The following is a 57,671-nucleotide window of genomic DNA, read 5'->3' as shown; positions in this document are numbered from 1 at the left end:
TGGGGCCCTGGCCGCAGATGCCGATGTACTTGCCCTGTGCCAGGCAGGCCTTGATGGCCTGGTGGATCAGCTGCTGCACAGCGGGGTCGCGCTCGTCGAAGTCGTGCGCCAGCAGTTCCAGCCCCGAGTCGCGGTCCAGGCCCAGGGTGAGCTGGGTCAGGTCGTTGGAGCCGATGGAGAAGCCGTCGAAGAACTCCAGGAAACGCTCGGCCAGGATGGCGTTGCTCGGCACCTCGCACATCATGATGACCTTGAGGTCGTCCTTGCCGCGCTGCAGGCCGTGCTGGGCCAGCAGCTGCGTCACGCGCTCGGCCTGGCCCAGCGTGCGCACGAAGGGCACCATCACCTGCACGTTGGTCAGGCCCATGTCGTTGCGCACGCGCTTCAGGGCCTCGCACTCCATCGCGAAGGCTTCGCCGAAATCAGCGCTCAGGTAGCGCGCCGCACCGCGGAAGCCCAGCATCGGGTTTTCTTCCTCGGGCTCGTAGCGGCTGCCGCCGATGAGCTTCCTGTACTCGTTGGACTTGAAGTCCGACAGGCGCACGATCACCGGCTTGGGATAGAAGGCGGCGGCGATGGTGGCCACGCCTTCGGCCACCTTGTCCACGTAGAAGGCGCGCGGGCTGGCATGGCCCCGGGCCACGGACTCCACGGCCTTCTTCAGGTCGGCATCGATCTGCGGGTAGTCCAGGATGGCCTTGGGGTGCACGCCGATGTTGTTGTTGATGATGAACTCGAGGCGCGCCAGGCCCACGCCCTCGTTGGGCAGCTGGCAGAAATCGAAGGCCAGCTGGGGGTTGCCCACGTTCATCATGATCTTGGTCTTGATGCTGGGCATCTCGCCGCGCTGCACCTCGGTGACCTCGGTCTCGAGCAGGCCGTCGTAGATGCGGCCGGTGTCGCCCTCGGAGCAGCTCACGGTGACCAGCGTGCCATCTTTCAGCAGTTCGGTCGCGTCACCGCAGCCCACCACGGCCGGAATGCCCAGCTCGCGCGCGATGATGGCGGCGTGGCAGGTGCGGCCGCCCCGGTTGGTGACGATGGCGCTGGCGCGCTTCATCACGGGTTCCCAGTTGGGGTCGGTCATGTCGGTCACGAGCACGTCGCCGGGCTGCACCTTGTCCATCTCGGCAATGTTGTGCACCAGGCGCACGGGGCCGGTGCCGATCTTCTGGCCAATGGCGCGGCCCTCGGCCAGCACGGTGCCCTGGCCCTTGAGCTTGTAGCGCATCTCGGCCTGGCCCTTGGACTGGCTCTTCACGGTTTCGGGCCGTGCCTGCAGGATGTAGAGCTGGCCATCGGTACCGTCCTTGCCCCATTCGATGTCCATCGGGCGGCCGTAGTGCTGCTCGATGACCAGCGCATACTGGGCGAGCTGCTGCACGTCGGCATCGGTCAGGGAATAGCGGTTGCGCTGCTCGGTGGGCACGTCGGTGGTCTTCACCAGCTTGCCCGAGGCGGCCTTCTCCTGGGGCGTGGAAAACACCATCTGGATGAGCTTGCTGCCCAGGTTGCGGCGGATCACGGCCTTCTTGCCGGCACGAAGCATGGGCTTGTGCACGTAGAACTCGTCGGGGTTCACGGCGCCTTGCACCACGGTCTCGCCCAGGCCGTAGCTGCTGGTGATGAACACCACGTCTTCAAAACCGGACTCGGTGTCGATGGTGAACATCACGCCGGCCGCGCCCAGGTCGGAGCGCACCATGCGCTGCACCCCGGCCGACAGGGCCACGACGTCGTGCTCGAAGCCCTTGTGCACGCGGTAGGAGATGGCGCGGTCGTTGTACAGGGAGGCGAACACCTCCTTCATCTTGTGCAGCACGTCGTCGATGCCCACCACGTTCAGGAAGGTCTCCTGCTGGCCCGCAAACGATGCGTCCGGCAGGTCTTCGGCCGTGGCGGACGAGCGCACCGCGAACGAGGCGGCGGGGTTGCCGGCGCTCAGCGTGGCGAATGCTTCGGCAATGGCTTGTTGCAGGTCGGCCGGGAAGGGCTGGGCCTCGACCATGGCACGGATCTCGGCACCGACGGCGGCCAGGGCGCGCACATCTTCGGTGTCCAGGCTCTTGAGCTTGGCGCTGATCTTGTCGGCCAGGCCGTCGTGGGCCAGGAACTGGCGAAACGCGTGCGCCGTGGTGGCAAAGCCCGTGGGCACCCGCACGCCCTGGGGCAGCTGGGAGATCATCTCGCCGAGGGAGGCGTTTTTACCGCCTACGGCCTCGACATCGGTCATTCTCAGGTTTTCAAACGGTACGACCAGGGCGGTCGGGCTGAAAAGTGCAGACATGGGAAAGCTCCAGAAGTTGAAACCGGGTCTGCGCGCCCGCCCCCTTGGAGCGATGGGCGAGCGGCCATGCACGGGCAGCGGCTTTGTCGTTGTGGTTGTGGGCCGACGAAGTGCATGGTGAGAATTTGGATAATTGTCACAATTGTAGGCCTGCGGCACTGGCGGCAGGCTGACGTACTGAAAGGCACCCTGCTCCATGCACACGCGCACCGTTTTTTTCGTCTCGGACGGCACCGGCATCACCGCCGAAACCTTCGGCAATGCCATTTTGGCGCAGTTCGAGATGAAGCCGCGCCATGTGCGCCTGCCCTTCATCGACACCGTGGACAAGGCCCACCAGGCGGTGCGGCAGATCAACCACACGGGCGAGGTCGAGGGAAAGAAGCCTGTGGTCTTCACCACCCTTGTCAACATGGAAGTGCTCAAGGTCATCCAGGAAGGCTGCAAGGGCATGCTGCTGGACATGTTCGGCACCTTCGTGCACCCGCTGGAAGAAGAACTGGGCATCAAGTCGCACCACCGTGTCGGCCGCTTCAGCGACGTGAGCCGCAGCAAGGAATACACCGACCGCATCGAGGCCATCAACTTCAGCCTGGCGCACGACGACGGCCAGAGCAACCGCGACCTGGCGGGTGCCGACGTGATCCTGGTGGGCGTGAGCCGCAGCGGCAAGACACCGACCAGCCTGTACCTGGCCATGCAGTGCGGACTCAAGGCGGCCAACTACCCGCTGATCCCCGAGGACTTCGAGCGCCGCCAGTTGCCACCCGCGCTGGTGCCGTTTCGCAGCAAGATCTTCGGCCTGACCATCAGCCCCGACCGCCTGGCCGAAATCCGCGCGGAGCGCCGTCCCAACTCCCGCTACGCCAGCCTGGAGAACTGCCGCATGGAAGTCTCCGAAGCCGAGGCCATGATGCGCCGCGCGGGCATCCGGTGGTTGTCCACCACCACCAAGTCCATTGAAGAGATCGCCACGACCATCCTGCAGGAGATCCGGCCGGAGCGGCTGGTGTACTGAGGGGCGAACCGCCGAGCGTGTGCACCGAACGCGCGCACCCCGTCGCTTGATTAAAAAAGGCTCTAGCGCTTGATCAGCAATATCTGATAGCTATTAATATGTGAGCGATTGGGAGCACTAACCTCGACCGCTCCCCTGCGCGTGGATCGCTTTGTGCGGCATCGCGCCCCCGGAGCCTCGTTAAAAAAACCCGCATCCTTCACGTTGCCCCGGTGCCCTGGTGTCTTTTGCAGCCGCCGCAATGGTGGTGCTGTTCGTCGGCAAACGTTGGTACGACTACGTGCACAAGGCCACTTCGCCCTACGACGAAGTGGGCTCGAACTGAACTCCAGGGCGCCAGCGCCCCTGAACCGCCAGGGCTGCGCGCAACTGCAGGAACGCTTTGCCCGGGTCGTGCCACCCTACGGGTGCGCTACCGGCGATGGACGTCAGTGGAAATAGGCCGGCCCTGAGGGCGAATCCACGCGCAGCAGCTGGCGGGGTCATGCCGCCGGCCTGCAGCACGCTGAATGAGCGCGCGCCTACTTCACCGCGAACCGCACATTCGCCGGCTTCTTGCCCGGCAGCGCCACCAGCGCCACCACCTTGGTGCCCGCGGCCACCTTGAACGTGCCCTTGGCTTCCAGCCGGCCTTCTCCCGCCGGCACCAGCATCGCCTCGGATTTTTCCGTACCGTTCAGCAGCGTGAGCTTGGCGTTCACTCCTTCGGTCCTGGCGGGCTTGCCGTGGTCGCGCAGGTGCAGCGTGAGGAGGTCGGGCTTGGCCACGAGTTCGTAGTCCATGTCATTGGCTTCCACGACGATGCCGCCATGCAGCGGCTTGTGTTCGTGCCCGTGGGCGTGGTCGCCTGCCGCAAAGGCAGTGCCACAGAATGCGAGGGCCAGGGTGGCGAGAAGATGTTTCGTTGTCATGGTGATCCTTTCAAAGGGAGGATGGGAACAGGGAACAGGGTCAGAACGCCTCGGCGTTCTTGTCGTCCAGCAGACGCTCGGCATCGCGGCGGCCGAACAGCCAGAACAGGGCCGGGGTGAGGAAGGTGTCGAGCAGGGTCGAGCTGATCAGGCCCGAGAAGATCACCACCGCCACCGGGTGCAGGATCTCGGTGCCGGGGCGCTCGGCCTCCAGCAGCAGCGGCGCCAGCGCAAAGGCCGTGACCAGGGCCGTCATGAGCACAGGGGACAGGCGCTCCAGCGAGCCGCGCACGATCATCGCGGTGTCGAAGTTCTCGCCTTCCACGCGCATCAGGTTCAGGTAGTGGCTCACCTTCAGGATGCCGTTGCGCACCGAGATACCCGCCAGCGTGATGAAGCCGATCAGTGCCGCCACTGACAGCGGCTGGCCCGAGATCCACAGCCCCAGCACGGCCCCCACCAGCGCCAGCGGGATGTTGGCCATGATCAGCGCCGACAGCGTGGCCGAGCGGTAGCGTGTGTACAGCACCACGAACATCAGCACCAGCGAGACGATGGCGAGCATGCCCACCAGGCGGCTGGCCTCTTCCTGCGCCTGGAACTGGCCGCCCAGGGTGATGAAGTAGCCATCCGGCAGGCGCGTTTCGCCCACCACCTTGCGGATGTCGGCCACCACATCGGACAGTGCCCTGCCCTGCGCATTGGCCGAGAGCACGATGCGCCGCTTGCCATCGTCGCGGCTGATCTGGTTGGGGCCGTCGCCGTCCTCGATGCTGGCCAGGCGCGACAGCGGCACGCGCCCGCGCGGTGTCTCGATCATGATCTGCGCCAGGCCATCGAGCGAGCGCGCGCTCTCGGGCAGGCGCACCACCAGGGCAAAGCGCCGGCTGCCTTCCACGATCTGCGTGACCTTTTCGCCTTCCACCAGGCCCTGCAGCGTGGCCAGCACCTGCGCGGCCGGCACGCCGTACTGCGCGGCGGCGGCGTGGTCCACGCGCACGGTGATCTGCGGCGCCAGCACCTGCTTTTCCACCTCCAGGTCGGCCAGGCCGTCGATGCTGGCCAGGCGCCCGCGCAGCGCATCGGCCTGGCCGCGCAGGGTATCCAGGTCCTCGCCGAAGAGCTTGATCGCGATCTGCGAGCGCACGCCCGAGAGCATGTGGTCGATGCGGTGCGAGATCGGCTGGCCGATGGCGATCGCCGCCGGCATCTGCGCCAGCCGGCTGCGGATGTCGGCCTGCACCTCGGCCATGCTGCGTGTGAGCTCGGACGCTGGCAGCAGACCCACATCGAGCTCGCTCACGTGCACGCCCTCGGCATGCTCGTCCAGCTCGGCCCGGCCACTGCGCCGACCCACGTGCGTGACCTCGGGCACCTGGCGCACCAGCACCTCGGCCTGGCTGGCCAGGGCGGTGGACTCGGCCAGCGTCACGCCCGGGTTCAGGCGCATGCCGATGAGCAGCGTGCCCTCGTTGAAGGGCGGCAAAAAGGTGGTGGGGAAGAACGGCACCGCCGCCACCGAGAGCACCACCGCCACGGCGCTCACGGCCATGGCGACGCGCGGGTGCGCCAGCACCCGGGTGAGCCCGCCGCGGTAGCGCGCCTTGAGCCAGGCCACCACGCGGGTATCGCCATGGTCGAGGTTCTTCATGCGCGGCAGCAGGTAGAAGGCCAGCACCGGCGTGACGGTGACCGACACCAGCAGCGAAGCCACGGTGGAGACGATGAAGGCGATGCCCAGCGGCACGAACAACCGCCCCTCGATGCCCGGCAGCGCGAACAGCGGCAGGAACACCAGCACGATGATGGCCGTGGCGTAGAGGATGCCCGAGCGCACCTCCATCGATGCGAGCTTGACCACCTCCAGCGGGTGCAGCCGGTGGTGGGGGTGTTTGCTGCGGTCCATCTTCAGGCGTCTCAGCACGTTCTCCACGTCCACCACCGCATCGTCCACCAGGCCACCGATGGCAATGGCCAGGCCGCCCAGCGTCATGGTATTGATGGACAGGCCGAAGTACTTGAAGACCAGGGCCGTGATGAAGATCGACACCGGGATGGCCGTGAGCGCGATCACCGTGGGCCGCAGCGTGCCGAGGAACACGAAGAGGATCACCGCCACGAACACCGAGGCGCCCATGAGCTTGCCCTGCAGGGTGGTGACCGAGGCCTCGATGAAGCTCGCCTGGCGGAAGGTGACGCGCGGCGCCTCCATGCCTGCGGGCAACGACTTCTTCAAATCACCCAGCGCCGACTCGATGCTGCGCGTGAGCGCGATGGTGTCGGCCGTGGGCTGCTTCTGGATGCCGAGGATCACGGCCGGCTTGCCCTCGAAGCCCGCATCGCCGCGCTTGAGGGCCGCAGCAAACGTGACCTCGGCCACCTGGCGCAGCAGCACGGGCTGGCCGTTCTTTGCGGTGAGCGCTAGGTTCTGCAGATCCTCCAGGCGCGAGGTGCGGCCCAGGTGGCGGATCAAGTACTCGCGCCCGTTGAGCTCCAGGAAGCCCCCCGAGGTGTTGGCCGAGAAGCCCTTGAGCGCCCCCGTGAGCTGATCGTGCGTGATGCCCAGCTCGGCCATGCGCGCCGTGTTGGGCTGCACCTGGAACTGGCGCACCTCGCCGCCGATGGGGATCACCTGCGCCACGCCGGCAATCGCCAGCAGGCGCGGACGCAGCACCCAGTCGGCGTACTCGCGCACGGCCATGGGCGTGGTGCGCTGCACGTCGATGGGGATCGCCACCTGCATGATCTCGCCCATGATGGAGCTGATGGGCCCCATGCGCGGCGTCACGCCCGCGGGCAACCCCTCCTCCATGGACGACAGGCGCTCGGACACCATCTGCCGCGCGCGGAAGATGTCCGTGCTCCAGTCGAAGGTGACGTAGATGAAGGACAGGCCCGCGCTGGAGGTGGAGCGCACGCTCTCCACGCCGGGCAGGCCGTTCATGGTCGTCTCCAGCGGGAAGGTGATGAGCTGCTCCACCTCCTCGGCGGCCATGCCGCCGGCCTCGGTCATCAGCGTGACGGTGGGCTTGTTGAGATCGGGGAACACGTCCACCGGCGTGCGCGACAGCGTGAAGGCGCCATAGGCCATCAGCACGCCCGCCGCGATGAGCACCAGCAGCCGGTTGGCCAGGCTGCTTTCGAGTAGCCACTTGAACATTGCGTGGTTTCCTTCAACGGACCTGGTTGATCAGCGTGGCGCCCTGCGTGGCCACGCGGTCACCGGCCTTGAGGCCCGAGGTCACGGCCACCGAGGTGCCGTCGAGGGGCACGTAGGTGACGACGCGCGGCACGAAACGCTCGGGCGACTCCTTGACCCAGACGATGGTCTGGTTCGCGGGATTGCGCAGCAGCGAAGCCACGGGCACCTGCACGCCAACGGCCTGCTGGGTGGATTGCACGAATACGCGCACGGGCTGGCCCAGGGCCAAGGTACCGAGCACGGCCGAGTCGCCGGCAAACTGCAGCGGCAGCGCCTGGTCGCGCAGGCTGCGCGCCGCGCCCAGAAAACGCAGCGGCACGCGCTGCCCGCCCACGGCCAGCGCGGCGCCGGCCACGCTGTGGGCCTGCGCCGTGTCGTAAGCCAGGGCTTCGACGCGCAGGCGCGTGGGGTCCACCACCTCGAACACCAGCTCGCGCGCATCCACCACCTGCCCTGCCACGGCATTGGCCGAGGCGATGACACCCGAGACGGGCGCCACCAGCGCATCGCGGGTCGAAAGGCCCGCCCCCACCGCGCCCAGGCGCTGGGTGACGCTTTGCAGCTCGCTCTCGGCCGCCTCGATGTCCTTGCGGGGCACGGTGTCCGACAGGTCCTTCAAACGCGCCACGCGGCGTGCCGCCAGGTCGCGTGCAGCACGCAGCTCGGCCTGCTGGGCCAGTTGGTTGGATCGCTCGATGGCGCCCGCCGTGGGCACCACATAGGCCAGCACCTCGCCCTTGCGCACCGCCTGGCCCACACCGGGCAGGCCCTTGGGGCCTGCCTCCAGCCGGCCGGCCAGCGCGGCCTGCACCTTGCCGCCAGCGTTGGGGTCCATGACCACCGTGCCGGCCAGCTCGAAGGCCTTGGGGTGCTGGCCCTCGGCGGCCACCAGGGTGCGCACGCCGAGTTGGCGCTGCGCAGGCTTGGGCAGGAAGACGCTGCCATCGGGCTGGCGCTTGGGGCCGTTGCCGTCGGCCGCTGCGGGCGCGTCGCCATGGTCATGGCCTTCACCGGCACGCGCCACCAGCGGGGCGCACAGCGCAGCGGCCATCGCCAGGGCCACGACGGAATGGAGAGAGGTCAGGCGCTTCATGCTGCACCTCCCAGGCGCTGGGCGCGCGCGGCGCGGCCACGCCGCAGGCCCCACGCCAGGGCCAGGGCTGCCAGCACGGCGGCCAGGGCACCGGCGACCAGCGCGTTGCGCCGGCCCGTGGGCTCGGCGTGGGCCTGGGCCGCGGCGTGCACGTCGATCTCGCCGGCCAGCAGGTCGGTGTCGTTGCCGGCCACCACGGTGGCGGTGACGGGGCTCACGCCCTCGGCCAGCGGCGCGGCCAGCGCGGCCTGGAACTCGCCGTCGGCCACGCGGGTCACGGGCACGCGCGTGCCGGCGATGTCGATCTCCAGCTGGGCCTCCCTGACCGGGCTGTTGTCGCCCGCATGGTCCAGGTAGAGCGCCAGTTTTTGCCCGTCGAGCACGCCCACCAGCTCGAACAGGTCGGAGGTGGCGGCAAAGCGCGGTATCGCAGGGCCGGCTGCGGCGGCGGGGGCTTCGCCATGGTCATGGCCATCGCCAGCCAGTGCCCACGAAGGCGCCAGGCCCAGCACCAAGGCCAGGGCCAGCGCGGAAGGAAGAGAAAGGAGTTGCATGGTGATCACAAACAGGGTGTCGGGATGGATAGGGCGCTCACTGCGGCAACAGGCCCAGGGCCTGGCGCAAGGTGGAAACGGCGGCCGCCGCATCGATGCGGGCACGCGCCAGCTGGCGCTCGGCCTGCACGGCTTCCAGCTCCACGCGCAGGCGCGTGGGCCAGTCGGCTTCGCCCAGGCGGAAGGCCTTGTCGACGAAACCGCGCGTGTCGCGGGCCAGTGCCGCATGGCGGGCCATGGCGTCGCGCTGGGCTTGCGTGGCTTTCACGCGGGCCGTGGCCGCGGCCAGGTCGGCGGCCAGGCGGTCCTGCTCGGCGCGGGCGCGCACCTCGGCGTCCAGCGCGTCGGCACGGGCCGCTGTCTCCTTGGCGCGCGCCCGGTCCCCACCGCCCAGGGGCACGCGCACGCCGACCGTGAAGCTTTGCAGATAGCGCTCGCCGGCCTGCTCGCGCCCGCGCGTGGCGGCCACGGTCAGCTCGGGGTTGGCACGGGTCTGCACGGCGGCCAGGTCGGCGGCGCGGCGCGCCACCGCGGCCTGGTCGTTCCAGTCCGCCACCGCCGGGTGGTCGGTGGGCAGGCCGGCTGCTGGCAGCGCTTCGGCCTCGGGCTCGGCACCGTCGGCCAGCACCCCGTTGCCGCCCCATGCCGCCAGGGCTGCCTGGGCCACATCGCGTGCGCCCGTGGCCTCGGCCACCGCGGCTTCGGCCTGGGCCACGGCACCATCGGCCTGGGCCTGGTCGGCACGCGACATGTCTCCGGCCTGGAAGCGCCGCGCCACGTCGGCCGCCAGGCGCTGCGCGTTGTGCAGCCGGTCCTGCGCCAGGCCCAGTTCTGCCTGCGCGCGCTGCAGGGTCCACCAGGCCTCGCGCACGGTGGCGGCCAATTGCAGCTGCGCGGCCAGGCGGCGGCTTTCCACGGCCTTGATCTCGGCATCGCCCAGCGCGGCCTTGCGGGCGCGCTCGCCGGGCAGCCACAGCGGCAGGGCCACCCCCATCTCCACTTCGCGGTTGCCCTGGTTGCTGCCGGGGCGGTCGGTCTTGGCCTGCAGCTCCAGCGCGGCGGGCTCGGCCGTCCAGGACGATGCACCGCTGCGCGCGGCCTGTGCCGATTCGCGCCGCAGCGCGGCCGACTGCGCCTCGGGCTGGCGCTCCCAGGCCCTGTCGAACAAGGCCTTGAGCGTGAGCGGTGGCGCCGGCGGCTGGGCCAGCGCAGCACTGCCGGCCAGCGCCCACCCCAGGGCCACGGCCGCCATGCACAGCCGTGGTGTGTGGTTCGTTCTTCTCGTTCGTTGCATCCGATTCCTCTGCAATGGCCGGGGGCCACGGGGTTGAAATCGGCAAGGCACGACGATGTCCGGCGCACAAGCACGCGCCGCCGCCGCCCGCGAGAGCTGCGTGGAATCGTCAGGAAGGGGCTACCCGGTGCCCCGCCTCGCCGCTCAGGCGAGGACGGACCAGTTGGGACGTTCGGGGCGCGAGAGGGGTGGATGCACCCAGGCAGGTGCCACCTGGGAAACAGGGCGGGCGACCGAGACCACGATGGCCTGGGCACCCGCGCTCAGCGCCATGCCGCTGCCCACGCCGTGGCAGGCATGGCAGTCCATGTCGGCCGTGCCGGTGGTGGCCAGGGCCTTGTGGTCCTGAGTTTCGCTGGCATGGGATGGCTCGGCCGGCACATCGGCCCGGTGCTCGTGCACATGGTGGCCAAAGTGCGATGCCTGCGGCGCTGCCTCGTGCCCGCAATACGGCGATGCAGCCGCCCAGATGGACTGAAGCGGCATGAACAGCAGCAAAAAGACGAGGAGCAGGCGGCGCATGGTGTGCGCGCATTCTAGTGACAAGATGGCGCGGTGCAGCATGCGCAACCGTGCATATCCCCATGCGACCAAGGGCAAGACGGGAGCAGATGACCAAATCGTCATGTCGGCTTCATCCGGCCGCCACGAGAAACTGCGGCGTGCCGTCGCTGGCGCGCACTTCGGAACACTCCACACCCCACACGCGCGCGATCGCCGCCGCGTCCAGCGTTTGCCCCACGGACCCCACGTCGCAGCGCCCGGCCCCCATCAGCACCACGTCGTGCGCATAGCGCAGCGCCAGGTTCAGGTCGTGCAGCACCGCCACCACGCCGATGCCCTGCTCCACCGCCCAGCGGCGCACCAGGGCCATGGCCTGGTGCTGGTGCGCCAGGTCGAGCGCGGCGGTGGGCTCGTCGAGCAGCAGCCAGCGCGTGGCGCCATCGGGCCGGGGCTCCCAGATCTGCGCCAGCGCCCGGGCCAGGTGGGCGCGGGCCCGCTCGCCGCCCGACAAGGTGTTCACGCCGCGCGCCGCCAGGTGGACCACGCCGGTGGCCTCCATGGCATCGCGGGCGATGCACGCCTCGTTCCGGCTGGGCGACTGGCGGTGCGGAAAGCGGCCCATCTCCACCACCTCCTGCACCGTGAAGTCGAAGGCCACCGCCGTCTCTTGCGGCAGCACGGCGCGCAGGCGCGCCAGCTCCAAGGCACCAACCGCAGTGAGCGCCCGGCCCCTCAGGCTGACCGAGCCCGAGCGCGGCGCGCGCTGGCCCGACAGCATGGACAGCAGCGTGGATTTGCCCGCGCCATTCGGCCCCAGGATGGCGGTGAAGCGGCCAGGCGCCAGGCGCGCATGCACGGTCGCCAGCAGCGGCAGGCCGGGCAGGCCCACCGCCAATCGATCGCACACCAGCGGATCGCCGGGATGGAGCGGGCCTGCTCTCATACCTTGCTCCTGAATTGGCGCAGCATGGCCAGGAACAAGGGCACACCGATGAAGGCGGTGAGCACGCCCAGCGGCAACTCGGCCGGCTTGACGATGGTTCGCGCCACCACGTCGGCCGCCAGCACCAGCGCGGCGCCCAGCAGGGCCGATCCCGGCAGCACCACGCGGTGATCCGGCCCGGCCACCAGGCGCACCCAGTGCGGCGCCACCAGGCCGATGAAGCCGATGATGCCGGTGGCCGCCGTGACGGCCCCCACGGCGAGCGCCGTCACCAGCACCGCCAGGCGCTTGGTGCGCTCCACCGGCACGCCCAGCAGCGCGGCCTGCGCCTCTCCCAGGGCAATCGCATTGAGCGGGCGCGCCAGCGCCAGGCCCAGGCCGCAGGCCACCGCCACGACGGTGCCCACGAGCGCCACGGCGCTCCAGCGCGCGCCGCCCAGGCTGCCCAGCAGCCACATCTGGATGTTGCGCAGTTGCTCGTCGGTGGAGATGAAGTTGAGGTAGCCCAGCCCCGCCAGCGCCAGCGCATTGACCGCCACGCCCGCCAGCAGCATCAGCCCCATGCGCGTGGCGCCATCGGCTTGCGCCAGCCCATAGATCAGCGCCGTGACCACCAGGCCACCGCCAAAGGCCATGGTCACCAGCGACCAACTGCCCAGCGTGCGCGGCATGTCGGGCAGCCAGTGCATGCCGAGCACGATGGTGAGCGCAGCAGCCAGCGCGGCGCCGCTGCTCACGCCGATCAGGCCGGGGTCGGCCAGCGGGTTGCGAAACAGCCCCTGCATCAGCGCACCCGCCAGCCCCAGGCCCGCCCCGGCCGCCACGCCCATCAACAGGCGTGGCAGCCGGATGTTGATGAACACCAGGTATTCCGGTGCCTGTTCGGCAGAAGGCGCCAGCCCCACGGCCTGCAGCAGCACCTGCCACAGCTGGGCGGGCGCGATGGCGTACGCGCCCTGGGTGCTGGCCCAGGCCAAGGCCAGCACCACCAGTGCCGAGCCCACGGTCAGCGCGGTGCGGGGCGACAGGCGCCCCGCGGTCCAGCGCGCACCCGGCTGCGCCACGGCCAGGCCGCTCACGCCGTGATCGCCTGCATGCGGGTGTGCACCTCGCGCACGGCCCCGGGCAGGCGCGGACCAAAGCCCAGCAGCTGGCTGGCCTCCATCGTCACCAGGGCCTTGTGGCGGAAAGCGGGCGTGAGCGCCAGTTCCGGCCGCTGCCAGAACGCGGCCTCGCCGCCCAGCGCCTCGATGCCCTGCGTGCTGTTGAGCAGCACCTCGGGCGCGGCGCTGGCCATGGCCTCGGCCGTGAGCGGCCGGTAGCCCGCGAACTGCGTGATGGCGTTGGTGCCGCCCGCAAAACGGATCAGCGCATCGGCCGCCGTGCCGGTGCCCGCCACCATGGGGCTGCCGCCGTGCGACAGGATGAAGATCGCGCGCGGGCGGCGCGCGGACGCGGCCACCAGCTTGTGCACCGCCGCCCACTGCGCATCCAGGTCCGCCTGCAGGGCCGTGGCCTCGCGCTCGCGGCCGGCCACGCGGCCCACGGTGGCCACCTTGCGCTGCACCTCGTCCCAGGTGTGGTCGGCCTTGACCAGCTCCACCCGCACCCCGGCGCTGCGCACCTGGTCCAGCACCACGGGCGGGCCGGCCTCGGTGGTGCCCACCACGGCGTCGGGCTTGAGGGACAGCAGCCCCTCGGCCGAGAGCTGGCGCATGTAGCCGACCTTGGCGGTCTTGAGCGCGGCCTCGGGGAACAGGCTGGTGGTGTCGGTGCCCACCAGCTGGCCTTGCGCGCCCAGCAGGTAGACCACCTCGGTCAACGCACCGCCCAGCGAGACGATGCGCGCCGGGCTGGCCGCGACTGCGCGCTCCGCGCCCACCACAGACAGCAGCGGCAGCGCTGCCATGCCGCGCAGCAGCTGCCTGCGCGCCGTGTCGGTCAGGCCATCACGCAGCATGGACCACCTCATCTTGCTGCGCCTGCGGCAGCCGCGCCACCAGATCGCGCCAGCCCTGCAGCTCGGGCTTGCCGGGCTTGCGCGCACCGAAGAACATGGCCATCAGCTCGCCCGCATGGTCGAACGCCTCGACGGAGGTGACGACGCCATCGGCCGTCGGCTTTTCCACCACCCACACGCTGGCCACCATGTCGGTGCGCAGGTGCAGGTTGAAGCCTGCGTCCAGCACGTTGATCCACTGGGCGTGCGGTGTGTCGAGCGGCTTTATGTTGCGCACCGGCCCGGTGTGGATCTGGATGCAGCCGCCGCTGCCCACGAACACCATGATGGGCAGGCCGTCCACCGCGGCCTCGTCCAGCAGGCGCGATACCGCTTGCGGTTCGGCGCGCCACGCGAACTGGCCTTCGACCAGGCGAAAGCTCTGCTGACGCTCCACGCCGAATTTCCTGGTCAGGCCGAAGAACTCGTGTGTGTCCTGCATGGCACCCCAGGCCTCGCGCAGGCCGTCGGCGTCGATGTCGGCATCGGGCCGCACCGCTTCCGGCGCGGACGCCTTGCCGAACACATAGCCCGCGCTGGGCTGCGCGAAGCGGCTCACCACCGCATCGAACGCCGCCAGGTCGGTCGCTTCGCGGGTAAAGATCTTGTGCACGGCGCGGCCGCTGGCGTTGTAGAACTGCAGGCTGCGCGACGGCGGCCTGGCGGGGTCGTTGGCCAGCTCGGTCACGGCAAAGCCAGCATGCCACTGCGCGAAGAACAGGCGCAGATCGATGTCTTCGCCCAGCGCGATGCCCACCGGGCCTGTGGCCGACACGTTGGTGTAAATGCCGGTCTTCTCATGCACCACGCCTTCATTGCGCGTGAGGGCCATCAAGGGGCCGCAGGCCTCGAGCGCCTGCAGCATCTCCAGCCACGAACCCTGCAGCGGCACGGCCTTGAGCGGGTGGCCGTGCTCGCCCGCGTGGGCCGCCACCGCAGCGCCTTCCGAGAGCCCCAGGCTCTCGGCCGCCTCCTTGGCGCGCTTGCCGGCAGCACGTGCGGTGGCGAACTGCGCGCGAATGTCGGGTGCGGCCAGGGGCGCGGAGGCTGGAGTGCCCGGGGTGTTCGTCACCGCGCGGCTCATTGCACGGCCTCCGGCGCGGTGTGCCACAGCACGCGGCGCTGCTCTGCGGCCACCAGTGCGGCGCTGGCGGCGGTGTCCTGGCGCGCCTTGCACTGCTGTTCCCAACGGCCTTGCAGGCTCCAGACCACCGTGCGGAAGTGAGCGGTGAAGCCGTCGGCGTCGGCCAGCATCTGCAGGTTGGCCGATATCTTGCGGCCCATGGCGTCGCGGTGGGTGTCGCAGCAGGCCTGCACGTAGCCCGTCATCAGGGCGAGCGTGCCGGCCAGCAGCGCCTCGGCGCACGGCAGGCTGTACTCCTCGTCGCAGTGGGCGCTGGCATCGGAGGCATTGGAAGGGTCGGGAACGTGGCTCATGGGTGTTCTCCTTGATGGGTGGCCTTGGAACGTGTTCACGTGGGTGCTCAGAAGTCCGCCACCAGCGACACCCGCACGGAGCGGCCGGGCTGGCTGTAGGCGTCGATGAAGTTGGCGTTGGCTGCCAGGCCGCGCACGTCGGCCCAGCGCCAGTGCTTCCTGTCGGTCAGGTTGTAGATGCCGAGGTTCAGGCGCAGGTCCTTGCGGATGCGCCATTGGCCCGACAGGTCGAGCACCGTGTACGACGGTGTGAGGTACTGCGTGCTGCCCGTCGCCACGGTCACGTCGCTGGCCTTCTTGGCCGCGCTGTGGGTGGCATCCAGGCGCGCCATCCAGTGGCCGGTGTCGTAGCGCAGGCCGGCAGACAGGCGCGATGGGTCCACCGTGTTCACCGGCCTGCCGGTGGCGGTATCGCGCCCGCGCGTCTGGCCGTAGCTGAACGGCGATGTCCATTGCCCGCCGGCCCACCGGCCCCAGCGCATGTCGCCCTTGACCTCGAAGCCGTTGAGCTTGACGCGGCCGATGTTGACCGACTGGAACACCAGCGGGTTGCCCGGCGCACCGGTGCCGCCGACCTGGCGCAGGTCCTCGATGAAGTCCTTGTAGCGGCCGGTGAAGGCGGCGGCCTCGATGGAAAGGCTCTCCAAACGGCCGCGCACGCCCAGCTCGAAGTTCTGGCTCTTTTCGGGGCGCAGGTTGGCGTTGGGCACGGTCTTGTAATTGCTGACCGGGTTCTCGAAGAAGGCGTTGACCTGACCCGCGTTGGGCGCACGAAAGCCCGCCGCGTAGTTGCCGAACACGCTCCACTGCTCGCTGGCGCGGTACAGCACGCCGAACTTGGGCGAGGTGGCATTGCCCGACAGGGACACGGCCTGCGCGCCAAAGCCTGCCTGGTCGGCCTTGATGCGGAAGCTGTCGAAGCGCACGCCCGGCGTGATGCTCCAGGGGCCGGTCACGAACTCGTCCTGCACATACAGGGCCGCGCTGGTCTCGGTGGTGTCCGGAAAGCGCTTGAGCGGGAAGGTCTCGCCCACCGGCGCGGTCACGCCGGTCTGCAGGTTCTCGACCCTGGCGGACGTGTAGTCGAAGCCATAGGTGATCTTCTGCACCAGGCCGCCAGCGCCCGAACGCAGCACCTTGCTGCCCTGCAGGTTGGCCTGCCAGGTGCGCTCGTCGTAGGTCACGTCGCGCACGCGGTCCGCAGCGGTGTTGCGGTCTTCGGTGACGTATTCGCGCGAATGCGAGTCCTGAAAACTCAGCGTCGCCTTCAGGTCGTCGGCAAAGGCGGAGTTCACGCGCCACGAGCCCTCCCACGTCGCACGGCTGCGCTGCATGTCGGTGAACGACGTGGAGCCCAGCACGGACGTGGCGGCCAGCGGCGGCTTGGAGCGCGCGGTGAGCAGCTCGTAGTCGGAGTTCTTGTCCACATGCTCCAGCGTGAACACATGGCGCTGGCCGCCGCCGGGCGTGAGGATGACCTTGCCCAGCAGCGCGCCGCTCTGGTCCTTTTGCGGGTTGGGACGGGTGCGGTCGGCATTGGCCGCACTGTTGGTACCCATGTTGTCGAGCTCGCTGGCGCGCGTGACGTTACCGCCCAGCAGCCACTGCACCGTGTCGCCCGCCTTGCCCGCCACCGTGGCGCCCACGCGCTTGCCGTGGTCGTCGCCGTCGTAGCCCACGCTCACACGCCCGCCGATGCGCTTGTCGCCATCGAGGAAGGCCGATGGTTCGGCCGTGATGAAGTTGACCAGGCCCGCCATGCCGTCCGACCCGTACAGCGCCGACGTGGCGCCGCGCACGACCTCGATGCGCTGCAGCAGGCCGATGTCCAGGTAGTCGCGCCCGAAGGCGTTGGCGCTGAAGACGTAGCTGCGCGGCAGGCGGATCCCGTCCACCATCATCAGCACGCGGTTGCCGTCCAGGCCGCGGATGTTGAAGCCCGCGTTCTGCTCGCGCCCCGTGGAGCCGCTGGCCAGCGTGAAGCGCGCGGGCGAGCGGGTGACGGACACGTTGGGCAGTTCACGCGCCACATCACGGATGTCGCGCACCTGGCCTTCTTCGATGGCCTGCGCGTTGATCACGTCGATGCTCATGGGCAACTCGTCGCGGTCCTGCTCGCTGCGCGAGCCGCTGATGACCACCTCCTTGAGCGCCGGGCCGGCAGCGATCAGTTGCGCCACATCCTGCGCATGCGCGCTGCCGATGGCGGCGCATGCACAGGCCACCAGCCACGTGAGCGGCCGCAGACGGCCTTGCAGCCATTGATCGGAGGGGTGCGCCTGTGCGCGCCGGGAAGAAAACGGAGGGGTACGGAATGCCTGCGCCACGGAGGGGAGTCCTTCTCTGAAACGACAACGAATACAGAGCTGGCTCCATGCAGACGGTCCTGGCTTCTGCGGGCAGCAGAAAGGGCCGTTGTGGCTGGCTGATGGGGTGAATTATATGAGAATAATTCTCAATACGTAATCAGATTTACAACCACAAGGCACCAGCCGCTCCCCAAGACACGGCGGGCCCACGAAAAAAAGCGACCGGCCGCACAACACAGCCGGTCGCTCATCTATTGATAGCTTCCAGCGCTTTACCATCAAGCGCTGTAGGCCATTTTCAATCAAACATCAAACGGTTTCCGCCACCGTTTCCGCAGCCGGGGCACCCGCTGGCGCGGCCGCCACCACCGGCATGCGGATCAGGTGGTCGAATGCGCTCAGCGCGGCCTTCGACCCATCGCCCGCAGCGATCACGATCTGCTTGAACGGCACCGTGGTGCAGTCCCCCGCCGCGAACACGCCGGGCAGGTTGGTACGGCCGTGCGAGTCGACGATGATCTCGCCGAACCTGGACAGCTCCACCGTGCCCTTGAGCCATTCGGTGTTGGGGACCAGGCCGATCTGCACGAACACGCCTTCGAGCTGCACCAGGTGCTCCACGCCCGTGGCGCGGTCCTTGTACTTGAGGCCGTTGACCTTGCCGTCGGCACCGGTGATCTCGGTGGTCTGCGCGTTGGTGTGGATGGTCACGTTGTGCAGGCTCTTGAGCTTGTTGACCAGCACGGCATCGGCCTTGAGCTGGTCGGCGAACTCCACCAGCGTGACATGGGCCACGATGCCGGCCAGGTCGATGGCGGCCTCGACTCCCGAGTTGCCGCCGCCGATGACCGACACGCGCTTGCCCTTGAACAGCGGGCCGTCGCAGTGCGGGCAGTAGGCCACGCCCTTGTTCTTGTACTCGGCTTCGCCGGGCACGTTGACGTTGCGCCAGCGCGCGCCGGTGGACAGGATCACCGTCTTCGATTGCAAGGTGGCGCCGTTGGCCAGCTTCACACCGATCAGGCCGCCGGGCTGGGCCGCGGGGATCAGCTGGTCGGCGCGCTGCAGGTTCATGATGTCCACGTCGTAGGCGCGGGTGTGGGCTTCCAGGGCAGCGGCGAACTTGGGTCCGTCGGTTTCCAGCACGGAGATGTAGTTCTCGATGGCCAGCGTGTCGTTGACCTGGCCGCCGAAGCGCTCGGCCGCCACGCCGGTGCGGATGCCCTTGCGGGCCGCGTACACGGCGGCCGCGGCGCCGGCGGGGCCGCCGCCGACGATGAGCACGTCGTACGGTGCCTTGGCCGACAGCTTGGCCGCGTCACGGGCGGCGGCGCCGGTGTCGAGCTTGGCCACGATCTCCTCGACCGACATGCGGCCCGAGGCGAACACCTGGCCGTTCATGAACACCATGGGCACGGCCATGATCTCGCGGTCGGCCACTTCCTGCTGGAAGGCGCCACCTTCGATCACGGTGGTCTTGATCTTGGGGTTGACGATGGCCATGAGCGACAGCGCCTGCACCACGTCCGGGCAGTTGTGGCAGGTCAGGCTCATGTAGACCTCGAAGTTGAAGTCACCGTCGAGCGCGGCGATCTGCTCGATCACCTCGGGCTCGACCTTGGGCGGGTGGCCGCCGGTCCACAGCAGGGCCAGCACCAGCGAGGTGAATTCGTGGCCCAGGGGCAGGCCGGCAAAACGCAGCGAATTCGTGCTGCCCACGCGCTGCAGGCTGAACGAGGGCTTGCGCGCGTCGTTGCCGTCGGTGCGCAGCGTGATCTTGTCGCTGCGCAGGGATTGGATGGTCGTCAGCAGCTCGCGCATCTCGCGGGCGGTTTCGCTGTCGTCCAGGGAAGCCACCAGTTCGAACGGCTGCGTCACGCGCTCCAGGTAGGCGGAAAGCTGGGTCTTGAGTTGTTCGTCGAGCATGGTGGTGTCCTTTCGAGTTGTGACTTGCAGGGTGGGGGCTGGGGCTGCTTGTGGCAAGCCCGGCACCGCAAAGGTAGGTGAAAAAGGCGTAAAAAAGCCGGACGGCATGGCGCGCGTGCGCCATGGCGCTGTCCGGCTGGGGAGCGCCCGCAGCGCTCTGCCGAATCAGTGTCCGCTCAGATCTTGCCGACCAGGTCCAGCGAAGGAGCCAGGGTCTTGGCGCCGTCGTTCCACTTGGCGGGGCAGACTTCACCGGGGTGGGCGGCGGTGTACTGGGCAGCCTTGAGCTTGCGCACGGTTTCCTTCACGTCGCGGGCGATCTCGTTGGAGTGGATTTCGGACGTCTTGATGATGCCGTCGGGGTTGACCACGAACGTGCCGCGCAGTGCCAGGCCTTCTTCAGGGATGTGCACGCCAAACGCGTTGGTCAGCTGGTGCGTAGGGTCGCCGACCAGGGGGAACTTGGCCTTGCCCACGGCGGGCGAGGTTTCGTGCCACACCTTGTGCGAGAAGTGCGTGTCGGTCGTGACGATGTAGACCTCGGTGCCAGCCTTCTGGAACTCTGCGTAGTGCTCGGCGGCGTCTTCGATTTCGGTAGGGCAGTTGAAGGTGAAGGCTGCGGGCATGAAGATCAGCACGGACCACTTGCCCTTCAGGTCGGCTTCGGTCAGGTCGATGAATTCACCCTTGCCATTGCGGTTGACGAAAGCGGTGGTCTTGAACGGCTGAACTTGCGTATTGATCAGGGACATTGCTGTTTCCTTGTTGGTGGTTGAGTGAACAGGACTGAAGTCTAGGCCTTTCCGGGCCATCAATCCAATTAATTGATTAGATCAAATCAATTGCCAATAACTATACATCGAGACTGAAACCGGAAAATCCTCCGCCCCCGGTCCACAGGGGAACATGCCCAACCATTGCGCCTTGTCAAATATTCAAATACAACTCATTCTCAGTTGAATTTATGATCTGCTCCAGGGGCGCAAGGCACATCCATCTCCGCACGGCTCACGTCGGGTGTGACCCCACCGGCCCCGCGCGCTGGATGGAAAAGCGCAAGCAGCTCATAAACTCATAGCAAAGAACCGAATCCGCCATGTTCCAGACCCTCTTGATCTGTTTCCGCGAGGGGCTTGAAGCCCTGCTTGTCGTGGCCATCGCCACCTTGTATCTGCGCAAGACCGGGCGCCTGGCGCTGCTGCTGCCACTGCGCGCCGGTGTCGTGGTGGCGGTGCTGCTGTCGCTGGTGCTGGGCTGGGTGCTGTCGCAGGTGGGCGCGCTGTCACCCGCGGCCGAGGGGGTGATGGCCCTGGTGGCCGCGGCCGCCGTCGCCTGGTGCGTGGTGCACATGCGCAGCGCCGGCAAAGGCATGGGACAGGAGATCGCCCAGCGCATCGACCGCGCCAGCGTGCTGGAGGGCCCGCGCGCCGCCCTGGCCGTGTTTCTGTTCTCGCTGTTCATGGTGGGCCGCGAAGGCGTGGAGACCGCCACGATGCTGGCCGCGCTGGCCCGCAGCGCCGAGCTGGGCTACATGGCCTGGGGCGGCATCGCCGGCCTGGCCCTGGCCATCGCCATTGCATGGGCCTGGACGCGCTACGGCCGTGCGGTGAACCTGGGCCGCTTCTTCCGCGTGACCTCGTGGTTCATGGCGGTGTTCGCGGTCCAGCTCGTGGTCTATGCCTTCCACGAATTCACCGAAGGCGCGCTGATTCCGGGCATCGACAACGCCTGGTGGCACGCCGCCACCGAGGATCTGGCCGAAGGCACGATGGCCCAGGCGATCTCGCTGGCCCTGGTGCTGGTCCCCACGCTGTGGCTGGGCATTGCGCACTGGCGCGACCAGCAGCGCGCCGGGCAGCCCACGGCCACGCCAGCGGGCCCGTCCGCCAAGGCGCTGTAGCCCGCTGGCAGGCCAGGCCGCCACGCGCGGCCCGGCGATGCGCCGGGGCCCTGGGTCATCACACCCAGGGCCTTTTTCTTGGCGGGAAGCGGCATGGCGCCGCGCACGAAGCCCGCCCCGGCCGCGCTCGGCTCACGGCCCACCCGCGCGGGAATGCGAACACAACTCAGCATCACACGCACCCCGTGCGCCCCCGCAGGGGATTGCCTTGCGCCTGCTGACGCAGGTCACGACAATCGGGCGGAATCAACACAATAAGGAGTCCCCATGAAAGGTGACGCACAGGTCATTGGCCATCTGCAGGCCCAGCTCAAGAACGAGCTCACGGCCATCAACCAGTACTTCCTGCACTACCGCATGCTCAAGCACTGGGGCTTCGACAAGCTGGCCAAGAAGGAGTACTCCGAATCCATCGGCGAGATGAAGCATGCCGACTGGCTGATGGACCGCATCTTCATGCTCGACGGCCTGCCCAACCTGCAGGACCTCGCCAAGCTCCAGGTCGGTGAAGACGTGCCAGAGATCCTGGCCTGCGACCTGCGCTCCGAACAAGGCGCCCAGGCCACCATCAAGGAAGGCATGGCCCATTGCGAAAGCGTGCGTGACTACGTCTCGCGCGACCTCCTGCAAAAGATCCTGGATGACACGGAAGAGCACATCGACTTCATCGAAACCCAGATCGACCTGATTGACAAGGTCGGCCTGCAGAACTACCTGCAGTCGCAGATGGGCGACGCGGACTGAAGCAAGAGTTCACCAGAGCGCTCCACGAAAAAACCACCAACGAAGAAATCAGAAAAACGGGCCCTGGCCCGTTTTTTTGTGTCCGCGCGAAGGCAGGGCCGCATCGCCCTGCAGTCACAGGATGTTGCAACTGCACATCAAAGCCGCCAAAGTTGTGCCGCAATGAATGCGAATGCTTCTCAACAAAAGTAGAATGCGTTCTTACGACCGGCGCCCGCCCTTCCCTGCCCACCTCTTCCCCAGACCTGATGGCATGGAGTGCGCGTTGCGCCGGGGTGCCGTGATTGATTCCCTGAATACCTAGCCAGCCAGTCAGCCGGGCCCTGCCCCGCTGCAGCCAGCGTTTGTACGTTTGTTGTGTCCAAACCTGCCTGGAGCCTTCCTGATGCTGCGCCGCACCGCCAGCCCCTGCCTGCCCGGGGCCTCCGCTTCTTTCCGATCGCCCGGATCACCTGCTGACAGCCGCGCCCCGGCTGGCACGCCATGAAGACCGCGCATGTCGACTGGCGCTACCGGCTGGCCATCACCTCCCGCGCCGTGGCGGCCATCGGAGGCGGCTATGCGCTGGCGGCGGGGTTCGCGGCCGCGTTGTCGCTGGGGCTGGCGCAGTTCATGCCGCGGGTGGAAGCCGTGCTGACGGCCACCATGCTGGCCTGGCTGGCCTACGCCATGGCCGCGGGCTGGGCGTTCTATGCCCGCACCGCCCTGGGTGCATGGGCCGGCACGCTGCTGCCGGCGCTGGTACTGGGCGCCTGCGCCATGGCGCCGCAATGGATGAAGGCCGCCGCATGAACGCCACCACACTGACACCCGACGCGTCCGCAGACATGGCAGCGGGCATGCCCACGGCTGCCCCGGTCAACGCCAAGGCCAAAGCCGCCAGGACACCCAATGACCGAGAAGGCTTTCGCCAGGCGATGTCGTGGCTGCACACCTGGGCCGGGCTGATCCTGGGCTGGCTGCTGTTCGCGATCTTCCTCACCGGCACGCTGTCGTTCTTCAAGAACGAGTTCAACCTGTGGATGCGCCCCGAGATGCACGGCCTGCCCGCGGCGGATGCGCAGGTGGCCCAGAAGTCGCTGGACGCATTGCAGCGCAAGTCGCCCGAGGTCACGCAGTGGATCATGCACCTGCCCGACGAGCGCGACCCGGCCGTCAACCTGCTGTGGCGCGGCACCGGCAACGGCCGGTTCGAGACGCTGCGCATGAACCCGCAGACCGGCGAAGCCATCGAGGCGCGCCAGACCATGGGCGGCGACTTCTTCTACCGCTTTCACTTCGAGCTGCGCACGGCCCAGAAGGGCCGCTGGACCCTCGAAGGCCGCTGGGTGGTGGGCGTGGCCACGATGCTGATGTTCGTCGCGCTGATCACGGGCGTGATCACGCACCGGCGCATCTTCAAGGACTTCTTCACCTTCCGTCCCACCAAGGGCGGGCAGCGCGCCTGGCTGGATGCGCACAATGTCACCGGCGTGCTGGTGCTGCCGTTCTACCTGATGATCACCTTCAGCGGGCTGATGATCTTCCACACGCTGTACATGCCCGCCGGCATCGCCACCACGTACAAGAATGAAAAAGGCGTGGACTCCAACGCGTACTTTGCCGACCTGCAGGGCGAAAAGGCCGAGAGCCGTCCCCGCCGCGGCGCAAACGACAAGGTGGAACCCCTGCCCGCCATCGCGCTGCAGCCCATCCTGACCGAAGCACGCACCCGCTGGGACGGCGGGCGCATCGGCAGCCTGCAGGCGCGCCGCGATGCCAAGGGCCGCGCCGTGGTCGAGGTCACGCGCCACGAGGGCGACCGCCTGCAGTACCGCCCGCCGCGCCTGTTGTTCGACGCCACCACCGGCCAGTGGCTGGACCAGGCCGACCCCACGGGCCCTGCCGCCAAGACGTATGGCGTGCTGTACGGGCTGCACCTGGCGCGCTTTGCCGATGTGGGCATGCGCTGGGCCCTCTTCGGCTTTGGCGTGCTGGGCAGCCTGATGATCGCCACGGGCATGGTGCTGTGGACCGTCAAGCGCAGCGCCCTGTCGCAGACGAAAGCCGGCCGCCAGGGCGCAGCCGCCCCTGCAGCGCGCACCAAGGCACCCTTCGGCGAGCGCCTGGTGGCCGCCATCAATATCGCCACACTGGCAGGCCTGCCGCTGGCCTGCGGCGTGTACGTGGCCTCCAACCGCCTGATCCCCGTGGGCATCGAGGGCCGGGCGGACACCGAGCTGGGCTGGTTCTTCAGCGCCTGGGGCATCGCGCTGCTGTGGGCACTGGCGTGCGCCGTGGCGCGGCCCAGCCGCATGGGCTGGTCCGTGCCCCTGGGCGCGGCAGGACTGGTGTGGACTGCATTGCCGCTGATCAACGCACTGACCACCCACACCCACCTGGGCGTCACGCTGCCCGCGGGCGAATGGATCTGGGCGAGCATGGACCTGTCGTTCCTGGCCACGGGCCTGCTGCTGGGCTGGCTGTCCTGGCGGCTGCGCCCGGGGCGCGTGCGCAAGGGCCGGGCCGCTGTGTCCAAGGCATTGCGCCACGCCGCCGCTGCCAGCGCATCCGCCCCACGGCCCGCTGCACCGGCGCTGTCGGCAACGCCCGACGTCTCGACCTCGGGGGCCTGATCCATGTCCGCCTTTCTGCTGTGTTTCGCGGCGTGGTCCGCCATCGCACTGGGCATGGACCGCCACCATGAAGACGCGCTGGGCCGGGAAGGCACGGAGCGCCGCCTGCCGCACCTGCGCCGCGCCGGGTGGCTGGTGCTGCTGCTGTCGCTGTGGCTGGCGGCCCGCCCCTCGGGCGAGACCCCAGCCTCGCTGGGCGTCACCGCCTGGACCGTCGCGCTCTCCGTGGCGGCGGTGGCCGTGACGGCCACCATGACTTGGCAACCCCGGCGCGCCCCGGCCTTTGCGGGCGCGGCCCTGGCGGGCGGCCTGCTCGCGTGGGCCTGGGGCTGGTGATGAACACCGCCGCCCGCCCGCCAGACCTCCGCCCCTGAACGTTACCGCCACCACCCGCACCCCTTTTCACGCTTCGCACACCTCCCAGCCAAGGGCCGACCACCGGCCCGCGCCAGGCACGGGGTGCGGGGTTGCCGTCTTCATCTGCGCTGCGCACACGCCCGAGGAAAAACCATGCACGCCATCCGCCAGTCCCACACGCTCAGCCCCCTGTCGGCTGCCCTGCTCGCCGCGCTTTGCAGCGCCGCGTGGGCGCAGAGCCCGCCGCCGGCCACCGCACCGCAGACGCTGGGCGAGGTCACGGTGCAGTCCACCACTGGGGACGACGGCTACTCGCCCGCCGCCAGCACCTCGGCCACCAAGGGCAGCGCGCCGCTGCGCGACGTGCCCCAGGCCGTGAACGTGGTGCCCGAGCAGCTCATGCGCGACCAGGGCACGCGGTCGATGGAAGACGTGCTGCGCAACGTGCCCGGCGTGGCAATGAGCCACGGCGACGGGCAGCGCGACCAGGTGGTGATCCGCGGCTTCACGGCCATCGCCGACCAGTTTGTCGACGGCGTGCGCGACGATGCGCTGTACTTCCGCGACCTGGCCGACATCGAGCGCGTGGAGGTGCTCAAGGGCCCCGCCGCCGTGCTGTACGGGCGCGGATCGTCGGGCGGCCTGATCAACCGCGTGACCAAGAAGCCCAGGTTCGGCGAGACCTCGGGCGAGGCATCGCTGGGCCTGGGCAGCTTCGATTACCGCCGCGCCACGGCCGATGTGAATGTGGGCATCAGCGACACCGCGGCCTTTCGCATCAACGCCGCGGTGGAAGACTCGGGCAGCTACCGCGACCAGCAGTTCGTCAAGCGCCACAACTTCGCGCCGTCGCTCGCGCTCAAGCTCGCGGCGCAGACCGACCTGCTGCTGCAGTACACCCACGCCCGCGACCAGCGCCTGACGGACTTTGGCATTCCCGCGCTCAACGGCCGCCCCGTCAACGTGTCGCCCCGCACGTACTACGGCTCCAGCAACGCCGCGCAGGACGACACCACCACCAGCACCATGCAGTCGTTCGCGGCCACGCTGAACCACCGCTTCAACGACGACTGGTCGGTGCGCAACGTCACGCGCCTGTACGACTACGCGCTGGACCGCTACAACACCCTGCCCGGCGGCACCACCGACCCGGTGAACCTGACCGTGGGCCGCACGCGCTCGTTCGTCCTGCGCGACGAAAAAGGCTTCTTCAACCAGACCGACGTCACCTGGCGCCACCAGCTGGGCGGCTTCCAGCAGGAATGGCTGATGGGCGTGGAGCTGGGCCAGCAGAAGAAGCGCGCCGAGTCCGTCTCGGGCGGCGCCGACCGCGTGCCGATCTTCAACCCCGGCAACCGCCCTGCCCCCGCCATCCCGGCCGCCAGCTTTGCGGCCGACGGCGCCATCCCCAGCCACACCACGCAGGACACGGCCGCGCTGTACTGGCAAAACCAGATCACGCTGGCGCCGCAATGGAAGGCACTGGTGGGCGCGCGCTACGACGTGTTCGGGCAGGAGACCACGTTCGACCGCAAGCTCGCGGGCCTCTCGCGTACCGACAAGAAGTTCAGCCCCCGCGCGGGCCTGGTGTGGCAGCCCAGCGAGGCGCTCTCGTACTACGTGTCGTACAGCAAGTCGTTCCAGCCCTCGGCCGAGACCTTCGCACTGGCCGCCAACAACACCGGCGCCGAGCCCGAGATCACCGAGAACAAGGAAATCGGCGTGAAGCTCGACGTGCTGGACGGCCGCCTGAACTTCACCGGCGCGCTGTTCAACCTCGAGCGCACCAACATCAAGAACACCGACCCGACCAACCCGTCGCGCCAGATCAACGTGGGCACGCAGCGCACCAACGGCCTGGAGCTGACCGCCAATGGCCGCCTGCCCGGCCGCTGGGACGTGAGCGCCGGCTACGCGTGGCTCGATGGTCGCATGACCAGGTCGCTGGCCACCACGGGCTCGCTGCAGTTGCCCACGGCGGCCATCGCGGCGCAGGGCAAGGTGGCCGCGCTCACGCCGCGCAACTCCGCGTTCGTATGGGCCATGAAGGACCTGGGCCACGGCCTGCGCGCGGGCGGCGGCGTGAACTACGTGGGTGCACGCTTCACCTCGCTGACCAACCTGGTCACCCTGCCCGGCTACACCACGCTCGACGCCGCGCTGCAGTACACGGTGGGCCAGTGGGATGTGGACGTGAACGTGAAGAACCTGGCCAACCGCAAGTACTACGTGTCGGCCCACGGCAGCAACGACAACCTGATCCTGCCCGGCTCGCCCCGCGCGCTGCAGGTGACGCTGCGCACCCGGTTCTGACACGGCACATGCAGGCGCCGCCAGCAAATTCAAAGCCTTTTACGCCACCAGCGCTTGATGGAAAAGCGCTGGCAGCTACTCAATTCATAGCAACATCGAGGAGGAGAAGCACCATGCGCATGCACCCATTGGCCCTGGCGGCCTCGCTGCTGGCCACGCTGGCCACAGCCCAGGCCCAGGCACAGACAGCCCCCACCCCTGCCGCCACCGCCGCCCTGCCCGAGGTCAAGGTGACCGATGGCGCGGACGGCGCCACCACCGAGGGCAGCGGCCAGTACACCGCCCGCGAAGTCAGCGTGGGCAAGCTGCAGCAGACGCCGCGCGAGACGCCCCAGTCCATCAGCGTGGTCACGCGCCAGCAGCTCGACGACCGCAACCTGACCAAGGTCGAGGACGCCATCAAGCTGAGCACTGGCATGACCATCACGCGGCTGGACGGCGCGGGCAACTACAACTCGTTCCAGTCGCGGGGGTTCGATCTGGGTGCGATCCAGCTCGACGGCGTGCCCATTCCGCAAGGCAACTACAGCACGCTCGATACGGCCATGTACGACCGCATCGAAGTGCTGCGCGGCCCGGCCGGCCTGCTGCAGGGCGCGAGCGAACCCGGCGGCACCGTCAACCTGGTGCGCAAGCGCGCCCCGTCCAAACTGGCCATCGGCGCCGATGCGGCGGTGGGCTCGTTCGGCCTGCGCCGCGGCACGGTGGACGTGGGCGGCGGCCTCAACGCCGAAGGCACGATCCGCGCGCGCGCCGTGGCCGTGGTGGAAGACCGCGACAGCCACATCGACACGCTGTTCAACAACAAGCGCCTGGGCTACGGCACGCTGGAATGGGACATCGCCCCGTCCACCACCGTGTCGGTGGGCGCAGCACAGCAGCGCGTGCGCGCCGCCATCGATCAGGGCCTGCCCACCTATGCCGACGGCCGCCTGGCCGACCTGCCCCGCAGTTCCTTTGCCGGCCTGCGCGCCAACCGCCAGGACCTGGAAACCACCGACGTTTTCGCCGAGCTGGAGCACCGCCTGGCCGGCGGCGGCGTGGTGCGCCTGTCCGCGCGGGACATCGACCGCACGGCCTTCTACCGCTCCGCCCGGGCCAACAGTGCCCTGGCCGCCGACGGCAGCTTCACCATGGAAACCGTGGACGGAGACTTCCACGTGCGCACCCGCAACTACGACGCCTTCCTGGCCACGCCGGTGCAGGTGGCGGGCCGCACCCACAAGCTGCTGGTGGGCGCCAGCCACAACGAAGGCAGGACCTGGGACGGCAACTACATCTACGGGCCGACCCTGCCCTTCAACCTGCTGCGGCCCAACTACGACCTGGCGTACCCCGACATCACGCTCAAGGGCTTCACCTCCATCGTCACCCGCCGCGAGAACGCGCTGTACGGGCAGGCCCAGGTCAGCCTGGCCGACACCGTCAAGCTGCTCGCGGGGGGGCGACTGTCGTGGGCCGAGGTGGTGACGCGCAGCACCAGTACCGGCGCGGTCACGGCATCGGCCGATCCCGGCCGCCAGTTCGTGCCCTCCATCGCGCTGATGTGGGACTTCCACCCGCAGTACACCGGCTACGCCAGCTACGCCGAAACCTTCGTGGTGCAAACCCAGCTCACCGCGGCCAAGCAACTGCTCGACCCGCGCACGGGCAAGCAGGTCGAGCTGGGTGTCAAGGGCGAGTTCCTGCAAAAGCGCCTGCAGGCCCATGCAGCGCTGTTCCGCATCATCGACGAGAACCGCGCTGTCGCCGACCCGGTGGTGACCAACGCATCGATCGCCGGCGGCAAGGTGCGCGCGCAGGGCTTCGAGACCGAGGTCAGCGGCCAGCCACAGCCCGGCTGGGACATCGTGGCGGGCTACGCCTACAACGACACCCGCTACCTGAAGGCGCCCGTCGCCCAGCAGGGCCAGGTGTTCAGCCCCATCACGCCGCGCCACAGCGTGAACCTGTTCACCCGCTATGCCTTCACCAGCCCGGCGCTGCGCGGCTTCAGCGTGGGCGGAGGCATGTCCTACCGCAGCGCGTTCTTCGCGCAAAGCGGCGCGCTGCGCATCAACGCGCCCGGCTACGCGGTGTTCAACGCGCAGGTGGGCTACCAGATCAACGACCACCTGTCGTTGAACCTGTCGGTGGACAACCTGCTGGACAAGACCTACTACGAGAAGGTATCCGGGGTGTCGCGCCAGAACTTCTATGGCGAGCCACGCCGCGTGACGGTGGCGCTCAAGGCGCGGTACTGACGGGGAAGCGGGCTACCGCCAGCGGGCCTGCCCGGGCCCGCCGGCTGCCGCGCCTCAGCGTGCGGGAGCGCGCTGCAGGTTCACCTTCCAGTCGAGCCGTGTGGCCTTGCGCGCGACGGGCCCGTGGTTCTCGCCGCTCACGCACAGGTTGCGGCCGTACTTGAACGATGGCACGTTCATGGACGGGCTGCCGGTACTGGCGGACACCACGGTATCGCAGCTGCTCACGTCCGGCTCCACATGGAAGTATGTCTGGTAGCTCTGGCCACGCTCGGGTACGAAGGCCACGGTCACCCGGCAGATCCGGTTCTGGGCCACGCGCGCATCGATGTAGTAGTGCGAGAGCACGAACGGCTTGCCGGCCGGAATCTGCACCGTCTTGCCCACGGAAGGGTTCTCCACGTCCTTCGTCATCCCGGTGAAGGTCGCCAGACGGATGCCGTCCTTGTGGGGCACGCAGTCTTCGTTCTCGTACGCCTCGGTGAAGAAGTGGGCGTTGTTGCCGACGATCTTCAGCGTGGCGCTGTCGGCGGTGGGTTGGGGGTGGTACTGCGAAGCGCAGCCAGCCAGCGCGATGGCGCAAAGGGCAAGGCAATGTTTCATGGATGAAAGTGTCTTTTGATGGCCGGAAGGCCAAGTGTTGTAGTGGCGACGGTCACGCACCCGTTCGGGCACGCCCGCGCACTATAGCCACGCAAGCACTTTGGTGGCTCGGCCAACGCCAGTGCGCCGGGGCACTGCACGCGATGCCACGGGCGGGCGCCCCCTGCCCGCGCCCACCCGCCACCGGGTGTTGCTCATCCCAGACAACGCGGCGCCCCGCGCATCCCCACAATAGGAATAATTCCCATTTGCAATGTAAAATTAGGTATCCGCAAGCCACAGCCCGCGCCCCGCAGCCGGCTGCAGCCAGCACCCACCGCCCCTTCGACGTTTCCGGGTTGCATGGCTTGACTTCATTCGCCCCTGCTTTTGCCACCTGGGTGGCATCTCCACCGCCGCGTCGCCCGTGCTCGCCGCGCGGGGACCGGGCGCGCGCGCGGGCACCGCGCTCCTATCTTCCGACACCGCCATGAGCCCCACCGCCTTGCGCCGCTGGAGCTGGACCCACAAGTGGTCCAGCCTGGTGTGCACCGTCTTCATGCTGCTGCTGTGCCTCACGGGCCTGCCGCTCATCTTTCACCACGAGATCGGCCACCTGCTGGGCACCGAGGTCGAGGCGCCCCCCATGCCCGCCCACACGCCGCGCGCCAGCCTGGACAAGGTGCTGGCCGCCGCGCAGGCCCTGCACCCCGAGCGCGTGGTGCAGTTCGCCTCGCAGCCCGAGGACGACGACGCGCTGTGGTTCGTCACCCTCACGCCCACGCCCGCGCCGACCGAGGATTTCAAGTCGATCGCGGTGGACGCGCGCACGGCCGCCGTGCTGTCGCAGCGGCCGGTGGACCAGGGTTTCATGTACATCATGTTCCGCCTGCATGTGGACCTGTTCGCGGGCCTGGCGGGCAAGCTGTTCCTGGGGTTCATGGGCTTGCTGCTGCTGGTGGCCATCGTCACCGGCGTGGTGCTGTACGCGCCGTTCATGCGCAAGCTGGCTTTCGGAGAGGTGCGCCGGGACCGGTCCACCCGCGTCAAGTGGCTCGACCTGCACAACCTGCTGGGCATCGTCACCCTGGTGTGGGCCCTCGTGGTGGGCGCCACGGGCATGATCAATACCTGGGCGGACCTGATGATCAAGTACTGGCAGTACGACCAGCTGTCCGTCCTGCTCAAGCCCTACGAAGGCCAGCCCACAGTGCCCGTGGCCGAGCGCGGCCCGCTGCAGCAGTCCCTGCAGGCGGCCCAGGCGCACGCGCCGGAGATGAAGCTGTCGTTCATCGCCTTCCCGGGCACCGCGTTCTCCAGCCCCCACCACAACACCTTCTTCCTGCGCGGCAAGGAACCGCTGACCTCGCGCCTACTGCAGCCCGTGATGGTGGACGCGCGCACAGCCCAGGTCACTGCCGCGCCGCAGTTGCCCTGGTACCTCACGGCGCTGCTGGTGTCGCAGCCGCTGCACTTTGGCGACTACGGCGGCATGCCCATGAAGATCCTTTGGGCGCTGCTCGACATCGCGACCATCGTCGTGCTGGGCAGCGGGCTGTACCTGTGGCTGCGCAAGGGCGTGCAGGCGGGCAACGCCACGGCGGCCACCACCGCGCCAGTGCCCACCGGCCTGCCCACCACCGCTGCCGCTTCAGTACACACCGGCAGCCCGCTGCCGCGCACGGAGGGCCGCGCATGAAGCCGAACCCGTTCTGGTCGCTGTGGGGCTGGCCCATCGTGATGGGCGCGCTCACCACCACGGGCCTGATCACCGCCCTGGTGTCCGACACCTGGGGCGACTGGTGGTCATGGGTGGGCCTGGGCGTTCCGGTGGCGGTGATGGGATGGTTCTCGTGGCCTTTTGCACAGCGTGCCCACCGTTCCACACCTGCCCCGCAGGCCACCGCAGGCCGCGCTGGCGACCCTGCAGATACCGACATGCGCAGCAGCGACACCGCTTCGGCCCCGCGCTGACACCCCCTTCAACTTCACTTTTTTCACCACGACCATGCGCCCCGCCACATCCTTCCAGCCCGCCCCGCTGCGCCCCGTTTTTGCCGCCACGCCGGTGGCCATTGCCGCCGCCGTGATGTTCGCGCTGGCTGCGCCTGCCGTGCTGGCCCAGCAGGCTGCGCCAACCACCCCGGCGGAAGGCAAGGCGCTGTCCACCGTGACGGTGAACGCCAGTGCCGACGCATCGGCGCAAGGCCTGTCGCCCGCCTACGCTGGCGGCCAGGTGGCCCGCGGCGGGCGTGCCGGCGTGCTGGGCACCAAGGACGCGATGGACACGCCGTTCTCCATCACCAGCTACACCAACGAGTTCATTCAGGACCGCCACGCCCGCAGCGTGGGCGACGTGCTGCAAAGCGACCCCACGGTGCGCGTGGCGCGCGGCTTCGGCAACTTCCAGGAGGCGTACTTCATCCGAGGCTTCATCCTCGATTCGGACGACACGGCCTACAACGGCCTGTACAGCCTGCTGCCGCGCCAGTACATCGCCACCGAGCTGTTCGAGCGCGTGGAAGTGCTGCGCGGCGCATCGGCCTTCTTGAGCGGTGCCAGCCCCAATGGCGGCGGCATCGGCGGCTCGATCAACCTACTGCCCAAGCGCGCGCCCAACGAGCCTTTGAACCGCGTGACCTTCGGCGTCTCCAGCGGCGGGCAGACGCAGCTGGCGGCCGACATCGCGCGCCGCTTCGGTCCCGACGGCAACACGGGCATCCGCGTGAATGCGGCCACCCACAACGGCGGCACGGCCGTGGACCATGAAGACGTCAAGCTCGGCCTGGCAGCCGTGGGGCTGGACTGGCGCAGCCGCGACGTGCGCCTGTCGGGCGACATCGGCTGGCAGGACCACAAGCTCAAGAGCACCCGCACCAATGTGACGCTGGGCGCCACCGCCACGCAAATGCCCACGGCACCGGACGGCGGCACCAACTTCGCCCAGCCCTGGACGTATTCGAACGAGCGCGACACCTTCGGCACGCTGCGCGGCGAGTGGGACATCACGCAGGACGTGACCGGCTGGGCCGCTGCTGGCGCGCGCCGCAGCTCCGAGGCCAACTCGCTGGCCAACCTGACGGTGAGCGACAGCAGCACCGGCGCGGGCTCTACCTACCGCTTCGACAACACCCGCAAGGACAGCGTGAACACCGGCGAGCTGGGCCTGCGCGGCAAGCTGCAGACCGGCAGCATGGGCCACGAATGGGTGGTGGTGGCATCGCACTTCAGCGCGGACAAGAAGAACGCCTACGCGATGGACTTTGCCAACACGCAGGCCACCAACCTCTACAACCCCGTGTACAGCCCGCTGCCGGGCTTCAGCGCGGGTGCCTTCCGGGGCGGCGACCTGGCCGACCCGCGCCGCACCGGCAGCACGCGCCTGACCAGCTTTGCCATCGGCGACACGGTTTCGCTGCTGGACAAGCGCCTGCTGCTCACCGGCGGCCTGCGCCACCAGACCATCGAGATCGCCAACTACGCCTACGGCACGGCGGCCGAGACCGACCGCTACGACCAGAGCCGCACCAGCCCGCTGCTGGCGGCCGTCTACAAGCTGGACAAGAGCCTGTCGCTGTACGGCAACTACGTGGAAGGCCTGAGCCAGGGCGCGACCGCGCCTTCCACCGCCGCCAACCGTGGCGAGATGCTGTCGCCCTACGTCGCCAAGCAAAAGGAAGTGGGCGTGAAGTTCGACGGCGGCCGCTTTGGCGGCAGCGTGGCGCTGTTCTCCACCACCAAGCCGCGCGCCTACGTGGGCAGCGACAACATCTTCCGCAGCAACGGCAAGGACCGCCACCAGGGCATCGAGCTGGCCGTGCAGGGCGAGGCCACCAAGGGCCTGCGCCTGCTGGGCGGCCTGACCTGGCTCGACGCCAAGCAGCTGAACACGGGCACCGCCAGCACCGACGGCCGCCGTGTGATAGGCGTGCCCAGGCTGCAGGCCAACATCGGCGCCGAGTGGGACGTGCCGGGCGTGAACGGCTTGGCCGTGGACGGCCGCCTGGTGCACACCGGCTCGGTGTATGCCAACGCCACCAACACCATCAGCGTGCCCGGCTGGAACCGCCTGGACGTGGGCGTGCGCTACCTGACCGAAGTGCAAGGCCGCCTCGTGACGCTGCGCGCCCGCGTGGACAACCTCACCAACCGCAACTACTGGGCATCATCGGGCGGCTACCCCGGCGCGGGCTACCTGGTGGTGGGTGCGCCGCGCACGCTGTCGGTCAGCGTGGGCGTGGACTTCTGACGGCACCGCCTCACCCCACACAGCCCCTTGCCCCAGCGGCGCGTCCGTCCGGACGCTGCACCCTGCACACCGCCGCACAGCCACCCAGCGCCTGACCACCGGGCGTAGGCAGCCACCCTTTCGCACACAGATGCCGCCCCCGAAAAGCGCGGGGCGCGCAGCGCTGCGTGCTCGCCGATTTTTGTTGAAACCACCGAAAGGAAACTGCCATGTCCTCGTCCCTGCACCGCAAGGCCGCCCTGCTCGCCGCCCTGCTCACCTGTGCATCCCTCACCGCCGTCACCGCCGCCCACGCCCACCAGGTGTGGCTGGAAAACGCGGGCGGCCAGGCCCGCCTGCACTTTGGCGAGTTCAACGACAACCTGCGCGAGACCTCGCCGGGCTCGCTGGACAAGTTCAAGGGCGTGCCCGCGCTCGAGCTGCGCACCGGCACCGCTGCGCAGCGCGTGAACGGCCAGCTGGGCAAGGACGGCTTCACCTACACCGTGGCCGGCACGCCCGACACGCTGTTCGCCGCCGCCACCTACCCGCTGATCGACCGCAGCAAGCGCAACCTGCCCGCGATGTACTGGCAACCCTCGGCCCGCTGGGTGGCGGGCCTGACGCAAGCCGTGGCGCCCACCGCGCCGCTGGACCTGGTGCCCACCGGCAAGCCCGGCGAGTTCAAGGTGGTCTACAAGGGCGCGCCGCTGCCCAAGGCCAAGGTGCAGCTGGCAGCCCCCTCGGGCTGGACGCGCGAGGCCGAGGCGGCTGAAGACGGCACCGTGACCTTCGTCACCCCCTGGAAGGGCCAGTACGTGGCCGAGGTCAAGCACAGCGACAAGACCCCCGGCGAAGCCCAGGGCGAGAAATACGGCGAAGCCAGCTACGTGACCACGCTGACCTTCGTGCTGGCCGACGGCATGGCGTCGCCCGCCCTGCCCGCGCCCCCCAAAACCCACTGAGCCACATCGACCGCACCACGCCCCATAACCGCTGCGCCGGGCGGCGGCGCAGCCCGGTACAGCCCATCCGGCACCACCGCACCTGGGCCGCGCCGCGCGGAGCCGTCGCCGCGCGACCCCAGACGGTCCGACTTCCTGCCAGAGCCAGCCGATGACGCCAGCGGGTTCATGTGGGCCGCTTCACGCCCACTTTTCAGCATCAAATTGCCACCTAACGCTAGATATACAAGCGCTAGAAGCTATTAAAAACATAGCATCATGATCCAACCGAACTTTTTGCGCACCGCCGTGGCCCACGCCGCCCTGCTGGCCCTGTGCAGTACAGCCCTGGCACAAACCGGCGCGGCGCCAGACCCCGCCGACCCGCCCACAGCGGCGCCATCGTTGCGCCAGGTGGATGTGGTCGATTCGACCGCGGGAGCCGCCGCCACGCCCGCGCGGCGCGCCCAGTCCAGCTCGCGCCTGGGCCTGTCGGTGCTGGAGACGCCCCGCGCCGTGAGCGTGATCGACGGCGCGCTGCTGGAGCAGCAGATGGCCACCACCGAGCGCGACGTGCTGCGCAACGCTTCGGGCGTGTCCATGCGCAGCGAGTACTACGGCTCGTACTCGCAGTTCTCCATCCGGGGGCTGTGGGCCAACAACACCTTCAACTTTTTGCGCGACGGCGCCAAGTTCGTCCACCTGCTGGACCCGCCACTGTTCAACATCGAGCGGGTCGAAGTCATCAAGGGCCCTGCCGCGCTGGAGTTCGGCCAGGTCGCGCCCGGCGGCCTCGTCAACTACGTGAGCAAGCGGCCCCAGGCCGAGGCGCTGCGCAACGTGAAGGTCGGCGTGGGCAGCGACGGCTGGCGCCATGCGGAGTTCGACCTCACCGGCCCGCTCAACGCCGACGGCACGCTGCGCTACCGGCTCGATGGCGGCGCCAGCCGGGGCGGCAGCTTCGTGGACGGCAACACCCCGCGCAAGCAGGGCATCGCCGGCAGCGTGGAGTGGCAGATCACGCCCGACACCGTCTGGCGCGCGCAGGCCGAATACCAGGGCATCGACGGCGTCTCCACCGTGGGCCTGGCGGTGCCCAACCCCAAGAACCCGCGCAGCGCCGACGTGCTGCCGGTGAGCGCGTTCTACGGCGAGCCGTGGCTGACCACCGACGGCCGCATGCGCTTTTACTCCACCGAACTGGAGCACCGCTTCACCGATGGGCTGCAGGGCCGCGTGCACCTGTCGCGCAACGAGACGAACCGCAACGTGAACCTGCCCTCGCCCATGGGCCCTGCGGCCAACGGCCGGGTCCCGCGCGGCTACTGGCTGGCACCCGGGCAGGAATACACGTCGGACACCGCGCTGGCCGAGCTGCGCGCCAAGGTGCAGACCGGCCCGGTGCAACACACCCTGCTGGCCGGCATGGACTGGCGCACCATCCAGGGCGTGTACGGCGCGCGCGCCACCGGCAACCTGGGTGCCGTCGACCTGTACAACCCGGTGACGGGCCTGGTGCCGGCGGCAGCGTCCACCGGCGTGTCCCGGCTGTCCTCGGACGCGCGCAACACCGGCGTGTTCGTGCAGGACCGCATGGTGCTGGGCGACTTCGGCCTGCTGCTGGGCCTGCGCCACGACCGGTTCAAGGACGCGTACTCCACGCCCGTCACCGACCTGAGCAAGACACAGCCGAGCGCGGCGATCAGCTGGGAGCACCGCCCCGGCAGCATGCTCTACGCGAGCCATGCGCGCTCGTTCCAGGCCAACACCAGCACGCTGCTGTGGGGCGACCGCTCCGCGCCGCCGTCGGAGGGCAAGCAGCTGGAGGTGGGCTGGAAGCAGGAATGGCTGGACCAGCGCCTGATGACCACGGTGTCGGCCTTCGAGCTGGAGCTGACCAACGCGCCCGCCACCGACCCGCAGCACCCAGGCTACTCGGTGCTGACCGCCCGCCAGCGCATCAAGGGCATCGAGCTGGAGCTGCAAGGCCGCATCACCCCCGGCTGGACGGTGACGGCCAATGCGAGCTTCCACGACCCCAAGGTGCTGTCCGACACCACCGCCGGTGCCAACGTGGGCAACCGCGTCGCGCTGGCCACGCGCCGCAACGCATCGCTGTGGACGCAGTACCGCCTGCCGCAACTGCCCGGCCTGTGGGTCGGCGGCGGCCTGGTGCATCAGGGCGACAAGTTCACCGCCAACGACAACAAGTGGCGCCTGCCGGGCTTCACCGTGGTCGACCTGGCCGTGGGCTACCAGTTCGCGGGCGGCGTGCGGCTGCAGGCCAACCTGAAGAACGCGGGCAACCGCCGCTACTACCTGGACGGCACGGCCACGGCGGCCGGCTTTGGCACCGTGGTGCCCGGCCAGCCGCGCACCGTGCAGGTGTCGCTGGACTACACGTTCTGACGGCAAGCGATTCCCCCACCCCGCTCGACCCACCACCTGCCCCGCAGGCCAGCGCTTGCCCGCGCAAGCCTTGCGCCTCGGGCCGCACAAGTTTTCAACCATCGGAGAAACAGCACCATGAGACCTGGCACCACCGCCTGCCGCACCGCCATCGCGCAGGCCGCATTGCTCGCCCTGTGCGGCGCCGCCCACGCCCAGCAGGCCACCGCCGAAGGCACGGCCGCCCCCACCGCCGAAAAGGCCCTGGCCCCCGTCACCGTGAGTGCGGGCAACGAACAGGAAAACCCCACCGCACCGGTCAGCGGCTTCGTCGCCAAACGCGCCCTGAGCGCCACCAAGACCGACACGCCCCTCATCGAAACCCCGCAGGCCATCAGCGTGATCACGCGCGACCAGATCGAGGCCCAGGGCGTGCAGACGCTGCGCCAGGTCACGGCGTACACGGCCGGGGCGGTGTCCAACTACTTCGACAGCCGCGTGGACAGCTTCGCCGCACGCGGCGGCACCGTGTCGCAGTACCAGGACGGCCTGCTGCGCACCTACGGCACCTACAACACCAGCCGGCCCGACCCGTACACGCTGGAGCGGGTGGAATTCCTGCGCGGGCCAACCTCCGTGCTGTACGGCCAGGGCAGCGTGGGTGGCGTGCTCAACCTCACCAGCAAACGCCCGCAGGCCGAAACGCAGCGCGAGGTGCAGCTGCAGCTGGGCAACAACGCCCGCAAGCAGATCGCCGCCGACCTGACCGGTGCACTCGACCAGGACGGCCAGTGGCTCTACCGCCTGGTGGCCGTGGGCCGCGACAGCGGCAGCCAGGTGGATCATGTGGACGACGACCGCCTGGTGTTCGCGCCCTCACTCACCTGGAAGCCCAACGCCGACACCTCGCTCACGCTGCAGGCGCTGCACCAGAAGGACCAGAGCGGATCGCTGATCGGCTTCTTCCCGTGGCAGGGCACGCAGCTGGCCAGCCGCTACGGCCAGATCCCGCGCAACACCTTCATCGGCGAGCCGGGCTGGGACGCGTTTGACACCACCAACAACTCCTGGGGCTACCTCTTCAGCCACCGCCTGAACGCCGACTGGACCGTGCGCCAGAACCTGCGCCGCACCGTGAGCGAGGTGGACTACCGCACCATCTACACCAGCTTCACCGCCAACGCCGCCACGGGGCGCCCCGCGCGCCCCGTGTTCAACAGCGACGCCCGCACCGTGGTGCGCGATGCGGTGTGGAACATCAACACCGGCCGCATGCTGCTGATCGACACGCAGCTCGAAGGCAAGCTCAAGACCGCCAGCGCCGACCACACCCTGCTCGCGGGCCTGGACGTGCAGCGCAACCACACCGGCCAGCAGGCCTGGCGCGCCGTGGCACCGGCCATCGACGTGTACAACCCGGTGTACGGCAACTTCACGCCGCCCACTGCGGCGCAGCTAGTGCGGCAACCGAACGTGGTGCAAAAGCAGCTGGGCTTTTACCTGCAGGACCAGATCAAGTGGGACCGATGGACCGCCACGCTGGGCCTTCGCCACGACAGCGCCCAGACCGACACCGTGGGCCGCCCCGCGGCCGCGGTGGATGACAAGGCCTGGACCAAGCGTGCGGGCGTCACCTACCAGATGGACGGCGGCTGGGCCCCTTACACGGGCTATTCCGAGTCGTTCCAGCCGCTGGGCGGCGTGGACGCCTACGGCACGGCCTTCAAACCCCAGCGCGGCGAGCAGTGGGAGGCCGGCGTGAAATGGCAACCCGCCGGCCAGGGCATCAGCGCCTTCGCGGCGGTCTACCAGCTGCGCGAGAAGAACCGCAAGACCAACGACCCCGGCAACCCGCTCAACAGCCTGCAGATCGGCGAAGTCAAGGTCCGGGGCTTTGAAGCCGAAGTGCAGGCCAGTCTGGCACGCCAGTGGGACTTCACCCTGGGCTACGCGTTTACCGACGCCAAGATCAGCCGCAGCAACGCCGGCGACCAGGGTACTCCCGTGGCCAGTGTGCCCAAGCACACCGCATCGGCCTGGCTGAGCCACCGCTTCGCCAGCGAGGGCCGCGGCGGCTGGACCGTGGGCGCCGGCGTGCGCTACACCGGCTCGCAGTGGAGCGGCACCAGCGCCATCAGCACGCCGGCCGCCACCCTGGCCGATGCGATGGTGGCGTACGACGCCGGCGACTGGCGCGTGGCCTTCAACGTGGTCAACCTCGCGGACAAGGTGCACATCACGCAGTGCCTGGCGCGGGGGGACTGCTTCTACGGGCAGGCACGGACGTACACGTTGACGTCGACGTACCGGTTCTGATGGTCAGAAAGGGGAGACCGCGAGCAGCAGACGCAAGCGGTTTCCGGGAGGTATTCAGGCTTTTGCGGGTCGCGGTGCATCCCGAACTAGCCCACCCGACTGTGCTGCGGCATGCACGCAAGCGGCCAACACGACGTAGGCTGGCAAACCCTCCGCGATCCCATTCGGCTCTACTACACTGAGAATTGGAGTTCACTTTACCAAGCCCATGCAACCTAGTCCAAAGCCCTCGAAAGTGGCCGCGCTTGTCCCGGCGTGGCAGTCTTCGGCATTCATTCAAGCAACCCTCGACTGCCTCTCCGCGCAGACTTACCCTCACCTGGAAGTTATCGTCTCTGTAGATGAATGCAGTGATTCAACTTATGAGATCTGCATGGCGCATGCTCAGAAAGACTCGCGCTTCAGGGTGATCTTGCAACCGCATCGACTAGGTTATGTGGGCAACTGCAACTTTTTACTTGATCAGACTGACGCAGATTATGTACTGTTTGCGTTTCACGATGACATCCTAAAACCCGAATACATCAAACTGCTGACAGAAGTGCTGGACATGCGGCCAGAGGTTGTCATGAGTTATTCGGACGTACACTTGACAAACACCAACGGAACTCAAGAGCACTGGATATTCACGGAGCTTGAGGGTGTTCGCGACCCGGTCCAACGGGGTGCACTCATGATGAGTGGGAGTAATAAATGGTGGGTACCCAATCGGGGACTATTTCGCCTAAATCAAGCGCGGCAAATCAACGGCCTCAAAACCCATCGCGCAGGAGAATTTTCCGCAGATTGGCCGTGGCTGTTCCACATGAGCCTCCTGGGAGAATTCGCACGCATCCCTCAAAATCTATGCTACAAATACTACAAACCCGGTAGCTTATCCAGAAGTTGGGAATTCTCCAAACGCCAACGCTATGAGGTCTATGCCGCGATAATGCGGGAAATTTGGATTTCCAACCTCACTACTGAGCAAAAAATGACGCTCGCCAGCCCTTTGGCGAGATGGCTCTATCAAAACAATCCAGATCTCAAAAAAGAGGAAAAGTGATGAACACCATCGCTCCAAACCTCTGTTCCAGTTGGTTTGGGGGGCGAGTCCGCTTCATTGACCTTCCCACTCACACTGATGAGCGAGGCAATCTGCTGCCCCTCGATTTTGATAGCCTGCCCTTCACGCCACGCCGCGCATTCACAGTGACAGATGCCCCAACCGGATCCATTCGGGGGGAGCATGGTCACCGCAGTGGGGAACAACTCCTCATTTGCTTGCATGGAAAGATCGGCCTCTTGCTCAGAAAGGGGCATGAAGAAGTGGATACTGTGCTGACACCAGCCGGACCAGGCCTCCTTTTAGGAGCTGGCGTGTGGTGCCGCCAGACTTATTTGGTTTCGGATTCCTCACTGTTAGTATTGGCCAGCGAACCCTATGATCCCGGATCATATGTCTCGACCTGGAATTAAGACATATGCGAAATCCCCCCCGAATTGCCATCCTTGGTGCTGGAATCATGGGTTGCTCTGCAGCGCTGTTTTTTGCCCGCAAAGGAATCGAAGTATCCATCTTCGATATGGCTGAACAACCGTTCAGTGCGGCAAGCCGATGGAACGAAGGAAAAATCCACTTGGGGTGCCTCTACAGCGCAGATCCATCGCTAAGCACGGCGGATCATGTGATTCCCGGCGGGCTCAGGTTTCGTCCATTGATAGAGGAATTGGTCGGTACCTCCCTCGCTCCGGCCATTACCTCCGAAGACGACCTGTTTTTTTGCCATCGCAAATCCGTGACATCTGCATCGGAAATGAAGACGTACATGGAGAAAGTCGTTGAGCGCGTGCGATCTCACCCAGATGCAGCGCGATATCTAGCAGATGCGTCTGAAAGTCGGATTCACCAGCTGAGCTCTTCCGAACTGGCTGGCTTCACATCGTCGCCAGATATTGTTGCAGGCTTTCGGGTTCCAGAAAGATCCGTTGATACCAATTGGGTCGCTGAGCGGTTTATATCTGCGATGGGCGCTGAAAAATTGATTCAACAATTTATGGGAACCCGTGTCATGGCTGCACGGCCTGCAGAGGTTGGAATCAACGGCACGTGGAAAATAGAGACTTCCGCAGGCATATTTGGCCCATACGACTACGTAATAAACTCGCTCTGGCAAGGTCGTTTAGCGATAGATCGAACTGCGGGGCTAGAGCCGACAGGAGTTTGGTCGAACAGATACCGTCAATCGCTTTTCTTGCACACTGCAGAACCGGTTCATGCCCCTTGCGCTGTCATCGCCACCGGACCATTCGGAGACATAAAAAACTACAACGGGCGTGATTTTTACCTCTCTTGGTATCCCGATGGTTTGCGTGTAGACAGCTCTGACATTTCACCACCGGAGCCTCATTTAGCTTCCAAAGATGCTGAGGATATATCGAATTCCATTCTCAACCATCTTCAAGCCTTATTGCCGTGGGTAGCGCAAATTCGCGAGCAAGCAGAGCGTTCCACCCTTGAAGGCGGATGGGTTTTTGCCGCCGGCCAAGGAGCACTTTCGGATCGAAAATCAACGCTGCACCGTCGTTCTGAGTATGGAACCACAAAATTGGGAAACTATATTTCCATCGACACTGGAAAATACTCAACGGCGCCAGCCCTGGCTCAGGCACTGGTAGAAAATATCATATGAACGTGGAATAACTATCACATTTCGGTGTGATTGATAGTTTCTAAAAATCTCCTTGATTGCTTACCACCGCAGGCAGCGAGCGGCGTCGAGCAAACGACAGCCGCTGCGAACGCTCCTCATCCGACAGCACCAGTTCAGTCTTCGGTCTGCCTGTCCTCATCGCGGTATCTCCGTTTCAAAGATACCTCACTGGTACGCACGATAAGTACCAGTTGTTCACGAGACGGAGCACCAGTCCACAGAACGGCTATTGCAGCCAGCATCAAGGACAACAACAGCACACCCCACTGGGAAAGCGTTGGAATCCCCGTGGAGACTGCGGCCAGTGCCACACCGCCCGGATCCGGGATAGAGCCATTCAGCGCTAGATCATCATCCCCCAAGCCGCCATCCGTAAGTACCAGCGTGACTGTGTTGCCGGTGATCGTCGCTCCGGGGAACGGGTACCAGTGGGGAGCACCCTGGCCCGGCGTAGGGCCGTATTTCATGTACACGGCGCCGGATGGGAACGGCTGCGGATAAGTCAGCGTGATGGTCACTGCGGCACCGTTGGTGCAACCTCCGACGATCACATCGAATAAGCCCTGGGGAAACACATACCCGGCCGTGCCCCCGGAAGGCGGCGAGCCCGCGCCTCCCGTGCGGGGGATGAAATTCGCCTGGTCAAAACCGCAGCCAGCCGGCCCCGACAGGCTGGCATTCACCGTACCGCCTCCGGTGGGGCTGATGCCCGTCGCCGTGGTGGGGCGCGAACGCATCACGGTGACCGTGTAGTTTTTGGTGGAGCCGCTCTGGGCGGTCACTTGCACAGTGACCATGTTGTTGCCGACGTTCAGCGCAATGGGGGCCGACGCGTTGCCGCTGGGCGTGGCAACGCCGTTGACCATGACACTCGCACTGCCATCGGCCACGGTCGGGGTGACGGTGATGGAGCTGTCGGGCACGGTAGCGGTGTAGTTCTGCTGGGCCGCGCTGAATACCGGGCTCAGGGTGCCGCTCGACAACAACAATGCGCCCAGGTCGTTATTCGACGAGACCGCACGCGTCACGGTGACCGTGTAGGTCTTGGTGGTGCCATTCTGCGCGGTGACCACGACCGTGACGGTGTTCGCACCGGTGTTCATGGCGATGGCGCCGGAGGCATTGCCGCTGGCCACGGCAACGCCGTTGACCGTCACCGCTGCGTTCGGTTCATTGACCGTCGGCGTGACGGTGATGCTGGTGGTCGCGGCCGCGATCGACATCGTGTAGCCCGTGGTGCTCGGCGCAAACGCCGGGCTGATGCTGCCGCCCGGCAACGCCAGGGCCGACAGGTTGGCGTCGCCCGATCCCGCCCGCGTCACCGTCACCGTGTAGGTCTTGGTGGTGGTGCCGTCCTGCGCTGTCACGACGGTGGTAATGGTGTTGGCACCCACCGCCAGCGCAATCGCGCCCGAGGCACTGCCGCTGGTGGTGGCCACCCCGTTCACTGTGACGCTGGCAGTGGCATCGGCCACGGTTGGCGTCACGGTGAGGGCGGTGGTGGCGTTGCCGACGCTGGCCGTGTAGCTGGAGGTGCCAGCGGCAAAGGCAGGCGCCAAGGTGCCACTGGACAAGGACAGCGCAGACAGATCAGCGTCACTCGAAGGCAGCGCGCGCGCGATGGTCACGGTGTAGCTTTTGGTCGCGCCGTTCTGGGCGGTGACGACGATGGTGACCGTGTTACTGCCCGGGTTCATCGCGATGGCACCCGAGGCGGCCCCGCTGGTGGCAGCCACCCCGTTGACGGTGATGCTGGAGGTGCCAGCGGCCGCGGTGGGGGTGACGGTAAGGCTGGAGGTGCCGGCCGCGATGGAGGCGACATAGCCCGTCGTGCCCGATGCGAACACCGGGCTCAAAGTGCCGCTAGAGAGACTCAGCGCAGACAAGTCAGCGTTGGACGACGCGGCACGGGTCACGGTGACGGTATACGTCTTGGTCGTGGTGCCGTCCTGGGCCGTAACGACCGTGGTCAGGGTGTTGCTGCCCACATTCAGCGCAATCGCGCCCGAGGCATTGCCGCTGGTAGTGGCCACACCGTTCACGGTGACGCTAGCGGTACCGGCGGCCACGGTCGGAGTCACCGTGAGCGAGGTGGTGGCGTTGCTGACGCTGGCCGTGTAGCTGGTGGTGCCAGCTGCAAACGCAGGCGCCAAGGTGCCGCTGGACAGCGACAGCGCAGACAAGTCGGCATTGGACGACCCGGCCCGGGTCACGGTCACGGTGTAGCTCAGCGGCGTGCCGTTCTGCGCGGTGACGGTGACGGTGATGGTGTTGCTACCGACGTTCAGCGCAATCGCGCCCGAGGCGTTGCCGCTGGTGGTGGCCACGCCATTGACGGTGACGCTGGCGGTAGCGTCGGCCACGGTGGGGGTGGCGGTCAACGACGTGGTGGCATTGCCCACACTGGCCGTGTAGCCGGTGGTGCCCGAGGCAAACGCGGGGGTCAGTGCGCCGCTTGAAAGCGACAGCGCGCCCAGTTGGTTGTTGCCCGACGCGGCCGCGCGGGTGACGGTGGTGGTGTAGGTGCTGGTCGTGGTGCCGTCCTGGGCGGTCACGACGGTGGTAATCGTGTTGGAGCCCACTGCCAACGCAATGGCCCCCGACGCATTGCCGCTGGTGACAGCGACACCGTTGACGGTGACGCTGGCAGTGGCATCGGCCACGGTGGGCGTGGCGGTGAGCGATGTTGTAGTGAAGGGCACGCTGGCCGTGTAGGAGGTGGTGCCCGAGGCGAACACGGGGTTCAAAGTACCTGCCGAGAGCGCTAGGTTGCTCAGGTTGGCATTGCTCGAGGGCGGTGCCGCGCGCGTGACGGTGATGGTGTAGGTCTTGGTGGTGCTCCCGTCGAGAGCCGTGACGACGGTGGTGATGGTGTTGGAGCCGACGTTCAGCGCAATAGCCCCTGAGGCGGTGCCGCTGGCAACGGTCACACCGTTGACGGTGACGGTTGCGCCCGGAGTGTCGACCGTTGGCGTGACAGTCGTGCTGGTTATTGCGTTGGCGACCGTAAAGCCGTAGCTGGTTGTCGCGGCCAAGAATGAAAAGCCGCCGGACGACGCCGACAGGGCACTCAAGTCGGCATTGCCGGTGGGCTCGGTGAACACGAAGTTGTTGAAACCTTCCTGCCACAGCTGGTTGGGCGCTCCGGCGCTGCCAGTGGTGGTGATCCGGACCTCGTCGACATTTCCGAAGTCCGCCAGCAGATTGACGGCGACGTTGGAGCCGCCCGCATCGGCAACAAAGGGATGGCCGGCACCCGTTGCCACGCCGTTGCGGTAGCCGGTGGCGGTATAGGTCGCTCCCAGCGCCTGCACGTCCTGGATGACGAAACTGGTGATGCCGAACAGACGGTTCAACTGGCTTTTGATGACAAGCGCGCCGACCGGGTTCAACGTGCTGAAGATCAGCATGGAGTTGCTGCCGCTGCTGGTCAGGTCGAAGTTCGTGACACTGCCGCTGAGCGTATTGCCGACGTTGGCGAAGTAGATCTCGTATTCGATGTTGGGAAAATGGATCTGGGCCGAGAGATTGCTGTCGAGGAACTTGGAGACCGTGAACGTGTTATCCGCGAGGGTCGGATTGATCGACAAGGTGCCAGCGACGGTGGGCAGGACATGGCGGTACGAGGGGAAGGCCAGGACCGTGCTGCGCAATGGGCCGGTACGGTGTTCCAGCAGCCAGTCGCCGCCTTGACCGGCATCACCCGTGAGGTTGGTGGACGCGGCAACCTGTGCACCGGTTGCCTCGGCTAGCAGGGCTATGAATGCCTGGCCTTCAGCGCCCCGCCCCACCTCGCAACCGTACAGCAGCAGGTCGGCCTCGTCGCCAAGCGCCTCGCGAATGCGCGCGAGGTCCGGGCCCCTCCCCCGCAATGCCTGGCTGTCGAGGGTCAGCGAGCCCAGGGCCAATGCACCTTGCGCACCATGCGAGATCAAATGGACGGCGGAGATGTTCTTGCGGCCCGACAGCGCGTCGGCCATCTGGCGCAAGCCATCAGTCCTGGCATCCAGCACGACAACCTCTGCCGCTGAACCCGCGCCAGCCATCAACGCTTCGTGGTGGGCCACATCATCTTCAATGAAAAGTACCGCCGTGCGTGCCAGGGCAGGGGTCGGCAGCGCTGCGGCGAACGCCAGCGAAGAAGCCGCCCCCAATATCCAGAAAAAACCCGCCACCCACAGCGCCCGGAGAAAAACAACTTCTGAAAGTTTTTTCCCCAGATATCCCTCATTGTTTTTTTTCACTAATTGCAATCAGTAAATTTGAAATTGAATGCAGTAAATCATGATTCCTTATAAATAACCATTGATCTATTAAATTCAGCAATAAATCGCTTGAAATGCAACACCAGCCAAAAACCACATGGCGAATGACCCGGCCGGCGTCTTCTCGTTCCGCCGCCCGCTGCAGAAAAGCCACCCAAAAAACAAAAAAGGCCCCGGCCGGTGATCACCGGCCGGGGCCTTTTTATCGGGTTCGCGTTATCTCACACGTTCATGATCGACACCAGGCGCGTGTTCATGTGTGCCTCGATGGCCTCCGGGCCGCCTTCGGAGCCGTAGCCCGAATCCTTCAAGCCGCCGAACGGCAGCTCTGCGGCAGGAGCAGCAGCCTGGTTGATCCACAGCATGCCCACTTCCAGCCGCTGCGCCAGCAGGTGGGCGTTCTTCAGCGAGGTGGTGAAGGCATAGCCGGCCAGGCCGAACGGCAGGCGATTGGCCTCGGCGATCGCGTCCTCGATCTTCTCGAAGCCGCGCACGGCTGCCACGGGGCCGAAGGGTTCTTCGTTGACGATGCGGGCGGACAGCGGCACGTCGTTGAGCACGGTGGGCTGGAAGAAGTTGCCTTCGGTGCCGATGCGCTCGCCACCGGCCAGCACCTTGGCGCCCTGCTGCACCGCGTCGGCCAGCAGGTCGGCCATGGCGGTGATGCGGCGCGGGTTGGCCAGCGGGCCCATCTGCGTGCCGGCGGCCAGGCCGTCGCCCACTTTCAGGCCCTGGGCGTACTTGGCGAAGGCCGCGACGAACTCGGCACGGATGCTCTCGTGCACCAGGTAGCGGGTGGGCGAGATGCAGACCTGGCCCGCGTTGCGGAACTTGGCGCCGCTCCCGATCTTGATGGCCAGCTCCAGGTCGGCGTCTTCGGCCACGATCACGGGGGCATGGCCGCCCAGCTCCATGGTCACGCGCTTCATGTGCTTGCCGGCCAGCGCCGCCAGCTGCTTGCCCACGGGCGTGGAACCCGTGAACGTGACCTTGCGGATGACCGGGTGCGGAATGAGATAGCTGGAGATTTCAGCCGGGTCGCCATACACCAGGCCCACGGTGCCCGCGGGCACGCCGGCATCGGCAAACGCGCGGATCAGCTCGGCCGGGCTGGCGGGTGTTTCCTCGGGGGCCTTCACCAGGATGGAGCAGCCCGCGGCCAGCGCGGCGGCGAGCTTGCGCACGACCTGGTTGATGGGGAAGTTCCAGGGCGTGAAGGCCGCCACGGGGCCCACCGGGTCCTTGAGCACCATCTGCGTGGCCTTGAGGTTGCGCGAGGGCACGATGCGGCCGTACACGCGCAGGGATTCGTCGGCGAACCATTCGATGATGTCGGCCGAGGCCATGGTCTCGACCTTGGCTTCGGCCAGGGGCTTGCCCTGCTCCTGCACCATGACGGCCGCAATCGCCTCGGCGCGCTCGCGCATCAGCGCGGCGGCGCGGCGCATGGTCTTGGCGCGTTCGGCGGCGGGCATGTCGCGCCAGGCCTCGAATCCCTTTTGCGCGGCGGCGAGCGCCAGGTCCAGGTCGGCCTTGCCGGCATGGGCCACGCGGCCGATTTCCTGGCCGGTGGCCGGATTGAACACCGCGATGGTCTTGCCATCGGCGGCATCCTGCCATTGACCGGCAATGAAAAGTTGGGTGCTGGGGTAGCTCATGCAAAGGCTCCTGATGACAAAACGGTGGTACGGACAACCTCGGGCCCGGCGCGGGCCGGACCAGACGGAAAACCGGACACTATAGGCGCCCGCGCGCCGCCCCGCAGACAAGGCCGTGCAACCCCGCCCCGCGGAGCTGGCTATTGGCGGCCGTGGGCCACCCGTGCGGTGGCCACGCGCAGGGCGCGCCGCCGCCCCCCGCTTGCACCTACTGCGCGGACACGGCGGCCACCTGGGCGGTTGCCTCCCCACCCCAGCCACCCCCCAGCGCCCGGATGAGGCCCACCGTGGCCACGTATTGCGCCGTGCGCACCTGCAATGCCTGGCGGCGGTTGCGCAACTCGCTGCGGCGGGCGTCCAGCAGTTCGAGCTGGCTCACCAGGCCGTTGCGGTACCGCGCGTCCGACAGTTGCGTCGCACGGCGCGCGGCGGTCACCGCTCGCGCCTGGGCCTCGGCCTGGCCGGACAACAGGCGCAGTGAGGTCAACTGGTCCTCCACGTCGCGGAAGGCATTGAGCACCTGGCCCCGGTGGTCGGCCAGCGCGGCTTCGAGCCGGGCCTTCGCACCCTCGATCTGCGCATCGCGCTGGCCGCCGTCAAAGATCGGCAGCGACAGCAGCGCACCCACACCCCAGGCGCGGGCGGACCACTTGAACAAATCACCCAGCTCCGGCGATGCATGCCCCGCGTTGCCCGTGAGCGTGACGGCCGGGAACCACGCCTTCTGCGCCACGCCCACGCGGGCCTGCGCGGCCAGCACGGCGGTCTGGGCGGCCGACACATCGGGGCGGCGGGCCAGCACGGTGCCGGGCACGCCGGGCGGGATCACCGGCAGCGCCGCGTCGCCCGTGGCGGGGGCCAGCACAAAGCCGCTGGCCACCTCGCCCGCCAGCACTGCCAGGGCGTTGGTCAGCAGGGCCTGCTGGCGCTGCAGGGCCAGGGCGTCGGACTCCGTGGCGGCCACTTCGGTCTGCACGCGGGCCACGTCCAGTTCAGCCACGTCGCCCGCCTGCAGGCGGCGCTGCGTGAGGCGCAGCGTGCCTTCGTAGGCGGCCAGGCTCTCTTGCACCAGCACCTGCTCGGCCTGCACGGCGCGCAGTTGCAGATAGGTTTGCGCCACATCGGCCTGCACCATGAGGCGCGTGCTTTGCAGCAGGGCTTCGCGCGTGTCGGCGTCCAGGCGCGCGGCGTCGCTGGTTTGCGAGAGGCGGCCGAACAGGTCCAGCTCGTAGGAGGCGTTGAGCCCCGCCGTGCCCAGCGTGGCGGGTGCCGCGCTGCCGGTGGTGGCAGCGCCTGCCTGGCGCGCCACGCCGGCCGAGGCGCCCACCTGCACCGAGCGGGCGGCGTCGGCAGAGCGCAGCAGCGAGCGCGCCTCGGCCAGCCGCGCGGCGGCCTGCTGGATGCCGGTATTGGCCGTGCCCGCACGCTGCACCAGGTCGGCCAGCACCGGGTCTTGAAAGCCCAGCCACCATTCGCCGCGCGGCTGCGCCTCGGCGGGGGCGGCGACCGTCCAGGGTGCCGTGGGTAGCGTGTCGCCGCCGGCGGTGAAGCGGGTGGGCACGGGCACGCCCGCATGCGGCGCGGGGGCCACGGGCTGCGTCATGCAGCCGGCCAGCACCAGGGCGGCGGCCAGGGGCGCCAGCAGGCTGCGCTTGCGCACCGCCGGGGCGACGTCAGGGGAGTTCTTCAATAACGAATCGGTCATGCTTGGTCTCCGGCCCCATCGAATACACCCGCTGCATCCGGCAACGTGGCGCGAGCGTCCAGGGCCACAAAGGTCGTTGTGGTCGTGTGCATCATTCGTGCTCCTTGCGGGGCGCGGCCAGCACGGGATGGGCGATGCTGCCGCTGCCCGGGGTGTGCGAGATGGGCGCCACATGCGCGCCATGCTCCACCAGCGGACGGTTGCCTGCCAGCTTGCGCAGCAGCACGTAGAACACGGGCGTGAGGAACAGGCCGAAGGCCGTCACCCCGATCATCCCGGCGAACACCGCCACGCCCATGGCGCTGCGCATCTCGGCGCCCGCACCGGTGGACAGCACCAGGGGCAGCACCCCCATCACGAAGGCCAGCGAGGTCATCAGGATGGGGCGCAGCCGCAGGCGGCTGGCCTCGATGGCGGCCTGTATGGGCGTGCGCCCGGCAAACTCCAGCTCGCGCGCAAACTCCACGATCAGGATGGCGTTCTTGGCCGACAGCCCCACCAGCACGATGAGCCCGATCTGCGTGAACACGTTGTTGTCGCCCTTGCTGAGCCACACGCCCGTCATCGCCGCCAGCAGGCCCATGGGCACGATCAGGATGATGGCAATGGGCAGCGTCAGGCTTTCGTACTGCGCGGCCAGCACCAGGAACACCAGCAGGATGGCCAGCGGAAACACCAGCACGGCGGAGTTGCCGGCCAGGATTTCCTGGTAGGTCAGCTCGGTCCACTCGAACGTGATGCCCTGGGGCAGCGTCTCGGCAGCGATGCGCTCGACGGCCGCCTGGGCCTGGCCCGACGAATAGCCGGGCGCGGGGCCGCCATTGATGTCCGCCGCCAGGTAGCCGTTGTAGCGCATGGCACGCTCGGGGCCGAAGCTGGGCTCCATCTTCATCAGCGCCGACAGCGGCACCATCTCGCCGGTGGCGGAGCGCACCTTGAGAAGGCCCACGTCCTCGGCCCGCGCGCGGTAGGCCGCATCGGCCTGCACGCGCACGCTGTAGGTGCGTCCGAACTGGTTGAAGTCGTTGGCGTACAGGCTGCCCAGGTAGATCTGCAGCGTGTCGAACACGTCCGTCACGGGCACGCCCAGCTGGCGCGCCTTGGTGCGGTCGATGTTGGCGTACAGCTGCGGCACGTTGACCTGCCAGCTGGTGAACAGGCCGGCCAGCTCGGGCGTCTGGTAGGCCTTGGCCATGAAGGCCTTCACGGCGCCATCCATGGCTTCGTAGCCCAGCGAGGCGCGGTCTTCGATCTGCAGCTTGAAGCCACCCGTGGTGCCCAGCCCCGCCACCGGGGGCGGCGGGAACATGGCGATGAACGCATCCTGGATGCCGCCGAACGCCTGGTTCAGCTGCCCTGCCACGGCGCCGCCGCTCTGGTCGGCGCGGGTGCGCTCGGCAAAGGGCTTGAGCGTGGCGAACACGATGCCCGAGTTCGAGCTGTTGGTGAAGCCGTTGATCGACAGGCCCGGGAAGGCGATCGCGTCTTCGACGTTCGGGTTCTCCTTCATGATCTCGCCCATGCGGCGGATCACGTTCTCGGTGCGGTCCAGCGTGGCGCCGTCGGGCAGCTGGGCAAAGCCGATCAGGTACTGCTTGTCCTGCGCGGGCACGAAGCCGCCGGGAACGATCTTGAACAGCCCCACCGTGGCACCCACCAGTGCCAGGTAGATCACGAACATCAGTGCCTTGCGGCCAATGACGCGCTTGACGCCGCCGCTGTAGGCCTCGGAGCCGCGATGGAACAGGCGGTTGAAGCCCCGGAACAGGCCACCGAACACCTTGTCCATGCCGCGCGTGAGCGCATCCTTGGGCTCGTTGTGGCCCTTGAGCAGCAATGCACTGAGTGCGGGCGACAGGGTCAGCGAGTTGATCGCCGAGATCACCGTGGAGATCGCGATCGTGACCGCGAACTGACGATAGAACTGGCCCGTGAGCCCGCTGATGAAGGCCAGCGGCACGAACACAGCCACCAGCACCAGCGCGATGGCGATGATGGGGCCGGACACTTCACGCATGGCGCGGTAGGTGGCCTCGCGCGGGGTCAGGCCCGCCTCGATGTTGCGTTCCACGTTCTCCACCACCACGATGGCGTCATCCACCACGATGCCGATGGCCAGCACCAGGCCGAAGAGCGACAGCGCATTGATCGAGAATCCCAGCAGGTGCAGCACCGCGAACGTGCCCACCACCGACACCGGCACGGCCAGCAGCGGGATGATGGACGCGCGCCAGGTCTGCAGGAACAGAATCACCACCAGCACCACGAGGGCGATGGCTTCGAGCAGCGTGTGGATCACGGACTTGATCGAGGCACGCACGAACTGCGTGGGGTCGTACGCAATGCGGTACTCCACGCCTTCGGGCATGTTCTTCTGGATCTCGTCCATGGTCTTGCGCACGTTGGACGAGATGTCCAGCGCGTTGGAGCCCGGCGCCTGGAACACGCCCATGCCCACGGCCGGGTCGTTGTTGAGCAGCGAGCGCAGCGAATAGTCGGCCGCGCCCAGCTCCAGGCGCGCGATGTCGCGCAGGCGCGTGACCGCACCGTCGGCACCTGTCTTGACGATGATGTCGCCGAACTCTTCTTCGGTCTGCAAACGGCCCTGCGCGTTGATGGACAGTTGCAGGTCCACGCCCGGCAGGCCGGGCGATGCGCCCACCACGCCGGCGGCGGCCTGCACGTTCTGGCCGCGGATGGCGGTCACCACGTCGCTGGCCGAGAGGCCGCGCTGCGCGACCTTCTGCGGGTCGAGCCACACACGCATGGAGTAGTCGCCGCCGCCGAAGATCTGCACCTGGCCCACGCCGCCAATGCGGGCGAGCCGGTCCTTCACATTGAGCACCGCGTAGTTGCGCAGGTAGTCGATGTCATAGCGGTTGTTGGGCGAGACCAGGTGGACCACCATGGTCAGGTCCGGCGCGCTCTTCACGGTGGTGACGCCCAGGCGGCGCACTTCCTCGGGCAGGCGCGGCTCGGCCTGCGAGACGCGGTTTTGCACCAGCTGCTGTGCCTTGTCGGGGTCGGTGCCCAGCTGGAACGTCACCGTGAGCGTCATCACGCCGTCGGTGGTGGCCTGGCTGCCCATGTAGAGCATGCCTTCCACTCCGTTGATGGACTCCTCCAGCGGCGTGGCCACGGTCTCGGCGATCACCTTGGGGTTGGCGCCGGGGTACTGTGCGCGCACCACCACGGAGGGCGGCGCGACTTCAGGGTATTCGGAGATGGGCAGACCGCGCAATGCCATGAGCCCTCCGAGGAAGATGAGCACCGACAGCACCCCCGCAAAGATGGGGCGGTCGATGAAAAAGCGGGACAGGTTCATGGATGCAAATTCCTTGCGTCGCTCCCGCTCAGGCGGCGGGCGACTTGCTGTTGTTCTTGGCTTCCTTGCGATCACCCGCAATCTCGGCCTTCGCGGTCATGGGCACGGGCTGGGGTGCCACGACGGCGCCGGGGCGCACGCGCTGCAGACCATTGACGACGATGTTCTCGCCCGCCTTGAGGCCCGAGGTGACCACGCGCAGGCCGTCAATCGGCGCGCCCAGGGTGACCTCGCGGTACTCGGCCTTGTTGCCCTCGCCCACCACCATCACGAACTTCTTGTTCTGGTCGGTGCCCACGGCACGCTCGTTGATGAGCAGTGCCTGCGTGTTGCGGGCCTGGCCCATGCGGATGCGCGCGAACTGGCCGGGCATCAAGGCGCCGTCTTCGTTGTCGAACACCGCGCGCACACGCACCGTGCCGCTCTTGGCATCGACCTGGTTGTCGATGAGCTGCAGGCGGCCGGCGTGCGGCGTGCCGCCCGTGGTGCCGGTGCCCATCTGCACGGGAATGCGCTCGATGAGCTGGCGCGCGCTGTGGCCGCGCTGGCCGCTTTGCAGGTCGGCCAGGGCCTTCACCACGATCTGCTCGTCGGTATCGAAGCTCGCGTAGATGGGGCTCACGGACACCAGCGTGGTCAGCACGGGGGCGCCCGCACCGGCGGCCACCAGGTTGCCCACGGTGACTTCGATGCGGCCCACACGGCCCGCCACCGGGGCGCGCACCTGGGTGTAGCCGAGGTTCAGCCTGGCGGTCTGCAGCGCGGCCTGGGCGGCGCGCAGGTTGGCATCGGCCTCGCGCTGCGCGTTCAGGCGTTCGTCGTGCTCGCGCTGGGCAATGGCGCGCTCTTCGAGCAGGCGCGTGGCCCGCTCCATTTCGCTGCGGGTGTACGACACGCGGGCCTGCGCGGCCACCACCTGCGCCTCGGCGCGGTCCACCTCGGCGGCGTAGGGTGCCGGGTCCACAGTCACGAGCAGATCACCCTGCTTCACCAGCGAGCCTTCACGGAAGTGCACGGCCTGCACGGCACCCGAGACGCGCGGCCGCACGTCCACACGCTGCACGGCTTCGAGCCGGCCGGAGAACTCGTCCCACAGGGCGATGTCCTTTTGCAGCACGGCAGCCACCGACACGGGCATGGCCGGTGGCGCCGCAGGGGTGCCATCGGCCTGCGCCACGGGCGCCTGGAAAACAAGGATGGCGGCGGCCACGGCGGCCGTCACGGCGGTGGCCAGGGTGGCCAGGCCCAGCGGGCGGCTCTTGTGGGAGAGAGGATTGGAGTTCATGGTCACTTTCGGTCATAAGGGCGGCCTTCGCGGGCACGCCATGGAAGGTTTTCTGCCGCAGCAGGTGTCAGTGCACTGGTGCAGGCAGGTGTCAGTGCGGCGGCGCAGGTGCGAATCTGGGCAATGACACGGTGAGAAGGTCAAGCCCGGAACGCAGCGCGCGGGCCCATGGGCGCTTGCACGTCAACAGACGCTTTGGCGCTGGGTGGTGTGACAGCCGCCGTAGCCGGCGGGCAAAAGGATGGGTGTGCTCATGGTGTTTTCTTTCCTCCGTGTCGTTCAAATCAGTGGCGTCGGGCACAGGGGGGAGGCATGCGCGGGCAAAGCCTCTCCCTCCGGCACGCCAGGCCGGAAAATCAGTGCAAAGAATGCAAATGGATTGTTGAGAGGCCGAAGTATCGAACCTCAACTTAAGTTGAGGTCAATGACTTTCTGCGGCCAGGGTCTTCAGGAGGGCACCGGACATCGGGTGGCCTCAAAGAACATCCGGAACTGGTCCTGGGCGCCCGCGGCGCACGGACATTCATGCTGGCCGGTCTGCAGCAGCGCATCGGGCCACTGGGCGGTCTTGGAGAACACGTGGCGCGTGACCTGCAGGCCCGCAGCCTCCAGCCGCGCGGCGTAGGCCAGTGCCTCGTCGTGCATGGGGTCGGTGTCCCCCACCAGCACGAGCGTGGGCGGCAGGCCCGAGAGCCGGTGCGCGGACGCCGGCACGGCATAGGGGTGCTCGGCATCGCGGGGGCAGCGCAGGAAATTGCGCCAGCCTTCCGTCCACTTGCAGCCCGTGGCGTTGCCCGTGGCTTCGCGCAACGAGGCCGTGCCCACACAAGGGTCGAGCATGGGGGACAGGAGAATCTGCCCGGCCAGCGGCGGGTGCGACTGGTCCCGCGCCATCAGGCCCACGGCGGCAGCCAGGTTGCCGCCCGCCTCTTCCCCGGCCAGATAGACCAGGGCGCCCTGCCCGCCGAGCTTGACCCGGTTGCGGTGCACCCACTTGAGCACGTCATAGCCCGTGTCCACGGGCTGCGGAAACGGAGTGAGCGGGTAGGCCACGGAAACCACCACGGCCCCCACGCCCTCCAGCAGGGACGCCACGGTGCAGCCGTTGTCGAGATCCCCCGACACGAAGGCCCCGCCATGAAAATGCACCACCACGGGCGAGGCCTGTCCGGCCTTCTTGCGGCCGTACATGCGCACCGCCACGTCCTGCCCCTTGGTCACCTCGATGGTGGCGTCGGAGCACACGGACGCCGCCGCCTTGGAAGCGGCCCCAGGCGCGAGGGCTGCCTTGGCGGGCGCTGCGGCAGGCTGCGGTGTGGAGGATGGCGAAGACGGTTGGTCGGGCTGCATGGCATGTACCCAGTGGGTGAAGGTAGGTGAACGATGGGTCAAATGTAGTAGCTTGTGCCTTCAGGATAAACAGGCCAAACACCACCGCACTGTTTCCAAAAGCTCAACAATCACGGGGTGGCGCGCGTGTGAGAATTCCTCAGCACCCACTGGTGGGTGCTGTAGTTCCAGATTCAAGGAGAAGCCATGGACCAGATACAGGCCATGCGCATATTCGTGCGGGTGGTGGAGGCCGGCACGTTTACCCGGGCGGCGGATTCGCTCTCGCTGCCCAAAGCCACCGTGACCAAGCATGTGCAGGCGCTGGAGGAGCGCCTGCGCGTGAAGCTGCTCAACCGCACCACCCGGCGTGTGACGGTGACGCCGGACGGCGCCGCCTACTACGACCGCACGGTGCGCCTGCTGACCGATCTGGACGACATCGAAGCCAGCATGACCAACGCGCGCGCGAATCCACGCGGGCGCCTGCGCATCGACGTCGGAACGTCCATGGCGCAATTGCTCATCATCCCGCACCTGGCGGAGTTCCATGCCCGCTACCCCGACATCCAGCTGGACCTGGGGGTGAGCGACCGCATCGTGGACCTGATCGGCGACAACGTGGACTGCGTGATCCGCGGGGGCGAGCTCAGCGACCAGTCGCTGGTGGCCCGGCGCATCGGCAACCTGGAATTCATCACGGTGGCCTCGCCCGACTACGTGTCGCGCAAGGGCTCGCCCGCCCACCCGCTGGAGATCGAGGAAAAGCACGCCAGCGTGATCTACTTTTCCCCCCAGACCGGCCGACACTACCCGCTGGAGTTCCGCAAGGGCGACGAGTCCATCGACATCACGGGCCCCTACCAGCTGAGCGTCAACGAGAGCAATGCCTACGTGACCTCCATCGTGGCGGGCCTCGGGATCGGCCAGATCACGAGCTACCAGGCCGAGCGGCACCTGCAAGACGGTACGCTGGTGCGGCTGCTGCCGGAGTGGACCCAGCCGCTGCTGCCCGTGTATGTGGTGTACCCCCCCAACCGGCACCTGAGCGCGAAGGTGCGGGCCTTCGTGGACTGGGCGGCAGAGCTGTGCCAGCGTGAAACCGGACTCCAGCGGGTTGCTTGACCCCGCCGCCCGCGGCCTTATGCTTGGGTCCATGAACGCCACCGAGCCCCGCCCAGACCCCGCGACCCAGGAAGCCCCCGCGCCCACAGCAGCACCCGCCGGCGCGCCGGCGTCCACACCCCAAGCCCCCGCCAGGCAGCCGCGCAACCCCCTGCACGGCGTGACCCTGGAAGCCATGG

General features: G+C 67.6%; 41 protein-coding genes (2 of these 41 running past the window's edge). 19 read left to right on the top strand and 22 right to left on the bottom strand.

Translation table 11 applies throughout. The features are described from left to right. Positions 1 to 2,287: the 5' portion of a phosphoenolpyruvate synthase gene (ppsA, locus tag AC07OC_RS15975; protein ID WP_218340238.1), read on the bottom strand. It extends 104 nt beyond the left edge of the window; the window shows 2,287 of its 2,391 coding nt (coding positions 1–2,287); the start codon lies at positions 2,285 to 2,287; its stop codon lies off the left edge, out of view. 196 nt (positions 2,288 to 2,483) lie between these two features. On the opposite strand from ppsA, the gene ppsR reads away from it, so the two are divergent. Then, complete coding sequence (gene ppsR / locus AC07OC_RS15970; RefSeq protein WP_218295395.1) at positions 2,484 to 3,305, top strand: posphoenolpyruvate synthetase regulatory kinase/phosphorylase PpsR; 822 nt, start codon at positions 2,484 to 2,486, stop codon at positions 3,303 to 3,305. A 521-nt stretch (positions 3,306 to 3,826) separates the two neighbouring features. Here the strand turns inward: ppsR and AC07OC_RS15965 are convergent. From AC07OC_RS15965 to ahpC, 14 genes are all read right to left on the bottom strand, one after another. Continuing rightward, on the bottom strand, positions 3,827 to 4,216 hold the full coding sequence (locus AC07OC_RS15965) for a hypothetical protein (RefSeq protein WP_218295396.1): 390 nt from the start codon (positions 4,214 to 4,216) through the stop codon (positions 3,827 to 3,829). Between the two features lie 40 nt (positions 4,217 to 4,256). Further along, positions 4,257 to 7,376 carry an efflux RND transporter permease subunit gene (locus AC07OC_RS15960; protein ID WP_494601714.1) on the bottom strand — a complete coding sequence of 1,040 codons (3,120 nt, stop codon included), beginning with the start codon at positions 7,374 to 7,376 and terminating at the stop codon, positions 4,257 to 4,259. Positions 7,377 to 7,389: 13 nt separating this feature from the next. Continuing rightward, complete coding sequence (locus AC07OC_RS15955) at positions 7,390 to 8,511, bottom strand: efflux RND transporter periplasmic adaptor subunit (protein ID WP_494601712.1); 1,122 nt, start codon at positions 8,509 to 8,511, stop codon at positions 7,390 to 7,392. Continuing rightward, positions 8,508 to 9,065, bottom strand: coding sequence for a hypothetical protein (locus AC07OC_RS15950; RefSeq protein ID WP_494601710.1), 558 nt, complete (start codon positions 9,063 to 9,065; stop codon positions 8,508 to 8,510). The genes AC07OC_RS15955 and AC07OC_RS15950 overlap by 4 nt, the downstream gene beginning before the upstream one ends. A gap of 37 nt (positions 9,066 to 9,102) precedes the next feature. Continuing rightward, positions 9,103 to 10,359 (bottom strand): TolC family protein, encoded by a 1,257-nt coding sequence (locus AC07OC_RS15945; RefSeq protein WP_255591118.1) that lies wholly within the window; start codon positions 10,357 to 10,359, stop codon positions 9,103 to 9,105. Positions 10,360 to 10,503: 144 nt separating this feature from the next. Continuing rightward, entirely contained in the window at positions 10,504 to 10,881 is a 378-nt protein-coding gene (locus tag AC07OC_RS15940; RefSeq protein WP_255594722.1) for a hypothetical protein, read from the bottom strand. 112 nt (positions 10,882 to 10,993) lie between these two features. Then, positions 10,994 to 11,806 carry a heme ABC transporter ATP-binding protein gene (locus tag AC07OC_RS15935; RefSeq protein WP_218340233.1) on the bottom strand — a complete coding sequence of 271 codons (813 nt, stop codon included), beginning with the start codon at positions 11,804 to 11,806 and terminating at the stop codon, positions 10,994 to 10,996. After that, positions 11,803 to 12,885, bottom strand: coding sequence for a FecCD family ABC transporter permease (locus AC07OC_RS15930; RefSeq protein ID WP_218340232.1), 1,083 nt, complete (start codon positions 12,883 to 12,885; stop codon positions 11,803 to 11,805). The genes AC07OC_RS15935 and AC07OC_RS15930 overlap by 4 nt, the downstream gene beginning before the upstream one ends. Then, entirely contained in the window at positions 12,882 to 13,766 is an 885-nt protein-coding gene (locus AC07OC_RS15925) for a heme/hemin ABC transporter substrate-binding protein (protein ID WP_218340231.1), read from the bottom strand. Before AC07OC_RS15925 ends, AC07OC_RS15930 begins: the two co-directional genes overlap by 4 nt. Next, positions 13,756 to 14,889 carry a hemin-degrading factor gene (locus AC07OC_RS15920; RefSeq protein ID WP_218340230.1) on the bottom strand — a complete coding sequence of 378 codons (1,134 nt, stop codon included), beginning with the start codon at positions 14,887 to 14,889 and terminating at the stop codon, positions 13,756 to 13,758. Before AC07OC_RS15920 ends, AC07OC_RS15925 begins: the two co-directional genes overlap by 11 nt. After that, a complete protein-coding gene (locus AC07OC_RS15915; protein WP_218295404.1) occupies positions 14,886 to 15,242 on the bottom strand; it encodes a hypothetical protein in 357 nt (118 codons plus the stop codon). Before AC07OC_RS15915 ends, AC07OC_RS15920 begins: the two co-directional genes overlap by 4 nt. A gap of 47 nt (positions 15,243 to 15,289) precedes the next feature. Further along, positions 15,290 to 17,500 (bottom strand): TonB-dependent hemoglobin/transferrin/lactoferrin family receptor, encoded by a 2,211-nt coding sequence (locus AC07OC_RS15910; RefSeq protein ID WP_218340297.1) that lies wholly within the window; start codon positions 17,498 to 17,500, stop codon positions 15,290 to 15,292. Between the two features lie 360 nt (positions 17,501 to 17,860). After that, positions 17,861 to 19,477 carry an alkyl hydroperoxide reductase subunit F gene (gene ahpF, locus AC07OC_RS15905; RefSeq protein WP_218295405.1) on the bottom strand — a complete coding sequence of 539 codons (1,617 nt, stop codon included), beginning with the start codon at positions 19,475 to 19,477 and terminating at the stop codon, positions 17,861 to 17,863. 176 nt (positions 19,478 to 19,653) lie between these two features. Then, the gene (gene ahpC, locus AC07OC_RS15900; RefSeq protein WP_218340229.1) at positions 19,654 to 20,229 is read right to left on the bottom strand and encodes an alkyl hydroperoxide reductase subunit C; all 576 of its coding nucleotides are present in this window, start codon (positions 20,227 to 20,229) and stop codon (positions 19,654 to 19,656) included. Positions 20,230 to 20,573: 344 nt separating this feature from the next. Between ahpC and AC07OC_RS15895 the strand changes: the two genes are divergently transcribed. The 7 genes from AC07OC_RS15895 to AC07OC_RS15865 all read left to right on the top strand — a co-directional run bounded on the left by AC07OC_RS15895 (position 20,574) and on the right by AC07OC_RS15865 (position 29,649). Further along, on the top strand, positions 20,574 to 21,377 hold the full coding sequence (locus AC07OC_RS15895; protein ID WP_218340228.1) for an FTR1 family protein: 804 nt from the start codon (positions 20,574 to 20,576) through the stop codon (positions 21,375 to 21,377). 267 nt (positions 21,378 to 21,644) lie between these two features. Then, on the top strand, positions 21,645 to 22,121 hold the full coding sequence (gene bfr / locus AC07OC_RS15890) for a bacterioferritin (RefSeq protein WP_218295408.1): 477 nt from the start codon (positions 21,645 to 21,647) through the stop codon (positions 22,119 to 22,121). A 483-nt stretch (positions 22,122 to 22,604) separates the two neighbouring features. Beyond that, on the top strand, positions 22,605 to 22,913 hold the full coding sequence (locus tag AC07OC_RS15885; protein ID WP_218340227.1) for a DUF3649 domain-containing protein: 309 nt from the start codon (positions 22,605 to 22,607) through the stop codon (positions 22,911 to 22,913). A gap of 47 nt (positions 22,914 to 22,960) precedes the next feature. Beyond that, positions 22,961 to 24,736: a PepSY-associated TM helix domain-containing protein gene (locus tag AC07OC_RS15880; protein ID WP_218340296.1), complete on the top strand. Its 1,776-nt coding sequence runs from the start codon at positions 22,961 to 22,963 to the stop codon at positions 24,734 to 24,736. A gap of 3 nt (positions 24,737 to 24,739) precedes the next feature. Continuing rightward, on the top strand, positions 24,740 to 25,072 hold the full coding sequence (locus tag AC07OC_RS15875; protein WP_218340226.1) for a DUF3325 domain-containing protein: 333 nt from the start codon (positions 24,740 to 24,742) through the stop codon (positions 25,070 to 25,072). 174 nt (positions 25,073 to 25,246) lie between these two features. Then, the gene (locus AC07OC_RS15870) at positions 25,247 to 27,406 is read left to right on the top strand and encodes a TonB-dependent receptor (protein WP_218340225.1); all 2,160 of its coding nucleotides are present in this window, start codon (positions 25,247 to 25,249) and stop codon (positions 27,404 to 27,406) included. A 113-nt stretch (positions 27,407 to 27,519) separates the two neighbouring features. Beyond that, positions 27,520 to 29,649: a TonB-dependent siderophore receptor gene (locus tag AC07OC_RS15865; RefSeq protein WP_218340224.1), complete on the top strand. Its 2,130-nt coding sequence runs from the start codon at positions 27,520 to 27,522 to the stop codon at positions 29,647 to 29,649. A gap of 54 nt (positions 29,650 to 29,703) precedes the next feature. On the opposite strand, the gene AC07OC_RS15860 is transcribed toward AC07OC_RS15865, so the two are convergent. Further along, positions 29,704 to 30,252: a hypothetical protein gene (locus AC07OC_RS15860; protein WP_218340223.1), complete on the bottom strand. Its 549-nt coding sequence runs from the start codon at positions 30,250 to 30,252 to the stop codon at positions 29,704 to 29,706. Between the two features lie 469 nt (positions 30,253 to 30,721). Here AC07OC_RS15860 and AC07OC_RS15855 point away from each other — a divergent pair, with 469 nt between their 5' ends. From AC07OC_RS15855 to AC07OC_RS15815, 9 genes are all read left to right on the top strand, one after another. Beyond that, complete coding sequence (locus AC07OC_RS15855) at positions 30,722 to 31,930, top strand: PepSY-associated TM helix domain-containing protein (RefSeq protein ID WP_218340222.1); 1,209 nt, start codon at positions 30,722 to 30,724, stop codon at positions 31,928 to 31,930. Further along, positions 31,927 to 32,205, top strand: a complete 279-nt coding sequence (locus tag AC07OC_RS15850) for a hypothetical protein (RefSeq protein ID WP_218340306.1) — start codon at positions 31,927 to 31,929, stop codon at positions 32,203 to 32,205. The genes AC07OC_RS15855 and AC07OC_RS15850 overlap by 4 nt, the downstream gene beginning before the upstream one ends. Positions 32,206 to 32,239: 34 nt before the next feature. Then, positions 32,240 to 34,480: a TonB-dependent receptor gene (locus AC07OC_RS15845; protein WP_218340221.1), complete on the top strand. Its 2,241-nt coding sequence runs from the start codon at positions 32,240 to 32,242 to the stop codon at positions 34,478 to 34,480. 209 nt (positions 34,481 to 34,689) lie between these two features. Beyond that, positions 34,690 to 35,424, top strand: a complete 735-nt coding sequence (locus AC07OC_RS15840; protein ID WP_494601704.1) for a TonB-dependent receptor — start codon at positions 34,690 to 34,692, stop codon at positions 35,422 to 35,424. 258 nt (positions 35,425 to 35,682) lie between these two features. Next, positions 35,683 to 37,812: a TonB-dependent siderophore receptor gene (locus tag AC07OC_RS15835; RefSeq protein ID WP_494601702.1), complete on the top strand. Its 2,130-nt coding sequence runs from the start codon at positions 35,683 to 35,685 to the stop codon at positions 37,810 to 37,812. 117 nt (positions 37,813 to 37,929) lie between these two features. Further along, positions 37,930 to 40,107 carry a TonB-dependent siderophore receptor gene (locus AC07OC_RS15830; RefSeq protein WP_218340218.1) on the top strand — a complete coding sequence of 726 codons (2,178 nt, stop codon included), beginning with the start codon at positions 37,930 to 37,932 and terminating at the stop codon, positions 40,105 to 40,107. Between the two features lie 235 nt (positions 40,108 to 40,342). Further along, entirely contained in the window at positions 40,343 to 41,152 is an 810-nt protein-coding gene (locus AC07OC_RS15825; RefSeq protein ID WP_218340217.1) for a glycosyltransferase family 2 protein, read from the top strand. Beyond that, positions 41,107 to 41,565: a sugar 3,4-ketoisomerase gene (locus tag AC07OC_RS15820; protein ID WP_370627802.1), complete on the top strand. Its 459-nt coding sequence runs from the start codon at positions 41,107 to 41,109 to the stop codon at positions 41,563 to 41,565. Before AC07OC_RS15825 ends, AC07OC_RS15820 begins: the two co-directional genes overlap by 46 nt. A gap of 5 nt (positions 41,566 to 41,570) precedes the next feature. Beyond that, positions 41,571 to 42,779 (top strand): FAD-dependent oxidoreductase, encoded by a 1,209-nt coding sequence (locus AC07OC_RS15815; RefSeq protein ID WP_218340216.1) that lies wholly within the window; start codon positions 41,571 to 41,573, stop codon positions 42,777 to 42,779. Positions 42,780 to 42,913: 134 nt separating this feature from the next. Here the strand turns inward: AC07OC_RS15815 and AC07OC_RS15810 are convergent, their stop codons facing one another. The 6 genes from AC07OC_RS15810 to AC07OC_RS15785 all read right to left on the bottom strand — a co-directional run bounded on the left by AC07OC_RS15810 (position 42,914) and on the right by AC07OC_RS15785 (position 56,388). Then, entirely contained in the window at positions 42,914 to 47,044 is a 4,131-nt protein-coding gene (locus AC07OC_RS15810; protein ID WP_494601699.1) for an IPTL-CTERM sorting domain-containing protein, read from the bottom strand. A 242-nt stretch (positions 47,045 to 47,286) separates the two neighbouring features. Next, a complete protein-coding gene (locus AC07OC_RS15805) occupies positions 47,287 to 48,723 on the bottom strand; it encodes an NAD-dependent succinate-semialdehyde dehydrogenase (RefSeq protein ID WP_218295422.1) in 1,437 nt (478 codons plus the stop codon). Positions 48,724 to 48,931: 208 nt separating this feature from the next. Continuing rightward, on the bottom strand, positions 48,932 to 50,428 hold the full coding sequence (locus tag AC07OC_RS15800; RefSeq protein ID WP_494601697.1) for an efflux transporter outer membrane subunit: 1,497 nt from the start codon (positions 50,426 to 50,428) through the stop codon (positions 48,932 to 48,934). Positions 50,429 to 50,519: 91 nt separating this feature from the next. Continuing rightward, positions 50,520 to 53,753: an efflux RND transporter permease subunit gene (locus AC07OC_RS15795; protein ID WP_494601695.1), complete on the bottom strand. Its 3,234-nt coding sequence runs from the start codon at positions 53,751 to 53,753 to the stop codon at positions 50,520 to 50,522. A 28-nt stretch (positions 53,754 to 53,781) separates the two neighbouring features. Next, positions 53,782 to 55,038, bottom strand: coding sequence for an efflux RND transporter periplasmic adaptor subunit (locus AC07OC_RS15790; protein ID WP_218295425.1), 1,257 nt, complete (start codon positions 55,036 to 55,038; stop codon positions 53,782 to 53,784). A gap of 447 nt (positions 55,039 to 55,485) precedes the next feature. Beyond that, entirely contained in the window at positions 55,486 to 56,388 is a 903-nt protein-coding gene (locus tag AC07OC_RS15785; protein ID WP_492253572.1) for an alpha/beta hydrolase, read from the bottom strand. A 186-nt stretch (positions 56,389 to 56,574) separates the two neighbouring features. Here AC07OC_RS15785 and AC07OC_RS15780 point away from each other — a divergent pair, with 186 nt between their 5' ends. Together AC07OC_RS15780 and AC07OC_RS15775 are read left to right on the top strand one after the other, a co-directional pair. Beyond that, positions 56,575 to 57,492, top strand: coding sequence for a LysR family transcriptional regulator (locus AC07OC_RS15780; protein WP_218295427.1), 918 nt, complete (start codon positions 56,575 to 56,577; stop codon positions 57,490 to 57,492). Positions 57,493 to 57,523: 31 nt separating this feature from the next. Beyond that, on the top strand, positions 57,524 to 57,671 hold the 5' end (the start) of the coding sequence (locus AC07OC_RS15775; protein ID WP_492253574.1) for a VF530 family protein. 188 nt of this gene lie beyond the right edge of the window; 148 of the gene's 336 nt are visible here — the first part of the coding sequence; the start codon lies at positions 57,524 to 57,526; its stop codon lies beyond the right edge, outside the window.

The organism is Acidovorax sp. GW821-FHT10E04, from assembly GCF_059415185.1.
The sequence above is the reverse complement of the archived record's forward strand: the minus strand, read 5'-3'. Positions and strand labels throughout refer to the sequence as shown.

What these genes read in the sequence shown, in the direction of transcription:
- AC07OC_RS15785 (WP_492253572.1), bottom strand. Translation starts at nt 56,388, where the DNA reads ATGCAGCCCGACCAACCGTCTTCGCCATCCTCCACACCGCAGCCTGCC.
- AC07OC_RS15830 (WP_218340218.1), top strand. Translation starts at nt 37,930, where the DNA reads ATGAGACCTGGCACCACCGCCTGCCGCACCGCCATCGCGCAGGCCGCA.
- ahpC (WP_218340229.1), bottom strand. Translation starts at nt 20,229, where the DNA reads ATGTCCCTGATCAATACGCAAGTTCAGCCGTTCAAGACCACCGCTTTC.
- AC07OC_RS15795 (WP_494601695.1), bottom strand. Translation starts at nt 53,753, where the DNA reads ATGAACCTGTCCCGCTTTTTCATCGACCGCCCCATCTTTGCGGGGGTG.
- AC07OC_RS15940 (WP_255594722.1), bottom strand. Translation starts at nt 10,881, where the DNA reads ATGCGCCGCCTGCTCCTCGTCTTTTTGCTGCTGTTCATGCCGCTTCAG.
- AC07OC_RS15790 (WP_218295425.1), bottom strand. Translation starts at nt 55,038, where the DNA reads ATGAACTCCAATCCTCTCTCCCACAAGAGCCGCCCGCTGGGCCTGGCC.
- AC07OC_RS15875 (WP_218340226.1), top strand. Translation starts at nt 24,740, where the DNA reads ATGTCCGCCTTTCTGCTGTGTTTCGCGGCGTGGTCCGCCATCGCACTG.
- AC07OC_RS15845 (WP_218340221.1), top strand. Translation starts at nt 32,240, where the DNA reads ATGCGCCCCGCCACATCCTTCCAGCCCGCCCCGCTGCGCCCCGTTTTT.
- AC07OC_RS15885 (WP_218340227.1), top strand. Translation starts at nt 22,605, where the DNA reads ATGAAGACCGCGCATGTCGACTGGCGCTACCGGCTGGCCATCACCTCC.
- AC07OC_RS15865 (WP_218340224.1), top strand. Translation starts at nt 27,520, where the DNA reads ATGCGCATGCACCCATTGGCCCTGGCGGCCTCGCTGCTGGCCACGCTG.
- AC07OC_RS15965 (WP_218295396.1), bottom strand. Translation starts at nt 4,216, where the DNA reads ATGACAACGAAACATCTTCTCGCCACCCTGGCCCTCGCATTCTGTGGC.
- AC07OC_RS15820 (WP_370627802.1), top strand. Translation starts at nt 41,107, where the DNA reads ATGGCTCTATCAAAACAATCCAGATCTCAAAAAAGAGGAAAAGTGATG.
- AC07OC_RS15920 (WP_218340230.1), bottom strand. Translation starts at nt 14,889, where the DNA reads ATGAGCCGCGCGGTGACGAACACCCCGGGCACTCCAGCCTCCGCGCCC.
- AC07OC_RS15915 (WP_218295404.1), bottom strand. Translation starts at nt 15,242, where the DNA reads ATGAGCCACGTTCCCGACCCTTCCAATGCCTCCGATGCCAGCGCCCAC.
- AC07OC_RS15805 (WP_218295422.1), bottom strand. Translation starts at nt 48,723, where the DNA reads ATGAGCTACCCCAGCACCCAACTTTTCATTGCCGGTCAATGGCAGGAT.
- ppsR (WP_218295395.1), top strand. Translation starts at nt 2,484, where the DNA reads ATGCACACGCGCACCGTTTTTTTCGTCTCGGACGGCACCGGCATCACC.
- AC07OC_RS15880 (WP_218340296.1), top strand. Translation starts at nt 22,961, where the DNA reads ATGCCCACGGCTGCCCCGGTCAACGCCAAGGCCAAAGCCGCCAGGACA.
- AC07OC_RS15800 (WP_494601697.1), bottom strand. Translation starts at nt 50,428, where the DNA reads ATGACCGATTCGTTATTGAAGAACTCCCCTGACGTCGCCCCGGCGGTG.
- bfr (WP_218295408.1), top strand. Translation starts at nt 21,645, where the DNA reads ATGAAAGGTGACGCACAGGTCATTGGCCATCTGCAGGCCCAGCTCAAG.
- AC07OC_RS15945 (WP_255591118.1), bottom strand. Translation starts at nt 10,359, where the DNA reads ATGCAACGAACGAGAAGAACGAACCACACACCACGGCTGTGCATGGCG.
- ahpF (WP_218295405.1), bottom strand. Translation starts at nt 19,477, where the DNA reads ATGCTCGACGAACAACTCAAGACCCAGCTTTCCGCCTACCTGGAGCGC.
- AC07OC_RS15935 (WP_218340233.1), bottom strand. Translation starts at nt 11,806, where the DNA reads ATGAGAGCAGGCCCGCTCCATCCCGGCGATCCGCTGGTGTGCGATCGA.
- AC07OC_RS15955 (WP_494601712.1), bottom strand. Translation starts at nt 8,511, where the DNA reads ATGAAGCGCCTGACCTCTCTCCATTCCGTCGTGGCCCTGGCGATGGCC.
- AC07OC_RS15960 (WP_494601714.1), bottom strand. Translation starts at nt 7,376, where the DNA reads ATGTTCAAGTGGCTACTCGAAAGCAGCCTGGCCAACCGGCTGCTGGTG.
- AC07OC_RS15815 (WP_218340216.1), top strand. Translation starts at nt 41,571, where the DNA reads ATGCGAAATCCCCCCCGAATTGCCATCCTTGGTGCTGGAATCATGGGT.
- AC07OC_RS15850 (WP_218340306.1), top strand. Translation starts at nt 31,927, where the DNA reads ATGAAGCCGAACCCGTTCTGGTCGCTGTGGGGCTGGCCCATCGTGATG.
- AC07OC_RS15860 (WP_218340223.1), bottom strand. Translation starts at nt 30,252, where the DNA reads ATGAAACATTGCCTTGCCCTTTGCGCCATCGCGCTGGCTGGCTGCGCT.
- AC07OC_RS15840 (WP_494601704.1), top strand. Translation starts at nt 34,690, where the DNA reads ATGTCCTCGTCCCTGCACCGCAAGGCCGCCCTGCTCGCCGCCCTGCTC.
- AC07OC_RS15870 (WP_218340225.1), top strand. Translation starts at nt 25,247, where the DNA reads ATGCACGCCATCCGCCAGTCCCACACGCTCAGCCCCCTGTCGGCTGCC.
- AC07OC_RS15950 (WP_494601710.1), bottom strand. Translation starts at nt 9,065, where the DNA reads ATGCAACTCCTTTCTCTTCCTTCCGCGCTGGCCCTGGCCTTGGTGCTG.
- AC07OC_RS15835 (WP_494601702.1), top strand. Translation starts at nt 35,683, where the DNA reads ATGATCCAACCGAACTTTTTGCGCACCGCCGTGGCCCACGCCGCCCTG.
- AC07OC_RS15780 (WP_218295427.1), top strand. Translation starts at nt 56,575, where the DNA reads ATGGACCAGATACAGGCCATGCGCATATTCGTGCGGGTGGTGGAGGCC.
- AC07OC_RS15925 (WP_218340231.1), bottom strand. Translation starts at nt 13,766, where the DNA reads ATGCTGCGTGATGGCCTGACCGACACGGCGCGCAGGCAGCTGCTGCGC.
- AC07OC_RS15855 (WP_218340222.1), top strand. Translation starts at nt 30,722, where the DNA reads ATGAGCCCCACCGCCTTGCGCCGCTGGAGCTGGACCCACAAGTGGTCC.
- AC07OC_RS15895 (WP_218340228.1), top strand. Translation starts at nt 20,574, where the DNA reads ATGTTCCAGACCCTCTTGATCTGTTTCCGCGAGGGGCTTGAAGCCCTG.